Source organism: Paenibacillus sp. FSL R7-0179 (assembly GCF_038002265.1).
Classification (GTDB): Bacteria; Bacillota; Bacilli; order Paenibacillales; family Paenibacillaceae; genus Paenibacillus_AQ.
Genome location: NZ_JBBOCC010000001.1, coordinates 402,781 through 460,451, shown reverse-complemented (window position 1 = coordinate 460,451; position 57,671 = coordinate 402,781). Strand labels below are relative to the sequence as shown.

Genomic DNA, 57,671 nt, shown 5'->3' with positions numbered 1-57,671 from the left:
CACCGACAGCAACACCGACACCGACAGCAACACCGACAGCAGATCCAACACCAGTAACAACGCCAGCGCCAACATCGCCGCCGTTCAGTTTCCCTCCAGTGCCTACGCCGACTCCGATTATCGGATTTATCGTGAGCAATGATGTGGCTGTGAATGATGATCCGCTACCGCTGGGACCTGTGGTTGCTCCAACAGCAACAACAGTACCGGCACCAACGCCGACACCTGCTGTTGCGGTTGCGCCAATAGCAGCAACACCGGCGCCAACGCCGTCAGCGGAACCGGCACCCGATGTAGTCCTTATTGATGATGAAGTTCCTCTAGGCGGTGTGCCTGTGGATGGAGCCTTGCCGAAGACGGGCGAATCCAGTCCTGCCCCTTATTACTTTGCCGGTTTGGCACTCGCGGGTCTGGGCTTGATTCTTAGAAGAACCACCAGAAACAGCAAGCGTAAGTGAGTCGCCGGAACTGAGATGTATATAAACAAACGATGACCCGGTAATATGACAAGGGCTGCTTTCGGAGAAGACGTTCTCCTGGAGGCAGCTCTTTTTTCGTTGTTTAGGAGATTATGATTTACGTCCGATGAGGATAAATTGTGCATAAAGTTGGGGTAGATGTCTTGGAGCATCGGCAGGATGACTATATTCTGGATCAGTAATAGGAATGACTTCGCTAATTTCACCGAACACATGGACAGGCGTGTGGGCCTGATATGGTCGAAAAACCGATTACATTCGGTGCGACAGAGGCGTGTGGGCCTGATATGGTCGAAAAACCGATTACATTCAGTGAGGCAGAGGCGTGTGGAACCGAATGTGGTCGAAAAACCGATTACATTCGGTGAGGCAGAGGCGTGTGCGCCGAATGTGGTCGAAAAACCGATTACATTCGGTGCGACAGAGGCGTGTGGAACCGAATATGGTCGAAAACCCGATTACAATGGCGATACCGCAAGCCTTTTGTTCCTTTTGATACTTAAACAGCGGAGTGTGCTCCTAAGCGTCGCCGTATTTCATACTCCATCACAAAAAAACAGGGCGCCCCAGCTGTATTTTCAGTTGGCCTAACTCCCGTGCTATACTAGGCTCAAATTACACTAAGCAGTTCCCTGGCTAGGGAAGGGTTGCTTACTGAAGGAGGAACGTTGATGTGGATGATAACCCTGCTTGTGGTGCTGATCGTGGCGGCCGCAGGGGTGGGATATGCCGGCTTCTATTTTTATGGAGTAGCCATTAAGCGGGCCCCTAAGGAATTCCTGGCTAAGACCCCGGACCTTAAGATAGATCCGCCGCCGGTGGCTGGAGCCTCGTGGGGAGAAGGGGCGGAGTGGGTGTCCCGGCAGACCTTCCGTGAAGTGGAGCTGGTGTCTGAGGATGGGCTCAAGCTGCAAGGCTATTATCTGGCGTCAGAGCGTGCTGCCGGACGGACGGTCATTGTTGCCCACGGGTATTCCGGGAAGGCCAAGGATATGGGGGCGACGGCTAAAAACTATTATGAGAACCTGGGGTACAATGTGCTGCTGCCTGATGCCAGAGGACACGGGCGGAGCGAGGGGGATTATATCGGCTTTGGCTGGCCGGAGCGCCGGGATTATCTGAAATGGATCGGATTTGTCCTGCAGGAGAACGGTCCGGATGCACAAATCGTGCTGCATGGCGTATCTATGGGCGGAGCCACGGTGCTGATGACGTCCGGCGAGGAGCTTCCCCCGCAGGTTAAGGCGATTGTCGCAGATTGCGGCTATACCTCGGTTAAGGCGCAGCTGTCCTATCAGCTGAAGCGGATGTACCATCTGCCCAGCTTTCCGTTTGTGCCGGTTGCCAGTCTGGTGACCCGGATGAAGGCAGGTTATTCCTTTGGAGAGGCGTCTGCGCTGAAGCAGGTTCGCAAGGCCAGGGTGCCGATTCTGTTCATCCACGGGGATGCGGATAAGTTCGTGCCTTATGCGATGATGAATGAGCTGTATGAGGCCTGCCGGAGTCCGAGGGAGCAACTGGTGGTGCATGGAGCGGGGCATGGCCTATCCTATGATACGGATAAAAGCACATATATCCGCACAGTAGGCGAATTCGTAGAACGCTATGTACACAGCCCGGCTGCCGCTGAATCTGTAAAATAAAAGCCTCTAGAACGTAGACGCGCCCGATATCCGCAAACAGCGGTTATCGGGCGCTAATTATGTTCCACACATGGGGCCTTTCCCTGAAGAACAGGGAAGCAGCAAACCATGCCTTATCGGTATATAAATCCCCCGCCGTTTGTGAGCGAAACGGGTGTCGTTATTCCTTGTTATTTCCAGCAGCCGTGTGGCGAGAGAAATCCTTCCAATACGACAAAAGCCCTACCTCTCTTTTGTCCTTGCGGCTCCGTGGCCGCGCCAGTGTGAATCGGAATGCTATGTTCGAATTTAGTCTCATAAAAAGGAAAAGTACTGCAAGAAAACGTAAGATATTGTGTCCAAACCGCCGATAATATAGAGAAGTGATTCATCGGCCTGACATCTTCTTGATGGGGATATACATACTCGAAAACAAATATTATTTAATTATAGCACGGGTATAATAAATATGCAACTGACATTGGGCTGCGGCCGGGATGGAAATGAGGGGACAGATGGAACTATACAGAATTTTTTTGAAGAAACAGATCCGGAACTATATCTTCGGTTCAACTGTAGCGGTACTAGCAGTCGGGAGTCTGCTTATGTTATCTTCCCTGGAGATCAGCCGGGTTGAATATTACCGGCTCCTGCTGGTGCTTCTTTGTTCCTTTGTGATTATGGCATCCCTAGAGATTACTGTCTTTCTCAGACAGATCAGACCTATACGGGCTGCGCTGGTTCAGAAGAATGCTGCGCTATCGATGCTGGAAGAAGCATATCTGCACACGCACCAGCTGCCCCAACGGGCCATTCAGCGAATCATGGGGCCGCATCTGCTCGGATTATCCGTTCCGGCTCTGCTGCTGACCTTCTGGATGATTCATGCCGGCTGGGTTACGTTCCCTTATTTCTATCTGATCCTGGCCATGTGCTGCGCTGTGCTTGTGGCCTGCATGCATTCCCTGATTGAATTCTTCCTGACCTGCACCTCCATTATTCCGCTGATCAAGGAGTTCAGGAACCGTGCGCTGGAGCAGTACGGTGTGGATTTTTCCCTGGAGGGCCATGTGTTTGTGCCGATACGCCCCAAATTCCTGGTGAGCTGTATGCTGATCGGCACCTTCCCGCTGTTCCTGTTTATTATGGCGACACATATCCGTATGAACGGTGAGGGGGATTCGATAGTCGTCGTCGGACTTCAGAGCTACTGGGCCTGGGCAGGGATGGTGCTGCTGATTGGCACGCTGTTCTCCTCCATTGCGGCCTGGCTGCTGACGAATAGTGTACAGCATCCGATCCATGAGCTGTATCAGGCGATGAACCAGGTGAAGGGCGGCAATCTGGTCCAGGTGCAGGATGAGTACTCCGATGAGTTCTCGAAGCTGGTGGCAGGCTTTAACATGATGGTCCGCGGGCTGCAGGCACGGGAACAGCAGAGCCGCCAACTGCTGGACAGCTACTTCTCCACCCTTGCCGTGGCGCTGGATGCCCGCGATTCATATACGGCAGGACACTCGCTCCGTGTAGCGGAGTATTCGGTGATTATCGGCCAGCTGGCCGGCCTAAGGGGGCAGGAGCTGGATGATCTGCGCAAGTCAGCCCTGCTGCACGACATTGGTAAAATCGGTGTGAGAGACAGCATCCTGTTCAAGGAAGAAGCCCTAACGGATGAGGAATTCCTCCAGATTCAGAGCCATACAGTGCTGGGGGAAAATATTCTGCGGCAGATTGAACCGGCGGACAAAATGGCCCCCTTTCTCGGCGGCGTCCGCTCGCATCATGAGCGTTATGACGGCCACGGCTACCCGGATGGTCTTGCCGGTACGGATATTCCCCTGCATGGCCGGATCATTGCGGTAGCAGATGCTTATGATGCAATGACATCCAACCGGCCTTACCGGAAAGGGATGGACCATGAACGGGCGCTCGGCATTTTGGAGCAGGGCAGGGGCAGCCAATGGGACCCTGAATTCGCCGGATTATTCCTGGGGTACTTCGGCCGGAAGCCGGAAGCTCCTAAAGACCCTCATCCCGTCCAAGCCGGGTAATACTTTAAATGCTTGCACATCCTTATATTCCTGGAATATAAGAATTTATATGTTTCACCTGATAAACTGCCCTTCTATTTCTCGCTGAAACGGTACCGTCCTTTAAAAGGACGACAAAGCCGTTTCCACTTACCGAAGCGGATGCTATCCAGTTTATGGAGGTTCCGCTTCAGCTTTGCGTGCCTATTTTGTGAACTGACAGGGAATTGCGACAATTAACGACTACATTCATTGAAGGATTGAGGGCAGACCGTTATAATTATTAAGTCTGGATTTTAATTAAAAAATAAGGGAGATTTCTATGAAACGCGCAGATGTGCTGCTGATTTCTATCGTTCTGATTGCTGCGCTCGCTTTTCTCGTGCCAAGATGGCTGTCAAACGATGCTGATAAAGGTGGGCCAGGCAAAGAACTCAAGGCCAATATAACAGTAGATGGTAAGTTATTCAAAACGATAACCCTGACCAAAGAAGAGCAGACTATTGAGGTCCGCACCGAGCGGGGCTATAACATTCTGAAGGTGCATGATTACGGGGTTGAGATGTTTGATGCGGATTGTCCGGATAAGGTATGTCTGGGCTTCGGCTTCATCACACTGCCCAAGCAGACGATTGTATGCCTTCCGCACCGGGTATTGGTTGAGATCGCAAGTGCGGCCGGGGAGGATGAAGTAGATGGCTATGTCCAGTAGTGAATCGGCTACAGCGCTGAAGCGGACCGTAATTATTGCTATATTCGCTGCCGTTGCTGTGGTGCTGAGTATTGTGGAGGCGCAGATCCCGCTGGCCGGTGTGGGGCTGATGCCCGGGGCGAAGCTGGGCTTCGCCAATATTATGATTTTGACCTGTATTTACTTTTTGCGCGGACGCGATGTTCTGGTGCTGGTGATCCTGAAGACGCTGCTGACCGCCTTCCTGCTCGGCACGCTGTCCAGCCTGTTGTTCAGCCTGTTCGGTTCCCTGTTCAGCTTCATTGTGATGTTCGCGCTGGTGAAGCTCGGCCGCAAGAAGTTCAGTGTGATCGGCATCAGTATTGCGGGCGGATTGGCTCATAATACGGGACAGCTGCTGGCAGCCTCGTTCGTATTTAATTCAACCAGTATTTTCTATTACCTGCCGGTCCTGCTGATTACCGGTATTATTACAGGCATTGCTGTCGGCTTCGCCGTCCGGTATGTGGTTGACTCGCTATCCAAAATATCCTTGTTTGAAGAGTTCCTGAACGGACCGGGTCACTAGCTGCGGAAGGATGAGTAACATGAATCAAGCGTACAACGATACAAAAGCCGGTGAGAAGCCGGCGGTGATTGCCCTAGAGGGCGTATCCTTCGGCTATGACCCGGAGCATCCGATTCTACATGATATCAACGTGTCGATCCCGCAGGGTCAATGGGTGAGCATTGTGGGGCCTAACGGCTGCGGGAAATCAACACTGGTCAAGCTGCTGAATGCACTGCTTCCGAAGAGTGCCGGCCATATCTCTGTCTGCGGACATACGCTGCAGGAAGAGACGATTCAATCCATCCGGCAATGTATCGGAATGGTCTTCCAGAACCCCGATAACCAGTTCATCGGGCAGACGGTGGAGGAAGATATTCTCTTCGGCCTGGAGGGGCTGTGCCTGTCCTACGAAGAGATGAAGGAGCGGCTTGAATTCTATACCGGTAAGCTTGGGATCAGCCATCTGCTGTCCAAGCATCCCGGAGAGCTGTCGGGCGGGCAGAAGCAGCGTGTAGCCATCGCCTCGATTCTCGCCATGAAGCCAGGCATCGTCATCTTCGACGAGGCCTCTTCTATGTTGGACGAGGGCAGCCGGGATGAGCTGATGGGGATTCTGCGCGACATGCAGGCAGAAGGCAGCTACACCATTCTGCTGATTACTCATGATGCCGATGAGATTCTGGCGTCGGACCGGGTGCTGGCGCTGCACGGGGGAAGCATCGCCGCAGATGTATCACCTGCGGAGCTGTTCCGGGATACAGAGCTGCTGGAGAAGTGTCATTTACGGGAGCCTTATACTTGGCAGCTTGCCCGTGAACTGGAGAGCCGGGGAATCACGGTGGATGTACCCGCCAGCGAAAAGGAGCTTATAGACACATTATGGCAATACAACTACAGCAAGTAAGCTATACATATGCTGACCGCAGCATGTGGAAGCAGACGGCACTGCACGGGATTAATCTGGAGATTGCCGGGGGTTCGCTGACCGGGATTGCCGGGGCCACCGGCTCCGGCAAATCTACACTGCTCCAGCTGTTCAATGGCATTCTTAAGCCGACGGAAGGCACGGTGCAGGTGCTGGATGTAACGATAACTGCCGGGGAGAAATCACCGAGGCTGCTTCCGCTGCGGCGGAGGGTAGGCCTCGTCTTTCAATTCCCGGAGCAGCAAATGTTCGAAGATACAGTGGAGAAGGATCTCTGCTTCGGGCCGCTGAACTTTGGAGTCAGTCTGGAGGAGGCCAAGGAACGGGCGCGCAAGTCGATGACGGATATGGGACTGGATCTGGCGCTGCTGGAGCGCAATCCCTTCCGGCTCAGCGGAGGACAGATGCGCAAGGCAGCCATTGCCTCAGTGCTGGCGATGGACCCGGACGTTGTGGTGCTGGATGAACCGACAGCCACCCTGGACCCGGTAAGCCGCGCGGAGCTGATCGCGCTGCTGGAGCGGTTGTGCCGCGAGCAGGGCCGCACGATCATCATCGTAACGCACCGGATGGATGAACTGCTGCCTTATGCCGACAACTGGGTCTTGCTCAAGGAGGGTGAGCTCGCCTTCCAGGGCAGCGGCGGCGAGCTGGCCGCTGATCCGGTGATTCTTGAGCGCTGCGGACTGCGGGTTCCACAGTCTCTGCGTTACTGGCAGGCTGCCGCCGAGCGCTTTGGCCTTAGCGGCGAGAAGCCGCTCCTTACAGCAGAGGGCCTCGCGGGGCGGCTTGCGGCCTTGCTGGAAGAGCGCCGCAAGCTGAATGCTTCCGGCTCGGAGGAAATGGGGAATGGCCATGAATGAGCGTTTGCTGCTGGGCCGCAGCATTGATACGGGCTCCTGGGTCCATAAGCTGGATGCCCGGTCCAAGATTACCGGAATGCTGCTCTATGTAGCGATCATCCTGCTGTCTACTTCCTGGATATCCATTGGGCTGGTTGCGGTCTTCTCCATCGTGGTGATGGCGACGACCCGCATTCCACTGAAGTATTTCATTAAGGCTGCGAAGCCTTTGCGTTATTTGATGTTATTCATCTTCATTGTACAGGCGCTGTCCGTGAAGGAAGGGGAGGTGCTATGGTCGCTGGGCTCCTTCTCGTTGCATGCGGGCGGTCTGCGGCTGGGGGCATTCTCGGTCATCCGCATGCTGTTCCTGCTGACCTTCACCGCGCTGCTGACCTTCACGACAACGCCGGGCAAGCTGAACCAGGGGCTGGAGGGAGTGCTTGCCCCGCTGAAGAAGCTCAGGCTGTCACCCGACCGGATTACGCTGATGATCAGCATCGCGCTCCGCTTCATTCCGACGATTCTGGATGAGGCGCAGATTATCCTGAAGGCGCAGGCCTCGCGAGGAGCGGATCTGAAGGAGCTGCCGCTGAAGGAGAAAGCGCGGATGCTTGTGTCGCTGCTGGTTCCAGTCATCGCCAGTGCGTTCCGGCGGGCCCAGGACCTGATCTATTCCATGGAAGCCCGGGGCTTCCGCATGGATGCGCCGCGCAGCCGGTATCACCGGCTCAGGTGGGGCGCGGCGGATACGCTGTTTGTTGCTATGTTCGTTGTACTGGGAGTTGCAGTAGTATTATTGTAAGACATTTAGGGGGATACGGAAATGGCACGTTATTTTAATGGTAAAGAAGTAGAGTTATTGGCACCTGCGGGAACCTTCGAGATCTTCAAGGCGGTCATTGAGTCGAAGTGTGATGCGGTGTATTTCGGCGGTCCGGTGCTGAACATGAGAATGATGCGCAAGGGCTACAACTTAAGTCATGAAGAGATTATTGAAGCTCTGAATATCGCCCATAGTATGGACAAAAAAGTATATATCACGGTAAATAATCTGTTCAGCGAAGAGGATGTGGAAGAGGCCAGAGCGTACCTTAGCTTCCTGGACACGGCCCGCCCGGACGCGCTGATCGTGCAGGATATGGCGGTGCTGGAATTGATCCGCGAGATGGGGCTGAATCTGCCGGTTCATGCTTCCGTGATGATGAATGTGCATAATCTGGAGATGATCCACGCGCTGAAGGAGCTGGGCGTCAGCCGGGTCGTTACCTCCCGTGAGATGGATCTGCAGACCGCGAAGCTGCTGGGCGCAAGAAGCGGCATGGAGCTGGAATATTTCATTCATGGCGATATGTGCTCTGTCCACGGGGCGAACTGTTATTTCAGCTCCCAGGTGTTCGGAATGAGCAGCAACCGGGGCAAATGCATGAAGCCTTGCCGCTGGGATTACCGGATCAAACGTGACGGCTATGTCTTCCCGGCGGAATATCCGCTGGCGGTGAAGGATATGTTCATGTATGAGCATCTTCCGGAGCTGATTGAATCCGGCATTACTTCCTTTAAGATTGAAGGCCGTATGCGCGATAAAGAATTCATGGTCATGCTGTCCAACAGCTACGGCGATGCGATTGACCGTTATATCGATGATCCGCTGGGCTTCGACCGCACCAAGGATTCCAAGGAGCTGTATAACAACCGTAAGCGCGATTTCTCCACGGCGTATGCTTTTGGCAAACCGGGATTATCGAATATCAACCGCCGTTATGAGGGAACTGGCAAGTTCTACAGCACCGGTAAAGTGTTCAGTACGCCGACTGCGGAGCGTGAGCTGTCTGCGGAGCGGGTGACAGAGCTGCGCGGGCGGATGGCTGAAGACAGACGCAGCACCCTTAACAAGCCTGAGCTGGCAGTACGTGTGAATAATATGGAACAGGCGCGTCTCGTACTGGAGATGGGAGTAGACAGCTTGTATCTGCCGGGTGATGTGTTTGAGCCGGACCGTCCTTTTACGAAGCAGGATATCAAGGATCTTGGAGCGGTAAAAGGCCATACCAAGCTATATCTGGGCCTGCCGCGGATGATGAATGAGCTGCATTTCGACCAGTATGATCATCTGCTGAACGGAGAGCGGCTGCCGATTGACGGGCTGATCATTACGAACCTGGGGGCAATCCGCCGCTACCGCGCGACCGGTTACCCGATGATGGGCGATGCTAATCTGAATGTCTACAATCATCTGTCTGCCGGACTGTACGCCGGATTGGGCCTTACCAAGCTGACCGTTTCGCCGGAGATGACGCTGGAGCATTTCGCCTCCTTCACCTCACGCAGCGACCTGCCGCTGGAGGTTGTGGTACACGGAACGCCAGCGCTGATGTATATGGAGCATGATCTGTTCGAGAATACGGAAGTGATGGAGCCGATTGGGGAAGAAGACAACCAATATGTCCGCAATGATGTGCTGGTGCTTAAGACCGACAAGGGCGAGAACCCGGTCTACCGTGACCAATACGGCCGCTGCCATCTGCTGTTCGCCAAGGAGCTATGCTATCTCCCGATGCTGGAGGAAATGAATGGCCTGGGGATTGCCAGCTTCCGGATTGAAGGCGCGACATACAGTATCAAGGAGCTGCGCACTATTATTGCTGCTTATCAGGCTGCGATAGAGGGAACGAAGCCGGAGGATGATCTGCTGGGCGGACTGAAGCCGGTATACGCGGGGTACACCCTCGGTTCACTGCAATTTAACTAAGGCTAATAATTCAATTTTAAAATAACGCTAGGGCGAGTATAATAAGGGCATATGGCGCCATTATAAGTACCTTTTTTCACAAACTCATAGACAGGTGTGCCTGATGTGTCACCAGCCTGCTTGGCCATTATTATTAAATCATCAGCGATTGGAAGCGAGGGGAATCTCATGGAACAAAGCGTTATCATTGGAAGAGAAGCGGTAGCTGCCAAAAGAAAGCAGTATTTCTACCCGTGCACCGCACATTTTTACCGGGATGCCCCGCAATTGGTACGCGGAAGCATGCAATATGTCTACGATGAAAACGGCAAGCAATACACCGACTTCTTCGCGGGAGTCTCCGTGGTTGCCTGCGGCCACTGTAATCCGGCTATTACCTCACGTACGATAGAGCAACTGCAGCAATTGCAGCACACCTCGCCGATCTACCTGACCCAGCCGAATGTAGATTTGGCGGAACGTCTGGAAGAAGTGCTGCCGGGTGCACTGCGCAGGACATTCTTCGTCAACAGCGGTTCAGAGGCGAATGAAGGGGCGCTGCTGCTGGCGCGGATGCATACCGGCCGCAAAGGCTTCATCGCACTGGAGGCCGGCCTGCATGGCCGGACCAACCTCACCATGAGTGTGACCGGGCTGCAAATGTGGAGAACCGATGCCTACCTGGATGGGGATGTGACATTCATTAAGCGCCCGTATCATCCGGAATTGACGCTGGAGGATGCTGCGGCGCAGTCCATCCAGAATCTGAAGGAGGTACTAGCTGCCCAGGGAGACACCATTGCCGCCATGATCGTGGAGCCGATTCAGGGGAATGGCGGGATCGTGATGCCTGCGCTGTCTTACTTCCGTGAGGTGAAGGCGCTGCTTGAGCAGTACGGTGTACTGCTGATTGATGATGAAATCCAGACCGGCTACGGCCGGACGGGGGCTATGTTTGCGATGGAGCATTTCGGCGTCGTGCCGGACATTATCAGCATGGCTAAAGCACTGGGGAACGGAGTGCCTATCGCCGCCTTTTCCACAACGGATGAGATTGCGGCTTCGCTGAACAAGCCTTCCGCCTCAACGTTCGGAGGGAATCCGGTCTCTGCGGCTACCGCGCTGGCGGTCCTGGACTACATCCGTGATGAGCGGCTGGCGGAACGTGCGGCTGAGCTCGGCGGGCAACTGAAGCAAGGCTTGCTTGCTCTCCAGAAGCGGTATCCTGCGTTGATTACCGATGTACGGGGCAGCGGACTCATGCTGGGGGCCGAGCTGGCCGGTACCAAGACTGAGGATGCCGCGGCTGTGACAGACTATGTGCTGGAAGAACTGAAGGACCGCGGATTCCTGATCGGCAAAAACGGCATAGGCCGCAACGTTCTCGCCTTCCAGCCGCCGCTTGTTGTTACTTCCGGGAATATCGATGCCCTGCTGGATGCACTCCATGAAGTGCTGCAAGCGATCCACTAAGAAAGAGGCCTAACATTATGGTTATCATTAATGCTTTTAAACATACGGCACTTAAAATGAAAATGTTCAGCGAGCTGGTGATGTTCTCCCATACGCTGTTCTCCCTGCCTTTTGCCATCATCTCGATGGTATGGGCTGCGGGAGGCTGGCCTTCCGGACATATGATGTTATGGGGACTGATCGCGCTGATCGGGGCGCGCAACGGGGCGAATGCGTTCAATCGTCTGGTGGACCGCACCTTCGACGGCAACAATCCGCGTACCGCCCATCGGCATCTGCCGCAGCGTCTGCTCGCCGAGAAAGAAGTCATTCTGTTCATTATCATCAATTATGCCCTGTTCATTGTGGCTTCCGGGATGCTGAATCTGCTCTGTCTGGTGCTGTCCCCGGTAGCCATTGTACTGATCTCATCCTACTCTTACACGAAGCGCTTCACCTTCCTGAGTCATCTGTATCTGGGCTTCGTAATTGCTTCGGCGCCGATTGGTGCCTGGTTTGCGGTTACCGGGAATATCGCGTTCACGCCGTTCGTCATCGGAACCGTGGTGATGCTTTGGATTGCCGGGTTTGATATCATCTACGGGACCCAGGACATTGAGTTTGACCGCAAGAACGGTTTATGGTCCATACCGAGCTTTTTCGGCTTGGAGAATGCGCTGCGGATCTCCAAAGGGCTGCATTTCATTATGGTTATGCTGCTGTTGTTCCTGTACCTCTGGCGTGATCTCGGCTGGATGTATCTGGTCGGCATCGGCATCGCTACGGTGCTGCTCATGACGGAGCACAAGATTATCAAGCCAGCTAACCGTAAGCTGATGAAGGTGGCTTCTTATAATTTGAATCAGGTGATCAGTATGGTGATCTTGCTGTGTACGCTGATTGATTATTTTTACGTTAATTAGGTTGGGCGCCTCGGGTAGGGGCGGCTGGAGGTTGGGGAGCTGCACTGCGCGGAATGTTTGGACTTCCGGTCGCTGTTAACTTCGGATTCCCTGATTGGAACCGCTGGAGCGGTTGGAATCCGAAGTTAAAGGCGAACGCTGCCGCTCCTCCAGTTCCAAAATTCCTCTCCGTTCCGTCCTAACCTTTCCCAGGCAAGATTAACTTCAAAAAGACAACAGGCCTACCCAGGGGGTGGGCGGCAAAAAAGGCGCGAATAAGCTTAGAGCTTCGCGCTTTTCTTCTTTTTTGGAGCATCAAACCCCAAACCCCAAACCCCAAACCCCAAACCCCAAACCCCAAACCCCAAACCCCAAACCCCAAACCCCAAACCCCAAACCCCCATGCTAAACATCACTCACGTACGCTTCGCTGCATTCGTTTGTTCAGCAAAACTTCAATTAACATGCGCTTTAAGTGCTTATTGGATGGGTATAGAAAGAATAGGTCTTGGAACATCCAAATTCTTGAAGGAGGAATACAAATTGAATAACAAACTGGCGCTCAGCCTCATTGTAGCTTGTGCTGTAGTGTCGGGCTGCGCTTCGGATGCCAATATAGCAAAGCCTGATAGCACTTCGGCTGCTGCTGAACCCACTGCCGCTGCAACGGTCGAACCTACGGCAGAACCTACTCCTGCTCCTACAACGGCTCCTACGGAAGCTCCTAAGGCAGAGCCTACAGCTGCGGAGAAGCTGGCTCTGGACTATATCATTACATATGTGAACAATTCGGATGTGGCGGCGAAAAAGAAATTTGTGGCTGAACATCTCCATCCCGGTGTGCAGGCTTTGTTTAAAGAAGCACAATTGACGGAGACGGAGCCAGAGCTTAAAGTGCTTAGACCCAAGGTCATTGAATCTACAGAGTATACGGATGACAATGGGGAAAAGGTGGATGCAGTACTGCTTCAGGGGGAGAAACGGTCGAATATGTACAATGAGGTTATTGTTCTGATTGCAGATAATAAAATCTTCAGAGCTATGGAGGCAGTGGAAAAAGCCGAATTTAACAATCTCCGCAGCAAGTTTAAGGCACCGGTTCCGGCTGTGACGTTACCGCCCCTAACGGTGCTGGATGAATTGGTCAACTTTATGATTGTCGATGTGTGGAACAAAGGCTTCGCTGATTTCCATTATTATGCCAAGAACGGGAAGAACACTGTCGGCGAAAATATGGATATTCAAGCAACCATGGACCGGCTAGCTGTTGCGATGGCCCACAAGAAAGAATCCGACAGCTATATCGCAGGCCTGGGTGCAGAATATGACGATGTGAAGAAAGTCTGGGCACCGCTATCCAAAGAAACTGACCGTTTGTACGCGGAGCTCCTCACTGGCCCGCCTAAGCCCAAAGATCCCAATACTAAGTTTAATACCGAAGCTTTCCGCCAGTACCGGGATGATTTTCAGGAAATAATAGATACGATGCTGCTTGAAAATAAATAACAAAAGGGCGCCCTGTTGCAAGGCGCCCAGGCTGCCGGAGAAGTCCCGGCAGCCTTTTTTGGATAAGATTGATTTCACCAGCTGAAACTAAATGTATGTGAAAAATAGTTACTACTTAGGTCTCCATGAAAAAACATCCACACTATTCCACTTTCGGAAAGGAGTTTTACTCTCCCCTGTCGAAAGAAAAAGACAAAACCCGGGAGGTGAATGAGGTATGGATGTTAGCCCACAGCAAGTCCTTCAGATCAGTAAAGGGGATCCTGAAATTGCAGGCTTCATCCAGATGCTCCTCGACCAAAATCGGGCCTTGACCGAACAGAATCAGCGCCTTCAACAAATCGTTGACACCCAGGCGAAAGAGATTCAATCGCTGAAAAAACGCGTGCATGAGTTGGAACGGCAACTCCAGCAGAAGAGTCATAACAGCAGCAAACCTCCATCTAGTGACGGGCTTCGCAAGCCTCCCAATCTGCGAACCCCTGGTGGTCCCAAAGGCGCACCGAAAGGCCATCCTGGGACGACGCTCCACGTTATCGACAATCCCGACGAAGTCGTGGTCTGCGAATTAACCACCTGTCCGGACTGTTTGGGCTCGCTCGCAGGTGCTCCTTGTGTGGGGGAAGAACGGCGTCAAGAATTCGACCTTCCTGTGTCTCGCATCTGGACCACCGAGTTTCGTGCCGAGCAACGCTACTGCGCTTGTTGCCAAAAAGTCCAGCGTGCAGCCTTCCCGTCCCACATCACTGCTCCGGCCCAATATGGCCCCCGGATGGCGGCGTGGACGGTCTATTTGCATGCCTTTCACTTTCTTCCGCTTCAGCGGATGGCTCAGCTCTTCGAGGACTGGACCACGTATCGGCCCAGCGAAGGTACCTTGCTTTCCTTTTTAGAGACCGCCCATGACCGTTTCGCTCCCATCGAAGAGCATATCCGTACCCAGTTACATCAGAAAGTCAAAGTCCATGCGGATGAAACCGGGTGCCGGGTTGACGGACGGACCCAGTGGATGCACGTCATGTCTGACGAAACGTATACCTTGCTCCAGCTGCACGCCAAACGGGGAGCTCCCGCGATGAAAGACATCGGTTTTTTACCTACTTATACGGGAACCGTCGTCCATGGCTGCATGAAAGGATATTTTAATGAGAGGCATAGCTATTCCCATGCCTTGTGTAATGCCCATTTGCTCCGGGAATGCATAGGGATTGCCGAGCACGACGGACATCAGTGGGCGAAGCAGATGAAGGATCTGCTGACGGAGGGCTGGGCCCAGGCGCTGCGTTCCCGTCAAGCAGGGATTCCTTTGGCGACAGAGGTCATTCAATCGTTTCGTGAACGATATGACGCGATTCTCCAAACGGGCGAAGGGGAATGGTCGAAAGACTGGGTACGGGCGAAAACGTGTAAAAAAGGTCGTGCCATTAAGAGCAGGGCCGGCAACTTGGGAGAACGCTTTGAGGTTCACAAAGAGGCGATTCTCAAGTTTCTTTGGTGTCCCGAGATTCCCTTTGATAACAACCAAGCCGAACGTGATCTCCGAATGGTCAAGGTCAAGCAAAAAGTCTCCGGTTCTTTTCGTACCGAAGCCGCGGCGCAATGGTTTGCCCGCTTACGGAGCGTCGTCTCCACCTACATTAAACAACAACTCCCTGTCCTTTCCTCGCTATCTCTTGCTTTTTTCGGTAACCCTGTTTTGAAGTGACCTAAGTAGTAACGAAAAACAGCATACATTGTGCTGGCACGCAGGCGCATGACCCGAATGTATGCGAAAAACAGCATACATTGTGCTAGCGAACAGGCGTATGACCCGAATGTATGCGAAAAACAGCATACATTGTGCTGGCGCGCAGGCGTATGGCCGAATATATGCGAAAAACAGCATACATTGTACTAACGCACAAGGTTGTCACTGCATTATGCTGATGCCCGCTCAGCGGTCACGCCCGGCGAAGTATTGCAGCAGGGTCTTCAGATCGGCATGCGCCGGGAAGCTGGAGAGCTGCTCCACAATCGCAGCAGCCCGGGCCAGATAGTCCTGGCTGACAGCCTCTGAGCGGGCAAGGGCATCACTGTCTCTTACGAGCTCCAGGACATGCTCAATGTCTTCAGGAGAAGAGCCAGGGCCTATCCTGCGGATGACAGGAGCAAGCTCATCATCCTGTAAGGCGAAGAGCACAGGAAGGGTAACCTGGCCGTGACGAAGATCGCTGCCGGCCGGCTTGCCGAGTACATCCGCTGATTGCGTGAAGTCCAGGATATCATCCTGAATCTGGAATGACATTCCCAGCGCTTCTCCGAAATCGTAGAGGAGGTGGGCAGTCTCCGCGCTGCTCTCCGCCGACAATGCGCCTACCCGCAGGCAGGTGGCCATCAACAGTGCGGTTTTGTTACGGGACTTCTCTAGATACTGCTCCAGCGTAAGATCATAATCGAAGGCAAGCTCTAATTGCTGATATTCACCCAAACATAACTGGGCTGTGGCGACAGAGGATAGATCGTGAACATAACGGTCCTTATCACCGGTATACTTGCTGAGCAGTTCAATAATGCGGGCAGACATATAATTACCGATATGGACAGCGGATAGAATCCCGGTCTTGATATGCAGCGCAGGCTCGCCCCGCCGCAGCTCGGCGTTATCAATAATATCGTCATGAATCAATGAGGCCACATGGATAAATTCAGCCGCAGCGGATAATTGCAGGGTGCGGCGTCCGGCAGGTCTCGGACCAAACCGGCTGCCGACAATAACCATCAGCGGGCGGAGGCGTTTACCGCCGGAGCCTGTCAGTTCGAGAATGCTCTGCGCCAGCTGCGACTTTTTGGGAACATCCTTATCCCGGGCCACCAGATTCTTAATTTCACGGTTAATTTCATTCAGATCAATATTCAAGGCTTCATGCAGCTTCATCGTTCATGTTCCCACCTGTCAAATGGCTTTGCTGGTACGGCTTCGTTGTCTGCGCTCCTGAATGAGAAACTCATCCAGCTCCCGGGCCGGATTGTGTTCTGTGAACTCTCCATTTGAACGTTTGATCTGCAATTTTTTGATGGAGGAGGCCATATAGGCTACCAGATCCAGCTCCCTGTATTTCACTGCAAACTGCAGATAGAAGCTGTACAGGTAATCTCCATCCAAAATGTTACGGGTCAGGTCAGGATGATGTGGGACACATTCCATATGGCGCTGTGCTGCCACGGTAAGGATGGTATAAATGCCTAGCAAATGAGTTTTGCGGTCATACTCCAGATCATGGCGTTCCAGTACCGAGAGCATTTGCTCACATTCTGCCGGAGAGAGAGACAACTGAATTCCGGCAATCTTAGACATTTCAGCCTGAAGCAACCGGAATGTATCTTGGGTGATTTTTTGGTTCACAAGCTTCTCTCCTTCTTATCGGTTTTGCTGGAAGGAAGCCAATTCCTGATTATCCCTACAAAACCATTTTGTTGAAAACACACATATAAATGTACTTTCACCTCGTTAAACAAGGAGAGTAATGTGTCCTAGGGACACATTACTCTTAAGAATATCCTATTCAGCTTGCAGCAGCGCAGCCTGTGCATACGCCGCTGTTATAAATGAATGTAGTTGTTAACCACCGGTTACCCGGTTCATCAGTCGGTATACAGATACCAGCGTCGGACGAGAGGAATCCTCTTCCACTGCTTCTTAAGCCAAGGAAGAACATAGTAATCCAGGCCGAACACGCTGCCGGAACCGCCGATGCAGGCAATAGCTGCTCCAACATACCAGAGCATTTCTGTTGCTGCCATCTTGGTGGTCCAGATCATAACCGCCATACCTATCGTGGCCAGAGCAGAGATCGCTGTGAACAGACCAACGATCAGCATTACGCCGAAGACGATTTCGGCACAGACCATACCGATTTGGAACCATTTTGCCAGGAAGGTGTAAGATCCGTCAGCATTGTAAAACATGAGATCCATGAACCAGTTAGAGATATCATAGATGAAGCCTGGAACCGGAAGAGCCGATACAGCTTCTTTGGCAGTGGATACTGCGGAAGCGGCAGATTGGGCATCTACGGTAGTTTTGACTGCATCCACAGCCTGACTTGCTGCCGATGTCGCGTCTGCATAAGGAGCCGCAGGAATCAGGAAAATCTTATTCGGATCAACCCAGATTTTGCGGATCTTCTCTATACCTTCATATAACCACATTCCCCCGAGCAGCATACGGAGCGGAACGAGCCAGAAGTTCGGCGAACGCTTGGAGAAGTAACCGCCGACGAAGCTCTTGCGGTTCTCAACATGGAAGAACTCGTGCATCATGTAAGTCCAGACCTTGTTGAAGCCCACAACCTGGGACAGATAGAACATATTGATGAAATGTTTGGACAACATAGCCATGAAGCCGGTCAGCATGAAGAACTTGCCCGGAAGACCAACGTTCGCTACACCGTAGCGGCTGCCGATGGAAACCATGGTGCCGTGGAAGCCTGGTTTATATGCTTTTTTAGGCGTACCCTTGATATCAGCAGTGATATTCCCTGCGATAACCGGAGCCGCTTGTTCAGCATTCTCAACCATTTGCGGAACTGGACGTTCTTCGCCTTCGGGGATGAAGAAGATGTTATCCCCTACGACGTATACGTTCTTATGGTCAACACTTTCAAGGTGTTCATTGGTAACAATACGTTTGCGGCCTTGCTGTTGAACATCAAGGTTGCCGACGATTTCCGAGCCTTCAACACCGGCGGTCCAGACGATTGTCTGTGCATCCACGATGTTCTTCTCGCCGAGGGCAACAGAGCCTGCCCCTACTTCGGTGATTTTGGCGCCGGTAACGATTTCTACCTTCAGCTTGCGCAGACGGGCTTCGGCTTTCTGGATCAGCTTATCCGGAAGGATAGGCAGGATCTTCGGAGCCATATCAGCCACGATCAATCTCACTTCGGAAGGATCGATGAAGAATTCTCTGCAGAGCTCGTCGCGCTGCTCGGCCATTTCACCTACAAGCTCAACGCCGGTAAAGCCGGCACCGATGATTACGAAGGTCAGCATAGCGCGGCGTGTAGCCGGGTTCTTTTCCTTCGCAGCTTTGGTGTACATGTCGCGGATCTGACGCTTCAGGGCAACTGCATCATCGTAGGACCAGAAGGAGAAGGTGTTCTCTTCAGCTCCGGGGATACCGAAGAAGGTTGGCTTGCTTCCTGTGCCGATGACCAGATAATCATAAGCATAGGTGGCTTTGTCGGATTTCAGCTTCTTGTTCTTGAAATCAATGTTGCTGATCTCATCCAGAACTACATCTACTTTCAGTCCGGCAAAAATTTTCTTCAAGTCAATTTTGATCGAATCCTCAGGTGCGCGATTCGCAGAAACCTCATGCAGCTCAGTCAAAAGAGTGTGATATGGATTTCGGTCGATCAGTTTGATTTCTACATCTTTGTCGTTCTTAAATTTCTTTGCCAGTTTCTTAGCCGTGAGTACGCCGCCGTAGCCGCCGCCCAAAATGACTATTTTCTTCAAGAGAAACTCACCTCATTCATCTGATTAGCTGCAAAAGGGTAGCGAATAATTATTTCGCGCCTTCGAGTGCTTTTTGTGCAAGTGTGAAATATTCACCAACATGGATGGATACGCCGGAGATTGCGTCTGTTTTACCTTCAGCATCCAGGGTAGGAGCTACGCCTTTGTTCTCAAGGAAGTATTTCTCGGCAAGGGCGATTTCTTCATGCCATTCAGCAGCAGCGCCGCCGGCTTTCATGCCGTATTTTCCGTCTACAGAATATTGTTTCTTATCGTCGCCTGCAGCATTCACACCGCTGAAATTAACAGCTACAACGTTGCCGTTAGCAACAGACAGAGCTACAGTGGACTTCCAGCCGGATTTAGCATCCATTTCGCCTTCAGCAGTATATCCGCCGTCTTTGTATGGGCCTGCTTGTGCAGGGCCGGCAGCAAGTGCAGCCTGAGCCGCGCCAACGAAATCACTAACGTGTACGGATACACCGGAGATTGCATCTGTTTTGCCTTCAGCGTTTACAGTGAGAGCAGCAGGATCTTGTTTTTCAATCAGGTAGGCTTCAGCAAGAGCAGCCTGTTCATGCCATTCGGACTTCGCTCCACCGATTTTTACCAGGCCGTAGTTGCCGTCTTCAGATACTTTTTTCTTCAAATCGCCCGCTTTTTTAACGTTGAAAGCATTCCAGTCAGCTTTGGTGATTTTGCCGCCTTCTACAGTCAGTTGTGCAAAGGTCTGCCAGCCAGTCTCTGGATCGGCATCCACTGTACCGTAGTAGGTTCCGTCCTGGTACTTGCCTGTTTCGGCTGCAGGTGCAGTAGTTGCTTCAGCTGCGGCAGTAGCAGTTGCTACAGGTGCAGTTGTTGCAGCTGCATTCTCAGCTTTGTTGCTGTTGCCGCAACCAGCGAGTAAAGTACCCAGTACCAGTGCGCTCGACAAGATTACAGAAGCTTTTTTCATTTTGATATGACCTCCAAGAAAATAGTTTAAAATATATATATTAAAATGTAAAACATTTTAATAGCGGTGGAAGTGATAAAAATCACTTTATAAATGATAAATGTCACTCTCATCTCGGTCTTAAGTCCCTTTTTGTAGCAGGCATACGACATATATCGGCAGGCAATAAGAAAAAATTTAATCATATCGTTTCTTGTTCGATGGCATTTTAGCACAAGCTATGGAAGTATCATGTGAAAATAATCACTTAAATCATAAATAAATTTACTTATGAAGTATATCAAATTTTAAGATAGTTGAATAGCTTTTTATAAAGACTTTTATGTGACAAAAGTTGAGTTATTCTGCATGGTTTCACCCGGTTGCAGGTGCAGCCCTGCACTCCGTGGCGATTCAGCAAAAAGTCATAGGGGTAATAGATCACAAGCAATTATAAGCTTTCGCCAGACATTAAATAGACAACTAAGGAGATGAGCTTGTAGTGGATAACAATGTGATTAAAGGTAAATGGCTGCAGATTAAAGGTGAAGCCAAGAAGCAATGGGGCAAGCTGACAGATGATGACCTGGATATCATCGACGGTGAAAAAGACAAGCTGGTAGGCAAGCTGCAGGAGCGTTACGGCCATTCCAAGGATGAAGCCGAAGCGGAGTACCATAAATGGGAGTCCTCCCACCGCAGCTAATCAGCAGTTAACAATACAAGGAAAGAGCGCAAATCCTACCTGATTTGCGCTCTTTTGCTGTTTTCCCGACATGCGGCAGCCTTCATTCTCATACATATACATATGCAATAGCCCTCATGCTTCATGTTTTCATTCCTCCATTGTGATACTATTGATATTATTGTGAACTTATTTTCGCTGCAGGAGTGAAGCCATGGAATATGTCAAAATCTTTTTTGTGAATACAGCTTTACTAATCACTCTGTCGTATCTGGCGAATCTAATATACAAGTACACCATAACCCACGCATCCGAGCCTGTAAAAAGAGTAAGCTGGGTATTGCTCGCGGTCTTTGCGGGCTGGATCAGCACCTTTTTCGGCTACAGACTGCATGAGCATGTCATTTTTGACCTGCGGTACGTACCGCTGATCATTTCAACGCTGGCTTATCCCCAGCCTCTGGTACTGATTATAATCGGAATCGCTACCGGGCTTACGCGCCTGACCTTCGGAGTTACGGACGCAGCCCTGGTAGGTGTGCTGAACCTGACTCTTCTGGGCTTCGTCTGTGCCGCTCTGAGCTTATGGATGAAGCGTTCGTCTTCCTCGCTGATGTATAAGGGGATCGTCACCATCTTGGTAGTCAATGTAGTAAATGTGCTGAATATTGCCGTATTCGGGGTCATTCCCACACATGATTACATAACGAAGATTCTGCCGGTTACCTTTCCTGCAGGTCTTGTCCTCAGTGCTCTGTTCGCGCTGATTATCCGCGATTTCCATCTGGAACTGATGCGTACCGGACAGATCATTAGAGCGAATGAGCTGTTGTCCGAACAGACGGAGGAGCTGCATAAGAATAAAATTGTGCTTGAGGAAAGAGCCAGGCAGCTCATGCTCGCCTCACAGTTCAAATCGGAGTTCCTGGCGAACATGTCCCATGAACTGAGAACCCCTCTGAACAGCATTATTAACCTGTCCCAGATGATAGAAGAAGGCGATGAGTCCCTGAGTGCGGAGGAGCTTGCTGAATATGGCGGGATCATTCACCGGTCAGGGGAGGATCTGCTGTCGCTCATCAATGATATTCTCGATCTGTCCAAGGTGGAGGCCGGTAAGCTGGATATTATTATAGAGGATTTAAATACCAGCGAGGTCCCTGATCTGCTCGTTCAGCAGTTCGGCGTCTTAGCCAGACAGAAGCAGCTCACCTTCAGTGTCTCTCTGGACGAAGGGGTCCCGGCCGTAATCTACACGGACCCCCAGCGGGTGCAGCAGATTCTGCGCAATCTGCTTTCGAATGCGTTCAAATTCACGATGACTGGCGGGGTCACTATGAATATCCGTGTAGTGGAACGTCAGGAGGGGGCTGCTTCGCAGAAGTGGATTGCCTTTGAGGTGCAGGATACCGGAATCGGCATTCCTCCGGAGAAGCATGATCTGATCTTTGAAGCCTTTGAACAGGCGGATATCAATGTCAGCCGCAAGTATGGCGGTACGGGACTGGGCCTGTCTATCAGCAATGATCTGGCCAGGCTACTGGGCGGCTTCATTACCCTGCATAGCCGCGAAGGCCAGGGTAGTATATTTTCCTTACATTTACCTCTGGATTCGGGCGCGTCTGTATAATCCCCGCAGCTCCAACTTTATTTGTGAATTTGGTATATTGACAGGAATCTGGTGCTGAGTAGAATGAAGCAAAAGCCGCATCAAAGGAGAGTCATTCCCCCATGAACATCATGAGAAGCCGGCCGCTGCGGAACCGTTCCAAGGATTTGCGCAAGGCCTCCGTACACCGCAAGAATCTGCAGATCGCTACCTTTGAGGGGATACCATCCACCATATTCCAGGTGCTGCTGCAAGGCCAATTTCTTACAGGATTCCTGTTATACCTGGGTGCCAGCTCCAGTCAGATCGGATTTGTCCTGGCGCTTACTACGCTGGTGAACGTCGCACAGATCGGTGTGGCCTTCCTGATCCAGAAGCTGCCGAGCCGTAAGTGGGCGCTCGTGACTTTTATTGGCTTACACCGTCTATTGTGGGGATCTACGGGCCTGGTTCCGTTTATTTTTCCGCAAGAGCACTGGGTTACCGCCTTCATCGTTCTGTATACCATTGCTTTCATTGCGAACACCGCCGGTGGTGTGCTCTGGAACTCCGTCATCAGTGACCTGGTGCCTGCAAGAGTAAGGGGCCGGTATTTCGGTATTCGTAATACGTTCCTTAATGCGCTGGGAAGCCTGGTGATGTACGGGGGCGGTATTATTCTGGACCGTTATCCGGGCGGACACGGATTCCTTATCCTGTATATTGTAGTGTGGATTTTCTCAATCTCGAACATCGTGGTATTCTTCTTCTACCCGGATGTGCCGTTTGAGAAATCCGAAGAGAAGGCCTTCCTGCCGATGCTCAGGAAGCCGCTTCAGGACAAGCTGTTCATGAAATCCACACTGTTCCTGTCTGCTTGGCTGCTGCTGCAGAACCTGACCGTACCGCTATATTCCTATGTCATGCTGCAGCTGCTGAATATCAATTATGAGAAGCTGTCCCTGCTGAATGTGGCGCAGACGGTCTTCATGATGGCCAGCTTCTATGTATGGGGCAACCTGAATGCCAGGCACAGTAACAAGAAGCTGCTGCTCTGGACCTTGCCGATTATCGCGTTCTCTTCCCTGATCTGGGGGCTCTTGTCCGTGCTGCCGATGCTTCCTGTGTTATTCGCAGCCCATATTGTGTTCGGCGTGGGCGTAGGCGGCTTCAACCAGCTCGCTTTCAACTTCATTATTGGGGATACGCCGAAGCGCGAACGGCCGATGTATATGGCGATGTATGCGGCGCTCACCGGTCTGGCGGCCTTCTTCGGCCCGCTGCTGGGCGGCCGTATCTACGAATGGATTAAGGAATGGCCGCAGTGGATGCAAATCTACGGCATGCAGTTAGTGGTAGGCGTGCTGATGATACTGCTGGCACTGCTGCTGGGCCGCCGTATTCTGCGGGATGAATAAGGAGGAATATAAGGAGGCTATTGCGGTGAGAAGAGTTGCGCTGGTACTGGGTGCTACTGGTCTGGTCGGCAGTGCGCTGACCCGGGATCTGCTGGGCGGGAGCTGGGACGAGGTCCGTGTACTGGTCCGCCGTCCGCTTGCGCTTGAGCATCCCAAGCTGAGACAGATTCAAGTGGATTGGGACCGGCTTGAGCAATATAGCGGGCAATTCGCCGGTGTATATGCAGTATTCTGCTGTCTGGGAACGACAATTAAGCAGGCGGGTTCGCAGGAGCAGTTCGAACGGGTAGATCTGGAATACCCGCTTGCCGCTGCGTCCTTGGCCAAAGAGTATAATGTGAAGCAGTTCCTGGCTGTGTCCTCTATGGGAGCCAGCGCCAAATCGCGTACCTTCTATAGCCGGATCAAGGGGCGGACGGAGGAGGGGCTGATAGCTGCCGGATTCCACGGGCTGCATCTGTTCCGCCCTTCGCTGCTGCTGGGTGACCGGGCAGAATTCAGGCTGGGTGAACGCGCTGCGGCTGTGCTGATGAAGGCGCTGGATTTCGCCATGGTCGGCAAAGCTGCGAAGTTTCGGGCCATTCCCGCCGCCACGGTAGCGCGGGCGATGATGAATATTGCCCAGGCTGATACAGGCGGCGTGCACATCTACACGAATGAGGTCATTCATGTGATTGGCAAGCATTAGCCGGGCAGCAGGGTTTGCAAACCGCAGACCCCAGGACTTACAATAAGCATACTAATAGAATGTACATAGCGGTCTACAGGCCGCGTACAGCATGCAGGAGGCGTTCATAATGACCAAAAAACAAGTAGCTACAAGCAAAGCCCCAGGAGCGATCGGTCCTTACAGCCAGGCAATTGTTGCGGGCAACTGGGTCTACACTTCAGGCCAGCTCGGAATGGACCCGCAGACGGCGGAACTGCCGGGCAGTGTGCAGGAGCAGGCGCGCCAGTCGCTTAACAATGTGAAGGCCATCCTGGAAGAGGCCGGAGCAGCGATGGATCAAGTGGTGAAGACAACCGTGTATCTGAAGGATATGAATGATTTCGCGGCGGTTAACGAGGTGTACAGCACCTTCTTCACCGAGCCTTACCCGGCCCGCAGTGCCGTTGAGGTAGCCCGTCTGCCGAAGGACGCGCTGGTTGAGATCGAAGCGGTAGCGCGCAAGAAATAACCCGGGCCGGTTGCAAGCGGTCAAGGCATAGGACAGCGAAATCCCCCGCACGTGAAGCTGGCGTGCGGGGATTTTTTTGTATATATAAGCGTATCTACATAGATTGAACTTGAAAACTTAAGGGAAGGGGAAAGTGGCGGAAGGGAATTTTGGAACTGGAGGAGCGGTAGCGACCGCCTTTGTCTGCGGATTTCAACCGTTGAAAACGGGATAAATCAAGAAATCTGCAGACAATAGCGGCCGGAAGTCCAAAACTTCTCTGGAGTCACGGCTAATCCCAAAACGGAAAAATAGTCAGTTCAATTTATTTAGTATCTGCTGCGGGAACGGCGCGGAGTTAGCAGCAGCCAAATACTGTAGAGCAAGAGAAGCCCTGCTGCAATCAATGCGGTGAAATACACCTCATTCGTGTCCTTATGCTCCGCAGCAATGGCGATGTAGGCCCAGACGAAGACAAGCGGATAGATGCTGTCCCGGTACGGGAAGCTTACCAGTACAGCCAGCACTGCACCAACGCAGAGCATAATGACTGCCCACAGTATGCCGCTGAGTCCGAAGCCGCCCCAGTCGTTCTTCACCAGCACAACACTGACATTGACAATAGTAGCAACGGAGATCCAGCCGAGGTAGAGGCTGAACGGCAGCTTCACGAGCCATTTCTCCCCGGTTGTGGGATCTGCGATGAAGCGGGTTTTGCGGTAAATGACGATTAACGATAGCAGCAGAAGCACCATCGCCACCAGCGACAGCTCAATGTACAGATAATGCCAGAGGAGCAGCCAGCCCATATTGAAGATACAGCTGAGCATGAACCAGATCCCGATCCGCTGGACGGAATCCCTGCCTCCGGTACCCTTGCGGAACTGATAAATAATGAATCCGGCCAGCAGCAGATAGATCAGGGACCAGATGGAAAAAGCATATCCGGCCGGTGTGAGGTACGTATGATACCTGTCCGAGATTTCGGCGGTGCTGTTCCCGCCAAGCGGCAGGACGACCGAAAGGGTATTGATGACAATGACGCCGAGGAAGAGCAGCAAATTTCCCCACTTATAAGGATTAGTTCTAGTCATATGACCACTCCCTAACTTGGTTAATAACTACGTTTTGGCCTTGGCCTATATAGAATATACCCGCTTTGGCAGCAAATAAGACTAATCCGGCGAAAAAAATGACCGATTGGTCGTAACAATCACGGATAGTATTCCTTAGGCCCGGGGTAATATGTAGTCAAGAAGTAGATCAGCAAGCAGCGAAGGGAGAGAAGATACATGGAGAGCAGTGAGGCGATACGCCCTGAGAAGATGGGGCCGCTGGTGATGAAGGAGACCTGGAACACGCCGGGCAGCGTGGTGTCCTGGGAACGCTCCGAGAATATCTACATCGTCCGGGGGGAATGCGCCGGGATGGCTTTTATCTTCCTGAGCGATGATATGTTCCGGATGAAGGTCTTCCATGATAAGGTACCGGACCTGACCACCTCGGAGGCGGTGCTGAAGGAGTGCTGTATTCCGCATCTGTTTCCGGTAGAGGAGACGGAGGAGCAGCTCATTTTCTCTACGGGCGCCATCCGGCTGATTATTGAGAAGGCCTCATTTCTGCTTCGTGTGGAGAATACATCCGGCAAGGTGATCATGCAGCAGAATCTGACGAGCTGGAACCCGCGCGGCGCAAGCCATGCCGAATATGATATGCAGCCGGACTCTCATTTTTACGGACTGGGTGAGAAGTCGAGCTTCCTGGACAAACGGGGGGAGCGTTATACGAACTGGAACACCGATGTGTTCGCCCCGCATCTGCCGGAGATTGAAGCGCTCTATGAGTCTATTCCGCTCATTATCCACATGCACGGGGACCTCTCCTACGGGCTGTTTCTGGATAATACGGGGCGGAGTGATTTCGACATGCGCTCGCACGGCATTGCTTTTACCATTGGCTGCTCTACAGGAGCGTACGATATCTATTTCATTAACGGGCCTGAGATGAAGGATGTCGTCAAAAGATATACCACGCTCACCGGCCGGATCGCCCTCCCGCCCAAGTGGGCGCTTGGCTATCACCAGTCCCGCTACAGCTACATGAACCAGCAGGAGGTGCTGCAGCTGGCCAAGATCTTCCGTGAGAAGAACATCCCCTGTGATGTGATCTATCTGGATATCCACTATATGGACGAATACCGCGTATTCACCTTCGACCCTGTCAACTTCCCTGATCCGCAGAAAATGATCTCGGAGCTTGCGGAGCTGGGTGTGCGCATTGTCCCGATTGTCGATCCCGGTGTAAAAAAAGACCCTAAATACGAGGTGTATAAGCAAGGGGTGCTGGAAAAGCATTTCTGCCGCCGCCTGGAGGGCGATATTTTCTTCGGTGAGGTGTGGCCGGGGATCAGCGCCTTTCCTGATTTCAGCGACAGTCGGACCGCCGAGTGGTGGGGGGATCTGCACAAATACTACACGGAGCTTGGTATTCAGGGCATCTGGAACGATATGAACGAACCGGCAGTCTTCAATGAGACCAAGACAATGGACCTGGATGTGATGCATTTCAACAACGGGCGGCCGGTGACCCATGAGGAATACCACAACCTGTACGGGATGATGATGTCCAAAGCGACCTATGAGGGTCTGGCCGAGCATATGGGGGGCGAGCGTCCCTTCGTGCTGACCCGGGCCGGGTATGCGGGCATCCAGCGCTATGCAGCCGTATGGACCGGGGATAACCGCAGCTTCTGGGAGCATATGGCGATGGCGATGCCGATGGTGCTCAACATGGGGCTGTCCGGGCTGGCCTTCTCGGGGCCGGATATCGGCGGGTTCGCCCATCATACGTCGGCGCAGCTGCTGGTGCGGTGGACGCAAATGGGCGTGTTTTTCCCTTACTGCCGGAATCACTCCTCCATCGGAACACTGCGCCAGGAGCCGTGGTCCTTCGGGGAAGAGGTGGAAGGGATTCTGCGTGAATTCATCGGGCTGAGGTACCGGTGGATGCCGCATTTGTATAATCTTTTTCATGAAGCGGAGATGAGCGGTCTGCCGGTCATCCGTCCGCTGGTGCTCGAATATCCGCGTGATCCGCATGTGACCAACCTGTGCGACCAGTTCCTGCTGGGTGAAAATGTGCTGATTGCCCCGGTCTACCGCCCGGATACGGATCACCGCTCCGTCTATCTGCCCGAAGGCTGCTGGCTGGACTATTGGGACGGGGAGATTCATGAAGGCGGACGCCATATTCTTGCGGCTGCACCGCTGCATATCATGCCGATGTATGTGAAGGCAGGCAGCTTCGTGGCCGAAGGCCCGTTGAGACAATATGCGCTGGAGGACACGGAGGAGACGGTTATCTTCCATCTCTACGGGGCGCAAGCGGCTGCCGGCTTCTCTTCATCTTTCAAGCTGTATGAGGATGACGGCCATAGCTTCAGCTACCGCAAAGGGCAGTATACGGAGCTTACCGTGCAGGCCGAAGGCGGGGAAAATGCGCTGGTGCTGAAGTGGGCGTATGCGGTTCATGATTACAAGCCGCGCCGGGAGACGCTGCGCTTCGCGCTCTGCTATCCGTTCTTCAATGTGGCTGCGGTGGAGGGGCTGGCGGAGATTAGTCTGGAGGAGCTGAATGAAGGGGCACTGGGCTGGGCCCGGAACGGCAAGAACGGTGCGATCATCGTTCAGGTGGCGGATACTGCCGGGGGCGGAGAGCTGCAGATTCTGGCGGGTGCGGAGTAGGAGCCGGGTAGAATGTAACCGTCAGAGTGTAGTAGTCCAGCACGAGTTGCTGCACGGGATTTCAGGACCGGCTTGCCTGGAGGGGCGGGCCGGTTCTTCCTGCTGGAACGCAATCTGGACAGTAATGGCCTGATCCGGGCAACAATCTGCTGAAAATCACAGAAAATGTGCAGAAAAGTTTTTAAATATAGGCTTTTTCGTATAAGATGAAGGGATGAAGAAAAAGTTGCAGCAAATAACGTAACAGGAAGGCTGTACGGCTAGAGCTATTGCCGCCGGTGCAGCTTCATAATATATTTCTCGCGCAGCAGGAGACAGTCTTCCGGAGTGGAAGGGCTGCTCTTGCTGTTTGCTCACAAGAATGGAGATTAACCAACAATGATTAAGCATCTGTATGCAATATGGTTAGGGGACGTATTATTCTGCTTCTCGGGCGAAACCTCCGAGCCGAAGGTGGACGCATGGACACGCGTGATCAAACGGCTGGAGCTCCGCAGCGGCTGGCGTCCTTTTGCGGGTGCTGCCCTGCGGCTGGCGGAGGTGAAGTATCCTGCAGCCGCTGCTGCGGAGGGCAAGCCGGCGCGGCGCGGACTGCCCGGACGCACGCTGGAAGGACTGGCGCTGTCGCCGAAGGATGCTTTCGAGCTGCTGCTGGCCTGGGATGAACAGGCCAGCCGTGCCCAGGGCATTGAGCCTGGAGGCGAGCTGCGCTACTGGTCGGCTGCGGCCCGTTTCGCGCTGGAGCTGATGGGCAAGGGCGGGATTGTGCCCGGTGCCCAGCCGCCGCGCAAGGTCGGCTCGCGGCGGCGCGGAGGCGAACAGGCCGCTGCCGTGTGCTGGTCACCGGCGTTCCGGGAAGAGGCGGATAAGGAGTTCTTCCTGCAGATGGCGGCCTCTATGCCAGTGCTTGCGCTCGGCACGCATGTAGCCGAGGAAGGCGACCTGTCCTCGCGCGAGGAAGCGGGCGGATATGTGCTGTATTCCTTCCTGCAGGCGGTCATGACTGCCGAGATTAAGAATGTAGTTGCCGCCCATGAGAGCGCGCTGGCGCCGTATAAGGCTAACTACCGCCGCGGCTATTCTCCGCTGACTGAGCTGTGGTGGAACAGTCTGCTTACCGGCAGCCGGGATATCCCCGTGCAGGGGACCCCGGCTGAGGTGACGGAGCTGCTGAGCGTGGTGAACGAGACGGCGGGCCATGAGGTGCCGCATTTCGAGACTGAGGAGGCCCGCAGCGGACAGCTTAGTCTGGGCCTGCGGCTGGAGCCGCCGGCGGAGGACAGCGAGCTGTGGCAGCTAACCTTCTGGGCGGAGAGCCGGGAGGAGGGAGAATTCTGGATTCCGGCGGAAGCGGTGTGGAGCAGCCGGGAGCGGGAGTTCACCCTGTGGGGCAAGCGATACCGTAATATCCAGCAGCAGCTGCTTGCTGCGCTGGGACGTGCGGCGAAGAGTTCGCCGGATATCCGGCGATCGCTGGCTGAACCGGCTCCGCGCGGAATTGATCTGCCGCCGGAGCGGCTGTATTTCTTCCTGAAGGAGAGTGTGCAGCAGCTGCGGGAGCGGGGAATTACCGTGCAGATGCCATCGCGCTGGAGCCGTGAGGGACGCCGGCGGATCGGCATGAGAATGAAGATGCAGCCGCCGGTTGGCGGCACGGATGGCCCGATTCAGCCGGCGCTGGGCATGGAAGAGCTAATCTCCTTCCGCATTGAAGCCTCGCTGGGGGATTCAGACATCACCGAGGAGGAGCTGAATGCTCTGGTGGAAGCGGGGGTGCCTTTTGTGCGCTTCCGGGGAGAGTGGATTGAAGTGGACCCGAAGGAAGTGCGTCAGGTCCTGAGATATATTAAGCGCGGCGAGAGCGGAGAGATGACCGCAGCCGACTGGATGCGCCTGGAGGCCGAAGATGGCGAGGAGCGGCTGTGGAAGGGCATGTCAGTTACCGGCATGGAGACCTCCGGCCTGCTGGCCTCCCTCATGCACGGCGATGTGCTGCGCGGGATGCCGCTGCGTCCGGTGCCGGAGGATCTGAACGGAACACTGCGTCCGTATCAGGAGCGGGGTTATCAGTGGCTTACGGCACTCAGCAATCTCGGCTTCGGCGTCTGCCTGGCCGATGATATGGGTCTAGGCAAAACCATACAGGTCATCACCTGCCTGCTGGACCGGGCGCTGAATGCCCCGCCAGGTGAGAAGCAGGAGCCAGTGCTGATTCTCTGCCCGACCTCGTTGCTTGGCAACTGGCAGCGTGAATTGCAGCGCTTCGCCCCTTCGCTTAGCCTGCACATTCACCATGGAGGACGGCGGGTGCGCGGTGAAGGATTCAGGGAGCTGGCGGCCGGCCATGAGATTGTGCTGACCACCTACCATCTGGCGGGCCGGGACAGCGAGGATCTGGCCGGGGTACGCTGGTCTACCGTTGTGCTGGATGAAGCACAGTATATCAAGAATCACCGCACCAAGCAGGCGCAGAGCGTCATGAAGCTGAGCGCGCCGCACCGGATCGCAATGACCGGGACCCCGGTGGAGAACAGGCTGGGCGAGCTGTGGTCGATTTTCCATTTTCTCAACCCCGGCTATCTGGGGACCTATCATTCCTTCCGCCAGCGTTATGTATCGGGAGAGGGCGGAGAACGGCTGCGTGAGCTGCACCGCTTAGTCTCGCCCTTCCTGCTGCGGCGTCTCAAGAGTGACCCGGATATCTCGAAGGATCTGCCGGAGAAGCTGGAGCTGAAGTCTTATTGTCCGCTTACGGAGACCCAGGCTTCGCTGTATCAGGGGGTTGTGGATGAGATGCTTGGCGTCATCGGCGAGCGCTCAGGCATGGCCCGTCGGGGGCTGGTGCTGTCTTCCCTGACCAAGCTGAAGCAGATCTGCGATCATCCCCAGCTGTTCCGCAAGGACGAGGGGCGGAGCCTGCGCAGTGAGCCTTCGGGCAAAATGGACGTCATGTTCGAGGTGCTCGACAGCATCTCCGAGCTTGGCGAATCGGCGCTGATCTTCACCCAGTATGTGGCGATGGGCGAGCTGCTGGTCAGCCGGCTGGCCCGAAGATACGGGCAGACGCCGCTTTTCCTGCATGGCGGCATCTCGAAGCGTGAGCGCGACGAGATGGTGCATGCTTTTCAGGAGGGGGAAGGTCCGGCCTTCTTCGTTCTCTCGCTTAAGGCAGGCGGCGTCGGCCTCAATCTGACAAGGGCTAATCATGTGCTGCATTATGACCGCTGGTGGAACCCGGCAGTAGAGAACCAGGCGACGGACCGCGCCTTCCGGATTGGACAGCACAAGAATGTACAGGTGCATAAGCTGATCTGCCAGGGAACGCTGGAGGAGCGGATCGATGAGCTGATTGAACGCAAAAAAAGCCTGTCCGAGCAGGTCGTCGGCTCCGGCGAGAACTGGTTGACCGAGATGTCTAACCATGAGCTCAAGGAGCTGATTGAACTGCAGGGGCAGGACTGGATGTAGATCGGGCAATAGATTGTAAGGTAAAAGGAGGAAGCACCTATGTATGAGCTGCTGGAGCTGCGGCTGGAGGTGCTGCCCGGGGTCATCAAGGCCACCGGCAGTGTGGGGCCTGCTGCTGAAGGAGCAGACAGACGCAGCAGCAAAGCCGGAGCAGAGATAGAGAAGCAAGGGGATATGGGCCGGTGGGCGGAACCGTTGCGGCAAGGAGAACAGACGGAGAAAAAGCAGTTGGCGGAGCAAGGGCAGGGAGAGCGGGTGGAGAATAAGCAGCAGGTGCAGCAAGGGCAGGGAGAGCGGGTGGAGAAAAAACAGCAGGTGCAGCAAGGGCAGGGAGAGCGAGTCGAGAAAAAACAGCAGGTGCAGCAAGGGCAAGGAGAGCGGGTGGAAGCAGAGCCGCAGGTGCAGCAGCAAGGACAGCAGGCGTCGCTATCGCAGGTGCAGCGGGAGGCTGTCACTCTACGCATTCCGCAGTGGACACCTGCCCGGAAGGATAAAGTGCTACATCAGCTCGCTGCGCACCCGGGTGAACTGTATGATCTGCTGCAGGGCAGCCTGAATGGCGGGCTTGCTGCGCTGGAGTTGCTGCCTGCGGATGATGAGTTGAGACTGGCAGCGGATGAACAGGGCACGGGTCTGCTGCCGGCTGAGGCACTGGTGGAGCGGATCAGGCAGCAGCTTACCCAGGAGCCGCTGCTTGCGTTAGCCCTGCGCGGACTGTCCAAGGAAGAGCTGCTCTCCGGTGTGTTCGCCCTGTGGGCGGAGCAGGAGAACGAGCGCAGTGCGGAAGAAGACGCGCCTGCATCTGTGTCGCTCGCGTCCGAGTTAGCCCGGCTGGAGCGCAAGGGTCCGGCTGTATCCTCTGGAGAATGGCTGGCCGAGGCTGCGGCTGAAGGCTCTCTGCACCAGCCGGGGCCGCTGTTTCATGAGATCTCCTCCCGTCCTTTTCCGGCAATGCCTGAGGTAATGGAACCGGAGGAGGATTGGAGCACACTCCTGCCGCAGACACCCAAGGCGCGTGAAGGGCTTGCGTTGCTGATGCGCCGGGTCTCGGAAGCTGCTGCTAAGCGCGCGGCGGGCTTGAATAAGTTGTAGCTGCACGGGGCGTGAGGTGGGCTTTGAGTAAGCTTTAAGTGCATGGATTTGTAGGTAAGCTTTGAGTAAGCTTTAGGCGCGTGGATTTGTAGGTGAGCTTTGAGTAAGCTTTAAGTGCATGGATTTGTAGGTAGGCTTGAGCAAGCTGTAGGCGCGTGGATTTGTGAGGTTGGCTTGAGCAAGCTAAGCTTTAGGTAACACAGATAGGTACAGTGGGATTGAATGAGCTATAGGCTACAATGTTTGTGCGGCGACTGAAGCTGTCCTTTAAGTAATCTAGAGGGTAAACTAGGCCAACTGGTGGAAATGAATCAGATGCCGGGACACGAACGCAATAGATGATCTTACAAGTAATATTGGTTTTGGGAGCAGTGCGCCGGGTAGGTTGCGGGAGGCTGCAAGGGAATGAAGGGGATAAATCCCTCTGAATCGGCCGGAAGTCGGCGGAATGGAGAAATGAAGGGGATAAATCCCTCTAAATCGGCCGGAAGTCGGCGGAATGGAGAAATGAAGGGGATAAATCCCTCTGAATCGGCCGGAAGTCGGCGGAATGGAGAAATGAAGGGGATAAATCCCTCTGAATCGGCCGGAAGTCGGCGGAATGAAGAAATGAAGGGGATAAATCCCTCTAAATCGGCCGGAAGTCGGCGGAATGAAGAAATGAAGGGGATAAATCCCTCTGAATCGGCCGGAAGTCGGCGGAATGGAGAAATGAAGGGGATAAATCCCTCTGAATCGGCTGGAAGTCGCCGTGCGGACATTTAGCTGATATTTAGCAGGCGGAAATGAGGAGCAGAAGTGCACCTGAATTAGCCCAAACCGGGCGGTAGGCGGAAATGAGGAGCAGAAGTGCACCTGAATTAGCCCAAACCGGGCGGTAGGCGGAAATGAGGAGCAGAAGTGCACCGGAATTAGCCCAAACCGGGCGGTAGGCGGAAATGAGGAGCAGAAGTGCACCGGAATTAGCCCAAACCAGGCGGTAGGGCGGTCCTCCCACATCAAGCCAGTAAAACAAAGGAGGAGCACAAAAGTGCCCCTCCTGTAGGCGGATAAAGGCCTGGCTGCGGCCATTTTGCCCTAAATTTATGTGTGTTCTGTGCTGCACAATTAAGACTCGTTGCCGCCGCTGCCTTCGGAAAGCTCCAGAATCTCCCGGCGCAGGCGGAGCATCTTCTGGTCCAGCTCATCAGCGGCGCGGGCGGCTTCCTTCAGCTCCTCGGCCACGTGGGAAGGCAGCTGTTTGTCGAATTTATAGTAGAGAATATGCTCCATGCTGGCCCAGAAATCCATCGCCAGGGTACGGAGCTGCATCTCTGCCTTCACCCAGCGGGTACCATCCAGCAGCACCAGTGGTATAGCCACGATAAGGTGCAGGCTCTGGTAGCCGTTCGGCTTCGGATGGGCGATGTAATCCTTAATCTCAAGCACACGGATATCCTCGCGGGCGCACAGGTGATCCACCAGCCGGTAGATATCCTTCACGAAGGCGCAGACAATCCGCATCCCCGCAATATCATGGATGTGCTGTTCCATATTATCCAGGTTCAGCTCATAGCCCTTGCGCTGCATCTTTTGCACAATGCTCTTCGGTTCTTTGATCCGGCACTTCACATGCTCGATCGGGCTGAAGCCGTCCCGCACCTGCCACTCGGTCCGGATGATATCGATTTTATTCTCAAGCTCATTCAGAGCATGGCGGTACAGCGCCGGCAAAGCCTTGAAATTCTCAACCTGCTTGGCAAAATCCTCGTTAATCTGCCACTTTTGCATATCCTTCACGTGGACCTGCAACTTGTTCAATGTTACTTGTGTACTATCATATTCTTCCACTGAAACTCTCCCGGTTTTCGTTATTTGTGACTGTAGACCATGAATGGATGACTGCGGCAATCGTTTGCAGCGCTAGCTGCGGTTCTGATTCTATTTTAACCGATGTACAGCCCCGGAAGCAAAATAAAACCGTAACCCTGGCCGAAGAGAAACATTCTTCCCTCCGGCGCGTATTAGCACAGTATAGGCATTAAGCCGTTCTTATGCCACAGCTTCGTTCATTCTTATTTGTTGGTGGGAGAGCCTGTGCCGTAACCTTCATCCTGGTAGCCCGTATTCTCCAGCTTCTGCAGGATGTTCAATCCTTCGATCTGAAGGCGGGTCTCGTCCGTGCCGTGGTCGTGCAGATACTGGAACAGGCGGATGGTGGCGTCATCGAACTGCTCTGCGGCATCATCATGATCGGCTGACTTGTAGGGAACCAGAGCACGCCGGAAGGTGTATTCATCCCCGCTGGCCAGATCGGCCAGGAGCTCCTGAAGCACGGTCAGCCCGTCACTGGACAGCAGAACCTCGTAGTCACTGGATTCGCCCCTCTCTTCCTGAATCAGACCGTGATTCACAGAGACGAAATATCGGTTAAGGTTATCGTTAGGCACCATTTATCCCTCCATCATTTTGATAATGTACGGGTACGCAGGAACGAAGGGGCAGCAGAAGGCAAGATGTATGATTGCTTCTCCGCAGCATACTCATTCCAATAAGAACGCTAGCCGCTCTACTTGGTATTTACCACATGACGACAAATAATGAATCTGCCGTGGACTTTTGGTATGATAGAATCACGTTTCCGCTGCTGCATGGAGCGGCAATCGGAATGGAAGGATATACGCGGCTGCGAATCAGCCTATTCTCACTCTGGAGAAGGAGGAACTACAATGAATTTACTGCAACGCATTAAAGACGGTGCCAGCCGGGTGAGTGAAAAAGCGCAAAGCTCGGTGGAAGTGAGCAAGCTGAATGGGCAGATTTCAGATATTGAGCATGAGATGCAAGTTGAATTTCTCAAAATGGGGAAGCTGTTCTACGAGGGATATCGTTCAAGGGATATGTCGGTGGCTGAAGGCCAGATGATCGAGCTTGCGCGGGGCTGTAACAAGCTGCAGGAGCAGATCGAGGACGTACGCTCTAGAATTGCCGAACTGAGAAATGAACGCTTGTGTGCCTGCGGTCAGATCGTAGGGCTGGATGCCAATTTCTGTCCGCATTGCGGACGTAAGCTGGAACCACGCAAGCCGGAAGATAAGGAAATTTCACTGCGTAAAGAACCGTCTTCGGCGGCTGCTGCTGCCGCAGCGCCGTCTGCGGTTACCGTACATACGGTGCTGGAGCATGAAGATGAGGAAGACCAGTACTACGGCGAGGAAGAGCTGACCGAAGCGGAACGGGAGCTGGCGAGAAGACCCGAAGCGCGTGTGCAGTATGCAGAGGTACTGCCCGAACTGGAGGAAGAGGCAGAGCTGGGGGAGGCGGACCGGATAGCTGCAGGTTCTGACCGGAGCCGCCGGGAGGCAGATGAACTGGAACGGGAACGGGAGCGGCAACTGGAGCTGGACCGCCGGATCAGGGACTGGAAAGCAAGTGAGCCAGCCGAAGAACGCGTAGCCGGAGATGCGGATACACGGGAGGTCGTGAATTGTCAGATCTGCCGCGCCGACTTGCCGAAGGGCTCCATGTGGTGCCCGCGCTGCGGCTCGGAACAAATATAGACAGTGTAGTACTGACAGCTTAGGGGGACAACATAGATGGAACAGTTGCTGCTGCATCTGCGCAATTTGGGTTTCACAGAGATGGAATCCAAAATTATGGTTGAGCTGGCCACCAAGGGCCAGGCTTCGGGCTATGAAGTGGCAAAGCAGCTAGGAGTATCAAGATCGAACGTATACGCGGCGCTTCAGCGCCTGACTCAGCAAGGCTACGTGCGCTGCGGAGAAGGGGAGCCGGCACGCTACAGTGTGCTGGACCCGGAAGAGCTGGCCACGATGATATCCGGCCGGGTGCAGGCCTCGCTTGCCTATATGGAGAGTGAAATGCCGCGCGGGGGTCCTGTCAGCCCCTCTTTCTACAACGTGGAGGGTGACCGGAATGTCATTGGAGAGCTGGTCCGCCAGCTGAATCTTGCCGCTCAGGAGATTGTGGTGGATGTGTGGCGGGAGGAAGCCTCGCTGCTGCGCAGTGAGCTTGAGCAGGCGGAGAAGCGCGGAGTGAAGCTCTTGTGGGCTTTTGACGGCGGCGATGCTGTACCGGCACCTTATCCGGTATGGCCGCCCCTGCCGGGCAAGCCGCAGCGCAGCGGAGGCCGTAAGTTCTCCTTCGTCGTGGACCGGAGCTGGTGCATGCTCGGTATGCGTTATGAGGACGGGAGCGCCCAGGCCGTGATTACCGAGCATCCGGTGCTGGTGGAGCTGTTGCTCAAATCTTTTACACAGGAATTGGTACTGTTCGAGCTTGAGGAAGATATGGGCCCTGAACTGCAGCGCCGCTACGGGGAGCGCTACAGCCGGATTTACAGCAAATATGTGCTGCATGATCAGGAGGAATCCGGGGAAGAGCCGGAGGAATAGGGCTTGGGTAGTAAGTGCCCAAGTTCACTAAGCAAGGGAGGTGACAAGCATGGAGTGTATTGTACATTTTGAAGTGCAGCATGCAGATGGCGTCAAGCCGCTGCGCGGACTGCTGTTCCTGGAAGAGGGCAAGACCCCGGGAGAACGGGAGCTGGTGGAGATGTTCAAGGACATGAAGTTCAACGTCCGGCTGGATAATCGGGAGAAATGGATTTTCAAGCCCGTGGCTCCGGGAGAAAGTTATTCCGAGATCCGCATTACCAGCTTTGACAACGGGAAGAAAAACAGCAAGCCGGAGGGTGAGCTGAAGTCGATTGTCGGCAACCTGCTACCCCAGAAGCCAACAGGGCTGTAACCGGAGCAGCGGGGTTCCAGATAACAAAGAGCAGGACCAGGGGAATACCCGGGGCCTGCTCTTTGTGTTGGGAGAAATATCATTCCAACTTCTTCATTAGGCATAGCCATCTGCTTCTAACGGACCTGAGAGACTCTATCCCTTGGAAAACACCACTTTTGGTGTCTTGACGGACCGAGGAGACCTTAAGGTAGCTCAAAACGATATGTAAAGCAGTATTTCAGAGAATAAGGTCCGTCGTTACTTGTCTGATTTATGACTTTCATCGGGAATAAGAGCGCCTCAGTCCGTTACGCGGAGCCGCATATATGCCCAGCCCCGCCACACCCGTCTTAGATGCTGGCGTGACAGGACCCGGGCCCGGCTTCGCCCAGCGCCCCGGCTGCTGCCAGCGGCGAGAGCACGCGCAGCGCGCCCGGCTCGCAAGCCACGGCCAGCGGCGCCGTGCCGAGCGCTTCGCCGTCGCCGATGGCGTGGCGCGGCTGCGCGAAGTGCACGGCTACGCTGCGTCCGCGCAGCATCGTGACATAGGGCAGCTTCGTATGCCTGCCCTTCACCACCGTCGGGAACAGCCGCAGCAATTGCCCGCGGCTGACCCCGTGCACGACGCAGACGTCAAGCAGGCCGTCGCCTGATTCCGCCTGCGGGCAGATCAGCAGCCCGCCGCCGTAGCTCGGCAGGTTGCAGACCGAGACCAGCCACGCCTGATCGAAGGCCTGCTCCTTGCCGTCGCAGGTCACGCTGACGCGGCAGGGCTTGAAGGTCATCAGCGTATGCAGCACGCCGATGATATAGGCTAGGCGCCCGGCGCCAATGGCGTTACACAGCCGCTTGTAGCGGCTGCCGTTCACATTGACGGCTACCTGCGCGTCGAAGCCGCTGGCCACCGCGGTCAGGGTTAGACCACCTGCCGCGTGAAGCAGATCGGCTTCGAGGCAGCGCTCTTGCAGCGCGTAATCCAGCGCTGCCCCGGGCGCGAGCGGGATGCTGAAGCCGCGCGCGGTGTCATTGCCCGAACCCGCCGGGATGACGCCCAGCGGGACACCCCTGCGCCGCAGTGCGCCCAGCACACTGTGGATCGTGCCGTCGCCGCCGACAACAATGGCGGCGCGCCAGTCGTCGCGGCGGGCCAGTGCGTGAAGCATCTGGCTCTCTGCGCTGTCAGCGCTCTGGGTGAACAGCGCTTCATACGGAACAGCCCGCGCCGCAAGCAAGGCTTGTACGGTGTGCCAAGTCCGCAGGCCCGCTCCGCCGCCGGAGCGGGAATTGATGATAAACAAATACATGATGCTTCCCCCAGCCTGTAGATTCCTGAATGTCTTATCCCATTGTAAGGAGCGGGCAGGCAAAAGGGAAACTATTTTGAAATACAAGAAATTATAGGTTTCACACGATAACTTATCCTTCTATTTCTCGCCGAACGGTGCCGTCCTTTAAAAGGACGGTACCGTTTTCACTTGTGCATTACGGAGCTACAGCTGCCGCAGCTGGCTCTCGGCGATTTCCCCCACCCAGGGGAGCTTGAACCATCTGCTGCCCAGGGCATGGTAGATCATCAGGAGCCAGACGGCGAAGCTGCAGAGGGAGATCAGGGCGCCCGCCAGATCCCCGATAAGCGGAATGAAACCGCTGAGTACATGGGCGATCATAAGGGCTCCGAAGGCAATCAGGGATTGAAGCGAGTGGAACAGGACGAAGCGGCTGCGCTTCTCCAGCGCGAGGAAAATAATGGCCCCGATGAACGGGAAGAAATAACACAAGGCGGCAGCAAGGTTATCGGGCAGTCCGGTGGAAGATCTGAAAGGCGACAAAGGGCTCACTCTCCTTCCCTACAAGCCTATGAGGTGTCCAGGAAAAGTATGAGCTGTGCGGGGCTGCTGTCCAATAATTTCTGGGGGTACGGGGCATACTATTGCCAGGTTCCGAAACGGGAGGGCAAGCATATACTATAAAAAATTTCCATTTGCATTTTTACATGGAAAGGTGGAAGTTCATCTGGAATATGATACAATATAACGATAAGGCCCGAAAGGAGTGATTCAGCAAGTGGCTCTTCGGGTAATTAAAGTGTCAAGGTGTCTTTGCAGTGGGACATCCTTACTCTCAGCCCAAATCACGACGAACCTGCTTCACCGGCAAGGCGGAATTCCAAGTTACTGGAATGGTAGTCTGAACGGGTAATGCAAGCCGCGTATGTGTAATGGTTCTTAACTTGCATTTCAAGGTTACGGCGAACTTTTCATCATGCATTCTCTACAACGGAGCATTCATTTTCAATGTTTTGGGAGGGAACTGATCATGGCAAGTAAAGGTCATAACGAAGTCAAGGAAAGTCTACGGGAAATGACACGTATTTTCCGGCCCAAAGATCCCAAGAAATTTGTGAAAGAGTACGTCCGGAAGTATCGGATCACGGGAGGCTATGAAGAAGAGCTGACCATGGTTGTGGAGCATGAACTGGTTAGAATGAATTCTTCCGTCTCCTGAAGAAGCGGGCAGATTCTGTTTCGTGCTGTGTGATACCTACAACTATATATGTAAGCTACATTCAAGCGATAACATCCATGAGGATTCTCATAAACCGTGCCCGGGCAGCCTACTGCTTCTGGAATCGGTTTTTTTTGTATGCCCATTTCAGATTATCTTCGTATGTCAAATGAATGTTTAGACACAAATACATATGAATACGCTTCAAAAGTAGTTTAACAGTTTTTCTGTGAAATTGAAAGCGCTTATAAAATCAGTGTTGACAAGCTTTCCGCGACTTCAAAATGATTTTGTGAATTTGTTGTGAACGATTGACAAAACCGTAGACCGAACTTATATTAATAGTGATTGTTATAATTGACAGGAAAATACTCTATTCTACGAATTCGGGAAAAGCGGGGTAGATCAATGATGAAAACGTGGCAGGCTGGTAAGCGGCTTCTTCCCATGACCGCAGCACTTGGACTCCTTCTGGCCGGATGCGGGCGGGAGGACTTGTCGGTACTCAGACCGCAGGGACCCGTAGCGGAAAGCTCTTACGGACTGATGAAGCTGTCAATCACGATCATGATTGTGGTGCTGCTGATCGTCTTCTCGATTGCGGCTTATGTATGGATTCGCTTCCGCCGGAAGAAAGATCAGGATGAGATCCCGGAGCAGGTGGAGGGCAGCTTCAAGCTGGAGGTGCTATGGACGGTCATCCCGCTTATTCTCGTCATTGTGCTGGCGATTCCCACGGTGAAGGTGGTGTTCGCTGCCGGCAATGATCATTCGGATGACAAGGACGCCATCAAGGTCAAGGTGACCGGCCACCAGTACTGGTGGGAATTCGAATATAAGGATTACGGAATAACGACTGCGCAGGATCTGATTATTCCTACAGGCAAGCATATTGCCTTCGAGCTGAGCACGAAGGATGTGCTGCATTCCTTCTGGGTACCCTCGCTGGCCGGGAAAATGGACACCAATCCCGACGGCACGGTGAACCGCTTCAGCTTCAGTGCCCCGAATGAAGGCGTTTACCGGGGGAAATGTGCAGAGCTGTGCGGACCCTCCCACGGGTTCATGGAGTTCAAGGTGAAGGCTGTCAGCGGTGATGCCTTCGAGAAGTGGATCGCTTCGATGAAGGCACCGGAGTCGGTGATGCCGGAAGACCCGGTACTGGCTGAGAAGTTCAAGTCCCAGTGCCTTAGCTGCCATGCGATTGGCAGCATGCCTGCATCACCGGTCGCTCCCAGCCTGACCGGAATTGGTTCCCGTGAATCCGTTGCCGGGATTTTGCTTAATGATGACACCCGCGAAGACGGAGCACCGGTCCTGGAGAATCTGAAGACTTGGCTGCATGATCCGCAGAGCGTGAAGCCCGGCAACAAGATGCCGAATCCGAAGGATAAGGGCTTAAGTGATGAAGAGATCGACGGCATTGCCGAATTTTTGGCCGGTTATACGCTGGACTAGGGGCCAATGACTGAAGCGGAAGCAGCATATTTGATAAGGGGGTACGTTCTTTGGCTCACGCAGCGCAATCCTTGCAGCCCTCCCAGCCCTTGCAGCCCGGCCACAGCGCCAAGCGGCATACCGGGCTGATGGACTGGATTACCACCGTCGACCACAAAAAAATAGCCATCCTGTATCTATGGGCAGGCGGCCTCTTCTTCGGCATTGGAGGTCTGGAGGCCATCCTGATCCGTATTCAGCTGATCAAGCCGATGAATACCTTCCTGGATGCCCAGACCTTCAACGAACTGATTACCATGCATGGCACGACCATGATCTTTCTGGGAGTCATGCCGGTTATTTTCGCGCTGATGAATGCGGTGATTCCGCTGCAGATCGGCGCGCGCGATGTTGCCTTTCCTTTTCTCAACTCGCTGGGCTTCTGGACCTTCCTGTTCGGCGGTCTCTTGCTTAACCTCAGCTGGGTCATGGGCGGTGCGCCCGATGCGGGCTGGACGGCCTATACCCCGCTATCGGGTAAGGGCTACAGCGCCTCGCATGGGGTGGACTTTTATACGATAGGACTGCAGATTGCCGGTCTCGGCACCCTGATTGGCGGGATTAACTTCCTGGCTACCATCATCACGATGCGCGCACCGGGGATGTCCTTCATGCGGATGCCGATGTTCGCCTGGGCCACCTTTATTACCTCAGCTATTATCCTATTTGCCTTCCCTGCGGTTACCGTAGGACTTGTCCTGCTTACCTTCGACCGGATTTTGGACGCCAACTTCTTCGATGTTGCCGGAGGGGGGAACCCCGTGCTGTGGCAGCATATCTTCTGGATCTTCGGCCATCCCGAAGTATACATTCTGATTCTCCCGGCCTTCGGGATCATCTCCGAGGTCATTCCGACCTTCTCGCGCAAGCGGCTGTTCGGGTACAGCTCCATGGTCTTCGCGACGATTCTGATCGCCTTCCTGGGCTTCATGGTCTGGGCGCATCATATGTTCACCACCGGCCTCGGTCCGGTAGCGAACGCCTTGTTCTCTGTCTCTACCATGCTGATTGCCGTCCCGACCGGGATCAAGATCTTCAACTGGCTGTTCACCATGTGGGGCGGACAGGTACGGTTCACGACTCCGAATCTGTTCGCGGCCGGGTTCATTCCCACCTTCACGATGGGCGGGGTAACCGGGGTGATGCTGGCTTCCGCGCCGGCAGACTTCCAGTTCCATGATACGTACTTCGTGGTGGCGCATTTCCACTATGTAATCGTTGGCGGTCTGGTGCTCGGTCTGTTCGCCGGACTGCACTACTGGTGGCCGAAGATGTTCGGACGGATGCTCAGCGAATCCTTGGGCAAGTGGACCTTCTGGACCTTCATTATCGGGTTCCACTTAACGTTCTTCGTGCAGCATTTCCTGGGACTGATGGGGATGCAGCGGCGCGTATTCACCTATTTGCCGAACCAGCAGTTCGACACGCTCAACCTGGTCAGTACGGTGGGGGCGTTCCTGATGGGAGTGGGCATGATTATCTTCCTTGTAAATGTATTCTTGACCTCCAGACGGCCGGCGGATGCGCCGGATGACCCGTGGGAAGACGGGCGGACGCTGGAATGGACGATCCCTTCGCCGCCGCCGGAATATAACTTCAAGCAGACGCCGCTGGTGCGGGGCCTGGATGCTTTCTGGAAAGAGAAAATGGCCGGGCATAAGGCGATGACCCCGGCAGAGCCGGTTGGCCCGATTCATATGCCGTCGGCCACGATTCTGCCGTTCCTGATGTCCGCCGGTATCTTCATTGCGGGCCTCGGCTTCATGTTCAGCCGCGATGAATTCAGCAGCAGCATCATGAGTTTCCTGTTCAATAACTATATTGTTACGGCGCTGGGGCTGCTTATTACCTTCGGATCGATGCTGATGCGGTCGCTGTTCGATGATCACGGCTGGCATATTGAACCCGAAGAGCTGGAAGGAAGGTGAACAGAGATGACAACGGCACATGCTGAAGCAGCGGACGGTACACTCCCGCATGAACCTGAGAAAGCGACCCTGGAAGGACGCAATAAAGTGCTGGCCTTCTGGCTGTTCCTCGGGGGGGAAGCGGTGCTCTTCGGCACCCTGTTCGCTACCTTCCTGGCGCTGCGCAATCAGACGAATGAGGGACCCTCGGCGGCTGAGCTGTTCCACCTGCCGCTGGTTGCGGCAGCGACGCTGCTCCTCCTGGTCAGCAGTCTGACCAGTGTGTTCGCCATTCAGGCCATGCACCGGGGGAATGTGGCCCAGCTCCGGAACTGGCTGCTGGTAACCGTCCTGCTTGGTCTTGCATTCCTGATCCTGGAGATCTACGAGTTCAGCGTTTATGTCAGACATGAGGAATTCGGGATGACGACGAGTGCGTTCAGCTCGGCCTTTTATACGCTGGTCGGGTTCCATGGTGCTCATGTGGCGTTCGGGATTCTGTGGATCGCCGTGCTGATCGGACAATTGCTGCATAAAGGCTTGACGGTCGTTACCGCACCGAAGATTTACGTGTCGGCAATGTATTGGCATTTCATTGATGTGGTGTGGGTCTTTATCTTCACAGTCGTATACCTGCTCGGAAAGGTGGGGTGAAGCCATGACGACGAAGCAGCCTTCTACAGATTCTGCGGTGAAGCACCGGCACCGTCCGGAAGGACCGCAGCGGCATATTGTGGTGTTTGTATTCTCCGTGGTGCTGACGCTGATCGCTTTTGCTGCAGTGGCGGCCGGAGGAGTGAATGCTACCTTTGCGATCATCCTGCTGCTGGTAATGGCTGTGCTGCAGGTGTTCCTGCAGATGGGCTTCTGGATGCATCTGAAGGACAAAGGGCATATGCTCCCGATAATCTTCATGCTGGGCGGTTTTTTTATCGCAGGCACCTGTATTGTAATGGCGCTCTATTGGGTATGGTGGGATTAATTCTATCTCCGGGGAGGTCTTGAGGATGATACCGGGATTGCAATATTTCAGCTTTGCGGAACTATGGAGTCCGCTGTTTCTGGCCCTGATGCTCCTCCTGACTGCCGGATATTTTGTGCTGATCGGTCCGCTGGCCTCCCGTTTTGAGGTCAGCACTGCAGTCCCCTTCTGGCGGAGGGGGCTGTTCTTATGCGGAATGCTGGCCCTCTATCTGGCGCAGGGAGGCCCGGTCAGTCTGCTGGGGCATATCTTATTTTCCTTCCATATGGTCAGTATGGCCTTGTCCTATCTGGTGGCGGTCCCGCTGATTATGCTCGGTATCCCCGACTGGTGCTGGCGCGCTCTGCTGCGGGTGAATCCGCTGAAGGGACTGGCTTTTCTCGCGAAGCCGGTGGTGGCGGCCCTGCTCTTCAACGGCCTGTTCTCGCTCTACCACATCCCCGCCATTCATGATTATGTCATGCTGCATTTCACCGTTCACCGTCTGTATTATGGCGTTCTGTTCCTGACCTCGGCGCTGATGTGGTGGAATCTGATCAACCCCTTGCCGGAATATAGGGCGCTTAGCGGTCTGGGACAGGTGGGCTTCATCTTCCTGAACATGGTGCTGCTGACACCGGCCTGCGGGCTGATTATTTTTGCAGGCTCCCCCCTCTATGCTACGTATAGCGACCCGGGCACCTGGGCGAAGGCGATGGGCTACTGTGTTCCGCAGAGTCCGGCTGCCTTACTGCAGGCTTTTGGCGGTCCCGGCTTCTTCGGATCTCTGTCCCCCAAGGTAGATCAGCAGGTCGGCGGCATCGTGATGAAGTTCATTCAGGAATTTATTTTCGCCTCGATGCTTGCTTATGTGTTCTATCATTGGTATAAAAAAGAGAACGGACAAGAGGACACCGAGGTGTCCGCGTCACCCTCTGCACTGGCGGAGGAGGTCTGAACTATAATGAGCTGGTAAGTACCGAGGGGGATATTCATGGATATTTTCACATTGTTTCCTACGATCAGCACATCGTTCATCGTCATAAGCGCGGTGCTGGTGGCCATCGGCTGGAGACAGATCATTCAAGGCAAACGCGAAGCGCACAAGAAGACGATGATTGCGGCTGCGGTGGCAGCGATTCTGTTCTTCCTGGTGTACTCGTCAAGAACAGTGTTCGTAGGCAATACCTCCTGGGGCGGCCCGGATGAGCTGACGACGATCTACCATGTCTTCCTGATCTTCCACATCGTGCTGGCTACCGTCGCTGCCGTATTCGGCATTACCACACTGACGCTCGGCTTCAAGGCCAAGTATGCCAAGCACCGCAAGTGGGGCAGAGTGACCGCCGTCATCTGGTTCATCACTGCCATCACCGGAGTCGCCGTCTACGTGCTGCTGTATATCTTCTATCCGGGCGGCCACACGAAGCCTGTCTGGGAGATCATCCTGGGCGCTTAAGCGAGGGGAAGAGTAGCCTGAGGTGAAAAGGAAAAAGCCTGTCCATCTGCCGCTGCTGCGGGGGAGGGGTGGGCTTTTTTAGGATTAGGGGCTTGGAGTGGGCCGAATGTAATCGAAAAACCGATCACATTGGGCTGGTGGCGAGTGTGCGGGAGGAATGTAATCGGAAAACCGATTACATTGGGCTGGTGGCGAGTGTGCGGGAGGAATGTAATCGGAAAACCGATTACATTGGGCTGGCGGCGAACCTGCGGGAGGAATGTAATCGAAAAACCGATCACATTGGGCTGGTGGCGAGCCTGCGGGCAAAATGTAATCGAAAAACCGATTACATTGCGCTTGGGATTGCACTCGCCAAGTGTTAAGAATAACAATGCAGTTTAATTTCAATCACTAAGGAGAAAACATGGACCCACACATCAAACGAATGTTCCTGGACGAACATGCTGCTGAAGGTGCTAGGCGCTTTGGGATTAAACCTGAGGATCTGACCTTTATTGGCGGCTTTCAAAACTTTATTTATTCTTATATTCGAGATGAATCCCAATATATTCTCCGATTTACTCCTGGCACGCTTCGTACCTCCGAGGGAGTTGCAGCCGAAATCGAATGGATTTGTTACCTTGCGGAGAAGGGGGTATCAGTTTCAGCTCCGGTTCAATCGGTGAATGGAAAGGATTTTGAGCGTATTCATGGGAATACGATGGATTTTTACGTATCAGCGTTTAATTATGCACCCGGCACAAAAATCGGATATCCGGAATGCCTGGGGAATCCAATGCTATATGAACAATGTGGCCGTATTACAGGCCGTCTTCATGAACTGGCTAAGCGGTACAAACCGGTATTCAGAAGACATACCTGGGAGAGTAACGAATACCTGGTACGGGCGAAAGATTATTTACCGGCAGAGCTTGGGCCCATTTTACATGCCCTTGATGAACTAAAAGCAGAGTTGGCCAGTCTGCCTGTCACCTCAGATAATTTTGGTTTAATTCACGGGGATATCAACGTAGGCAATTTCATGGTAGATGAGTCAGGGCAGATCACGCTTTTTGATTTTGATGAGTGCCAGTACAGCTGGTACGCTGAGGATATTGCTATCCAGCTCTATTATTTACTATATGTATTTGGGGAAGATTCGAGATCTGAACGTAAGGCGCAATACGAGCTGTTTATCCGGCATTTCGAGCTGGGCTACACGGAGGATGGCCGGCAGCTCCCCGGTGGCTGGAAGAGTCAGCTGGATTTGTTTCTTAAACTGCGTGAGATTATCGTAGTTGTCGGCATGCACCGGAGTTGGGATTTAACCCAGGCTGATGATTGGACCCGTGATTTCTTGCAAGAGAGTACAGTGCGTATTACCAAGGGGATTTCGTTAATTGATGGGTTCAGCGAAGAGGAGCCACAATCATAGTTGGAAAAAGCACACTTAATTTCAGCGATACAGACGGTTGCAGGTAAGCAATTGGAAAAAGTCCACCTAATTCCCCGGAAATCATTGAATTGGACGAAATTGTAGAAATTAAGTGTCGTTATTCCAACTGTTGTCCGTGAATGGGGCGGTGCAGTCAAAATAGATGGACAAAATCCACTTACACGCCATCGGCTGCGTTCAGAACTGTACACTAAAGCCATTAAACCGGTGGATTCCTGTTCCGAAATGATCAAGTCCTTGCTCTTGCAGATATACCGCCGCACGCTTCGCTTCTTGAAGAATCTCAGGTTCCAGTCCAAGCGTATAATGAGAGCCGTATACTTTGCGGACGCCGCTAATCTCTGAAATGCGTATCAGGGAACGCGTCAGATCAGCGGGATTCGTGGAAGGGTAGAAGGCGTAGACGGGCATGGTGTCATAAAGCAGATCGCCGCTGAACAGGAACCCCCGCTGATTGTCAAAAAAGCATAGATGGCCTGGCGAATGCCCGGGCGTATGATATACCGTGATCATCCGCCCGCCGCCCAGGTCAACCGTATTCCCGTCATGCAGCAATCCTGCCGGTTCCCCTTGAAAAGGTGTGTAGGTAGAGGGATCGAACCCCTCAGGTGTCTGGCGTGTGATATCCCGGCCGATATTCTGCCTAATCTGCTCCAGGGACAAGCCTTGAATACCGTGGATTAACCAGTGCTGATCTTCTTCATGCACCAGAATCCGCTCGAATTCCCCATGATTGCCTATATGATCAGTGTGAACATGAGTAGTAAGGACATCTATGGGCAGCCTGGTTAGCTGGCTGGTGATGCTGCTGATATTCCCTATGCCAAGCCCTGTGTCGATTAGTGCAGCTCGGTCTGCTCCGAGTAACAGGAAGGAATGTACCTGTTCCCAATGACCGTATTCGCTGATGGCGAAGGTTGAATTATCGATTGCTGTAACTGTGAACCAAGGATCGTTCATTACACATCCCTCCAATAATTAAAGATACTGTATATCTGGCTGATTCTACAAGATAAACAAAAAAACCTGCAAGCTCCCATTCGGAGCTTGCAGGCACCTGAATAAACCAAGAGCTACAACCGGAACGAAGACACCGTGCTCTGCAGCTCCTCAGCCAGGCTGGCCAGGGACTGGGCGGAAGAGGCGGTCTCTTCGCTGCTGGCGGCGGACTGCTGGGTGGTGGCGGAGATGCTCTCCACGGCAGCGAGGACGTTGGTGGACTGCGCGGCTTGTTCTTCGCTGGCGGCGGCGATTTCGGAGATTTTCTGGCCGGCGTTGTTGACCATCGTCACGATCTGATGAAAAGAAACGCCGGTCTTCTGCGACAGCTCCGCACTCTCCTGCACAGCGCTCACGCTGTAGCGTGTATTCACCTGCATCCCCTTGATGATGCTGGTGATCTGCTTGGTGGCCTCGCCGCTGCGCTCGGCCAGCTTGCGAACCTCGTCGGCCACCACCGCAAAGCCGCGGCCCTGTTCCCCCGCTCTGGCGGCTTCAATGGCGGCATTCAGTGCGAGCAGGTTGGTCTGATCAGCAATATCCTCGATGACATCGATAATCTCGCCGACCTTCTGCGAGTCCTCCTCAAGCTTGGCCATCTGCCCGCTGACAGCCTGCATGCTCTCCATCGACTCCTGAATAATGCTGTTCCCGTTCTCGGCAATGGTTACCGTCTCATCGGAGATCACCGAGGCCTGCTCGGTATTCTGGGCTACAGAGTGGATCGCACTGGAGAGCTCTTTGAATAACTCGCTGATGGTTCCGGCATCATCCGCTGTAGTTGTGCTGCCGCTTGCCACCTCTTGCGTACTGGCGGAGATCTCCTCGGCGGCGGCCGACAGGCTCTGGGAATGCAAGAGGATAGAGCCCACTGTCCGGCGGAGGCTAGCGACCATCTCGTTCACCTTGGCAGCCAGGATGCCGATTTCATCTCTGGTGTCGATATCGGATTGGCTGCGCAGGTCACCGTCAGCCACCTTCGAGAGCACCTTGACAACCTTCGCCAGCGGATTGGAAATAATCCGGGAGATGACATACCCTAGCAGGATACACAGAATGACCGCACCGATAATGATGCTGAGGGTAATATTACGTGAAGAGCTATAGAGTGCAGCTCCATTCTGTCTGGCCTGATCCGCTTCCTTGGTGTTGGTGAGAATTAGCTCGTTCAGAATATTCTTCAAGGTGTCGCCTTGGTTGTTAAGCGTACTGCCACGCAGCATCTCCAGCAGCTTCTCGTCCTGACCGGTCAGGGAGAGGCTGACAAGAGAATCGTAGGTGAGCAGATAGTCATTCCATGCCGCCTCAAAAGGGGCGATAGCTTGAACCGAATCCGCGCTCAGCTTGGTTTTGCGGAAGGCTGCGATGTTATCGAGTACGTTCTGCTTCTCTTTTTTATAATCATCCACCCGCTGCTGGCGTTCCTCAGGGGTCTTCTTAATGTACAGATCCCTGACGATAACGCGCATGACGGAGAAGCTGTTCTGTGAGCTTTGCAGGGAGGAGACGGGAACCAGGTTATTCACATACATGTCGTCCAGACTGTTATTAATTGAGCCGAGGTTGCTTAGCCCATAGAGGCCCACGAAGGAAAGAATGATAGCGACGGCCAGGAAGGACGAGATTAATTTCACGCTTGTTTTTAGATTATAGAACCATTTCATACCTGTTTCCCCCAGTAAAGATGATTTTGTTAAGCGAAAACTCCCGTAGTCAAAAATAAGCTGGCTATGTCTATGATCAGTGCGATATTTCCGTTTCCCAGGATAGTAGCTCCTGATATATTCTCAGTCTTGCCCATGTAGGAGCCGAGTGATTTGATCACGATATCCTGATTGCCGATAAGTGTATCTACGGCCAGTGCCAGCCGTTTCTCTCCCCGCCCCACGATGATCAGCGGAATGGATGCTGCGCTGCCGCCCGCGCTTGCGGGCAGCCGCAGAATATCCTGCAGCCAGACCACCGGTACGAGCTGACCCCGTGCGGTAATGACAGGCTGGCCCCGGACAGAGCTGATCTCCTCTGGAGCGGCGCGGACGATCTCAGCCACACTGCTCATGGGAATGACGAAGGTGGCTCCCCCGGCATGAACGAGAAGACCCCGGATGATGGCGAGCGTCAAGGGCAGGCGGATTCGAAAGCGGGTGCCTTGCCCCCGGGTGGTCTCAATATCGATCATGCCGTTAATCCGTTCAATGTCATTGCGGACGATATCCATCCCGACTCCGCGGCCGGAAATATCGCTGATCTGCTGGGCTGTGGAGAAGCCGGGCCGGAAAATAAGCCGCAGTGCCTCATCCTCAGTCATCCCGCCGGCCTCTTCTGCCGTAATGATGCCCTTCCGCAGAGCAGACTCTGCAATCAGGCCGGAATCGATCCCGGCTCCGTCGTCCTCGATGACCAGGATGACCTGGTTGTCCTCGTGGGAGGCAACGACGCGTACGGTTCCGGTCTCGCTTTTGCCGGACTTGCGGCGGATTTCCGGGGTCTCTATGCCGTGATCGACGGCATTGCGCAGCAGATGGATCAGCGGGTCGCCAAGCTCCTCAATGAGCGTCCGGTCCAGCTCCGTCTCTTTGCCTTCAAGGACCAGCTCAACCTGCTTGTCCAGGGAGCCGGACAAGTCCCGGACCATGCGGGGGAGGCGATTGAACAGCTGCTCTATCGGCAGCATCCGCACCTTAATCATGCTCTCCTGCAGCTCGCCTGTAATCATAGCCAGATGGTCGGCAAGCTGGCCGAGCTCCTCTGTCAGATCATTGGTTCCGTACTGCTGGTGGAATCTGCGGTTCAGCAGATGGAACCGGGTCTGGTCGATGACCAGCTCACCCGCCAGGTTCATCAGCTTCTCCAGACGCTCCACCTGGACGCGGATCGTTTGCGGTTTGGTTTTGTCAGAGGCAGGCGGCAGAGATTCGGGTACCTCCGGGAGCTCCCGGCTTCCCGTCTCCGGATGGGGCGGTCTCACGAATTCACCGGGACGCGGAGAATCGTTCAGCACTTCTTCTATGTATATACGATCAACATCCATAATGGATAAGATCTCCTGACGGAGCTCCCCGATATCAAACTTGGGTGACAGCAACCAGGAAGCCTCGTCAATCCGGCTGTCGTGGTCCTCTATCGCTTCCAGCTCCGGCTTCATGCGCAGGACTGCAGCGACACTCCGCAGCTTGGCATCGATCAGGTGAAGGCGGGGCAGCTTCATCTCACAGCCTGGAGAGAGCCACACATGCACCCAGAACAGCTGGAGGGGCAGTTCGGTCTGACTTGTCTGCTCAGCAGAGACTGTATTCTCTGGCTTGTGCAGTTCCTTCGCTGCGAATGCACTTAAACGCTGAACCAGATTGGACACATCTGTGGTCTCTTGATCCGTAGCAGCGATCTCGCTCTGCAGTACACGCATGCTATCCAGCGCTTCGAAGAACAGGTGGATCAGCTCCGGTGTGACCCCACGTTCCCCGCCCCGCATCTGATGAAGCAGATGCTCCAGATGATGCGTGACCTCCTTCAGCCCGTTGTAGCCCATAGAGGCCGAGGAGCCCTTAAGGGTATGGGCCGCCCGGAAGAACTGCTGAATGCCGTCTTCTGTCTCCCCGGCCTGCTCCAGTCTGAGCACCTCATCCTCGATCAGCTGCAGCTGGTCCTCCAGCTCCTCCAGAAAAATCCCTCGGTATTCCGATAAATCAACCATGGTTCTCCTTCTCTCCGTGTAGCCTTTGTTTAGTCGCGCAGCAGGATCTCATCCAGCCGAAGAATGCCGACCAGCCCGGAAGAAGAGAAGCCTACTCCGTTGAAGAAGGAGCCGCTGATTCCGGAGATGCTGCCCTGTGCAGGCTGAATATCGCTGAAGGTCGTCACTTTATTCACGTTGTCGACAATGACGCCCAGGGATTCCTCCTGGTGATGGACCACCAGAATACGTGTGTGTTTGGTCGGCTCCACTTCCTCCATCTGGAGCAGCACTCTAAGGCTGAGCACGGGCACAATTTTTCCCCTGAGATTGATAATGCCCTTAACATAGTGACGGCTGCTGGGGATCTCTGTTATTTCCTGCATTCTTATAATTTCATGGACATCTGAGATCGGGATTGCGTAATGCTCGTGTTCTATCCCGAATTCAACATATTGTTTCTGCAAAACGGTCTCCATAGTTACCCTCCGGCTTCTCATAGTACTTAGCTGGCCCGCAGCTGCTATTCTGTCTTACGTCTCCCTTCTGAGTTCTTCGCGTTATCTTCTGCTGATCTTGTGTGTTCCTGTCTTTAGTCATCCTTGTGTGATAATGGGACAAAATACCACAAAAATGTCGTACAATATCACTTATGCGACATGTCTAATCCTGAGGAGTGATGAAAAAAGAATGAGTCAGACCGAATTTAGCCGTACGGCGCTCAGCTTGGTGCACCCGGAAGAGGGCTACCTAAGCGATGATCAGATTGTTCAGATGTTTATGGCTACCTGCTGTACGAATGTTAATACAGGTCGAAATTATAAGCGGGCGATTGCTGATTTCCGCAGATTTATTGCAGGCACCTCTTTGCGGGCAGTGAGCTGGAGGGAGATTGAGGCGTATAAGATTTTCCTGACGCAGGGGGGCTACAGCTATCAGAGGCAGCTGGCACCGGCAAGCATAGCGGCATTCCTTGCGCCGTTGAAGTCTTTTTATAAATGGGGGAGTGACCAGCACATAGGGATCTTTGCAGTGAATCCGACCTCCTCGGTGCGCATCCCCAAAATAACCGTGACCAGCCGCAAAAACTTCCTGACCAAACGGGAGGTGGGAGAATTACTGAATGTACTGGAGAAGCAGGGACTGCGCAATTATCTGATCGGGCTGACGCTGGTGGTGCTGGGTCTGCGGGTATCGGAGCTGACAGCAATGAAGTGGGGAGACTTCCATAATGATCTGCTGGAGACCTCGGTCTGGCTGACCGTGGAGAACGGCAAGGGGGGCAAGCCCAGAGAAATCAAGGTTCCGCCGACCCTCTGGCAGCTGTACTCCAAGTTGTCTGATACCCTGCCAAGGAAGGAAGAGCTAACTCCGGAGCAGAGGATGTTTCCGTTATCTTCACGGCAGGTGGAACGGATTATTAAGAACGCCGGAGCCGCCAGCACGATTGAGAAAAAGCTGACACCGCACTGGCTGCGGCATACGAATGCCACACTGGCCCTCCTGCAGGGAGCGTCACTTCAGCAGGTTCAGGAATCGCTGGGACATTCCCACATCAATACCACCCAGCGGTATCTCCACACCGTTCAGCAGATTCAAAAGGCTGCCCCGGATTTTGTAGAGGACAGCCTGCGTACGTTTATTCAATAGATTGAATTCGACAAAAATTGCAAAGACACGAAATGAACATTATTGTGGAAGCGGAGGGGCTGATCCGGCGAAGTTTCTATACAGAAGTTAGGAAATGACCTATAATAAACGCATTGCTGCTTAATTATGCGCAAGTATGCATAGTTTCTCTTGTTTTGCTCCAAAAAAGTCGCATAAGTGATATTGTACGACAAAAAACGTCAAAGTATACATACTGACTTAACTTCAAGTGGTTTATTGCACTCAAATCCGGCACTTGTGCCGTAAATCCCGCATATGCCCAATAGAAAGTTTAGACTCCGCCCATGCGCGGGGTTTTTTTGTATGGATACCGAAATCATAAAAATAGCAGACGTTTTCTATTGACAGTGAAAAGCACAGGTCATATACTGTGTATATAGATATATACAGTAAGCACACATAGATACACAGTGAAGTTGGCTGATCTGCCACCGACGGACTTTCAAGACAAATAAAGCGAGGTTAGAAGTTATGACAACATTCAAGCAAGCATGGGTCATCGTACGCAGCGAATTCCACGGTGACCGCTGGAAGCTGCTGTGGGCACTGCTGTTCTCGCTCCTGTTCATGGGATATTTTGCTGCACTGTCAGGAATGGTCATCGACGATACGCTGACAGGACATGATAAGCAGCTGCTCAGCGATGTTCTGATGGTTACCATGATGCTTATGCTCACGATCACCTTCTCCCGGCGGACAATGAAGTATATCTCAGAGGATTCCTACACCCGGATGCTGGCGTATATGCGGGCGTTGCCGGTACCTGTAGCCGCTGTTCTCTGTAAAAGAAAGCTGGACACCCTGCTCGCCATTGTTATGAATAGCACGCTGTACTTCGGCCTGATCTACTTGCTCAGCCCCGGAATACGTACCGAGCTGCCGCCTGCTGCGTATCTGGCCTTCTCCCTCACTTGGATCGGTTACAGTCTGATGGTCACAGGCATGTATATTATGATTGAGTTCTCGGTCAGCGGTGTAGTCTACTTCTGGACCATCTCCGCCATCATGCTGCTGGCGCTGGGCGTGTCCGGTCTGGTCTATCTGGCTGGAGGCAATATACTGCTCGCCACGGTCGCTGTATCCAAGGAGTGGGGCCTATTATCTCCCCTGATGTGGGGAACGCTGGTACTTGGCGTGTTATCGGTTCAATTATTCTCCAAATGGACGATTCACCGGCTGAAGAGCCGTGATCTCGTATGAGACGGGGCAAGGCGTTCATCCGGGGACCGGGCCTGGAAGGCAGGTGTAAATGATGTGGATACCTATACAAATTAATGAGAACAGCGCAGAGCCGCTGTACCATCAGATTGAGACGCAGCTCAGAGCGCTGATTATCTCAGGTGCGATTACAGAAGGGACGCTGCTTCCTTCCATCCGCGAATTCGCGGGTGAGCTGAAGTGCAGTGTCATTACGGTCCGCCGTGTCTATCAGGATCTGGAGAACGAAGGGCTGCTGCGTACCCGGCAAGGGACGGGCACCTTCGTGTCCCATATCGGTACCGGGGCCATGGAGGACTATAAGCAGGAGACCGTCCGCAAGGCGCTGGAGAGTGCCGTGGAGGCGGGACTATCCGTCCAATGCAGCGAAGAGGAACTGACCAGGCTGTTCACAGAGATTGTGAAGAGCAAATACAGGAAGCAGGCAGAAAGAGGGGGAAGCTGATGGGCCAGCAAGCTATAGAACTGCGGGATGTTTGCAAGAAGCGGCGGAACAAAACCATCGGGCCGATGAATCTCCGGCTGCCGCAAGGATATATTACAGCGCTGGTGGGCCAGAACGGCGCGGGCAAAAGCACGCTGCTGAATATGCTCCTGCAGCTGATTTTGCCGGATGAAGGGGAGATCCGCTGGTATGAAGAGACTTACCGCGGCGTGCTGCCGATGAAGCTCCGGCAGACCATCGCTTACGTGCCGGAGATGCCCCAGCCTGAGGAGAACTTCTGGACGCCTGTTGAGGCGGCTGCCTTCCGCAGCCACTGGTATCCTTCCTGGGACCAGAGCTATTTCGAGGAGCTGATCCAGAGGTTTGAAGTGCCGCAGAATGCCAGGCTGGGTAAAGTATCCAAGGGGGAGCGCCGCAAGTTCGAGCTTGCCGCGGCCCTTGCGGCGAAGCCCCGGCTGCTGCTGCTGGATGAGCCGTCTTCGGGCTTGGACCCATTTGCATGGAAGACCATGATTGATACGCTGCAGAACTACATGGAGGAGCACGAGGCGACGATTGTCATCTCGACCCATATTGTGGATGAGGTGCGGCGGCTGGCCGATTACATCGTGCTGATGCACCAGGGGCAGCTGCTGGGAATGGCCGAGAAGGACAGCCTGTTCGGCTCATGGACTGAGATATGGGTTCAAGTCGAAGGGGCGCAGGAGCTGGAGGAGCTGGCAGCCGAGCTGCCTCAGGCGCTGGAGCTGAAGCTCGAGACGCCGGGTGTGGCTTCCTTTTTAACCCAGCCAATTTATCTGTATGAGAAACGCATTCACGATTTGGGCGTAAAGGTAATCAAGAGCCGCAGCCTGGAGCTGGATGAAATCCTAAGCTTATGGACCCGGGGACATCGTCCGGTTCTGATCGACCAGAAGAGAGGGGAATAAGAATGGAAGCATTGCAGTTGAAGCAGGTAGTGAAGCAGTACGGTGAGAAGACAGCCGTCAACGGAATCAGTCTAAAGGTAGAGCAAGGCGAGATTTACGGTCTGCTGGGTGCCAACGGTGCCGGCAAAACAACGACCATGCGCATGGTGCTCGGCCTGATCTATCCCGACGAAGGGAGCATCCTCTATAACGGCAAGCCGTATAGTAAGGAACTTCAGCATCTGACCGGCTATCTCCCGGAGGAGCGCGGGCTGTACCCGAAGGTCAAGGTCAGCGACCAGATTATCTATCTGGCCCGGCTGCGCGGGATGGCTGCCAGTGAGGCGGATAAGAGCCTGAAGTACTGGCTGGAGCGGTTCGATGTTCCGGAATACTACAATAAGCGGATTGAAGAGCTGTCCAAGGGGAACCAGCAGAAAATGGGCTTCGTTGCTGCCGTGGTCCACAAGCCGGAGATCCTCATTCTGGATGAAGCCTTCAGCGGACTTGATCCGGTCAATGTGGAGCTGCTGAAGGATACGGTCAAAGAGCTGCGGGATCAGGGAACCAGTATTCTGTTCTCCACACACCGCATGGAGCATGTCGAGGAATTATGCCGCAACATCACGATTCTTGACCGCTCGAACACCGTAGTTCAGGGAGATATCCGTGAGATCAAGAAGGGGTATCCGCGGGAGCATGTCGTGCTGCGCACCGCCGGGGAAGTGAACGGGCTGGCGGAGATTGCCGGTGTTACCGGAGTGGAGCGGCAGGAGCGCGGATATGTGTTGACCATCACTGACCTGGGAGCGGCACAGCGCATTCTGCAGCTGGCTATGGCTCAGGGCGAGGTCGAGCACTTCGAGATTAAGGAACCGACGCTAAACCAAATCTTTATCAGAGCGGTGGGTGAATCCAATGAATAAAATGGCAACCATTATCGGC

The 57,671-nt window shown here is 53.9% G+C and carries 52 protein-coding genes (2 of these 52 only partly in view); 39 read left to right on the top strand and 13 right to left on the bottom strand.

Going from position 1 to position 57,671, the window contains the following annotated elements; translation table 11 throughout:
- The 13 genes from MKX63_RS01935 to tnpC form a co-directional block, all read left to right on the top strand.
- Window positions 1–458, top strand: partial view of a choice-of-anchor A family protein gene (locus MKX63_RS01935; RefSeq protein ID WP_341014900.1) — the final stretch only. The gene continues 2,452 nt to the left of window position 1, outside the view; only the last 458 of its 2,910 coding nucleotides appear in the window; its start codon lies beyond the left edge, outside the window; its stop codon occupies window positions 456–458.
- A gap of 698 nt (window positions 459–1,156) precedes the next feature.
- On the top strand, window positions 1,157–2,122 hold the full coding sequence (locus tag MKX63_RS01930) for an alpha/beta hydrolase (protein ID WP_341018484.1): 966 nt from the start codon (window positions 1,157–1,159) through the stop codon (window positions 2,120–2,122).
- Window positions 2,123–2,637: 515 nt separating this feature from the next.
- Window positions 2,638–4,152, top strand: coding sequence for an HD-GYP domain-containing protein (locus MKX63_RS01925; RefSeq protein ID WP_341014899.1), 1,515 nt, complete (start codon window positions 2,638–2,640; stop codon window positions 4,150–4,152).
- A gap of 301 nt (window positions 4,153–4,453) precedes the next feature.
- Window positions 4,454–4,843, top strand: a complete 390-nt coding sequence (locus tag MKX63_RS01920) for a NusG domain II-containing protein (protein WP_036700638.1) — start codon at window positions 4,454–4,456, stop codon at window positions 4,841–4,843.
- Window positions 4,827–5,390, top strand: coding sequence for a Gx transporter family protein (locus MKX63_RS01915; protein ID WP_209994599.1), 564 nt, complete (start codon window positions 4,827–4,829; stop codon window positions 5,388–5,390). The genes MKX63_RS01920 and MKX63_RS01915 overlap by 17 nt, the downstream gene beginning before the upstream one ends.
- Before the next feature lie 19 nt (window positions 5,391–5,409).
- Complete coding sequence (locus MKX63_RS01910) at window positions 5,410–6,276, top strand: ATP-binding cassette domain-containing protein (RefSeq protein WP_341014897.1); 867 nt, start codon at window positions 5,410–5,412, stop codon at window positions 6,274–6,276.
- Window positions 6,252–7,160 carry an energy-coupling factor transporter ATPase gene (locus tag MKX63_RS01905; RefSeq protein ID WP_341014895.1) on the top strand — a complete coding sequence of 303 codons (909 nt, stop codon included), beginning with the start codon at window positions 6,252–6,254 and terminating at the stop codon, window positions 7,158–7,160. The genes MKX63_RS01910 and MKX63_RS01905 overlap by 25 nt, the downstream gene beginning before the upstream one ends.
- Window positions 7,153–7,944: an energy-coupling factor transporter transmembrane component T family protein gene (locus MKX63_RS01900; RefSeq protein WP_341014893.1), complete on the top strand. Its 792-nt coding sequence runs from the start codon at window positions 7,153–7,155 to the stop codon at window positions 7,942–7,944. Before MKX63_RS01905 ends, MKX63_RS01900 begins: the two co-directional genes overlap by 8 nt.
- Before the next feature lie 21 nt (window positions 7,945–7,965).
- Window positions 7,966–9,891 (top strand): peptidase U32 family protein, encoded by a 1,926-nt coding sequence (locus tag MKX63_RS01895; RefSeq protein WP_341014892.1) that lies wholly within the window; start codon window positions 7,966–7,968, stop codon window positions 9,889–9,891.
- A gap of 168 nt (window positions 9,892–10,059) precedes the next feature.
- Window positions 10,060–11,343 carry an aspartate aminotransferase family protein gene (locus MKX63_RS01890; protein ID WP_341014891.1) on the top strand — a complete coding sequence of 428 codons (1,284 nt, stop codon included), beginning with the start codon at window positions 10,060–10,062 and terminating at the stop codon, window positions 11,341–11,343.
- A gap of 17 nt (window positions 11,344–11,360) precedes the next feature.
- The gene (locus tag MKX63_RS01885) at window positions 11,361–12,245 is read left to right on the top strand and encodes a UbiA-like polyprenyltransferase (protein WP_340990868.1); all 885 of its coding nucleotides are present in this window, start codon (window positions 11,361–11,363) and stop codon (window positions 12,243–12,245) included.
- Between the two features lie 522 nt (window positions 12,246–12,767).
- Window positions 12,768–13,730, top strand: a complete 963-nt coding sequence (locus MKX63_RS01880; protein ID WP_341014889.1) for a hypothetical protein — start codon at window positions 12,768–12,770, stop codon at window positions 13,728–13,730.
- A gap of 217 nt (window positions 13,731–13,947) precedes the next feature.
- The gene (tnpC, locus tag MKX63_RS01875; RefSeq protein WP_341014887.1) at window positions 13,948–15,435 is read left to right on the top strand and encodes an IS66 family transposase; all 1,488 of its coding nucleotides are present in this window, start codon (window positions 13,948–13,950) and stop codon (window positions 15,433–15,435) included.
- A 228-nt stretch (window positions 15,436–15,663) separates the two neighbouring features.
- On the opposite strand, the gene MKX63_RS01870 is transcribed toward tnpC, so the two are convergent.
- From MKX63_RS01870 to MKX63_RS01855, 4 genes are all read right to left on the bottom strand, one after another.
- Complete coding sequence (locus MKX63_RS01870) at window positions 15,664–16,644, bottom strand: polyprenyl synthetase family protein (RefSeq protein ID WP_341014885.1); 981 nt, start codon at window positions 16,642–16,644, stop codon at window positions 15,664–15,666.
- A gap of 18 nt (window positions 16,645–16,662) precedes the next feature.
- The gene (locus MKX63_RS01865; protein WP_341014884.1) at window positions 16,663–17,112 is read right to left on the bottom strand and encodes a hypothetical protein; all 450 of its coding nucleotides are present in this window, start codon (window positions 17,110–17,112) and stop codon (window positions 16,663–16,665) included.
- 239 nt (window positions 17,113–17,351) lie between these two features.
- The gene (locus MKX63_RS01860; RefSeq protein WP_341014882.1) at window positions 17,352–19,229 is read right to left on the bottom strand and encodes an FAD-dependent oxidoreductase; all 1,878 of its coding nucleotides are present in this window, start codon (window positions 19,227–19,229) and stop codon (window positions 17,352–17,354) included.
- Between the two features lie 49 nt (window positions 19,230–19,278).
- On the bottom strand, window positions 19,279–20,184 hold the full coding sequence (locus MKX63_RS01855; RefSeq protein WP_341014879.1) for an FMN-binding protein: 906 nt from the start codon (window positions 20,182–20,184) through the stop codon (window positions 19,279–19,281).
- A 481-nt stretch (window positions 20,185–20,665) separates the two neighbouring features.
- Here MKX63_RS01855 and MKX63_RS01850 point away from each other — a divergent pair, with 481 nt between their 5' ends.
- The 5 genes from MKX63_RS01850 (at window position 20,666) to MKX63_RS01830 (ending at window position 25,032) form a co-directional block, all read left to right on the top strand.
- Window positions 20,666–20,869 carry a CsbD family protein gene (locus MKX63_RS01850; RefSeq protein WP_036695255.1) on the top strand — a complete coding sequence of 68 codons (204 nt, stop codon included), beginning with the start codon at window positions 20,666–20,668 and terminating at the stop codon, window positions 20,867–20,869.
- Between the two features lie 193 nt (window positions 20,870–21,062).
- Window positions 21,063–22,478, top strand: coding sequence for an ATP-binding protein (locus MKX63_RS01845; protein WP_341014878.1), 1,416 nt, complete (start codon window positions 21,063–21,065; stop codon window positions 22,476–22,478).
- A 101-nt stretch (window positions 22,479–22,579) separates the two neighbouring features.
- The gene (locus tag MKX63_RS01840; protein ID WP_341014876.1) at window positions 22,580–23,854 is read left to right on the top strand and encodes an MFS transporter; all 1,275 of its coding nucleotides are present in this window, start codon (window positions 22,580–22,582) and stop codon (window positions 23,852–23,854) included.
- A gap of 25 nt (window positions 23,855–23,879) precedes the next feature.
- The gene (locus tag MKX63_RS01835) at window positions 23,880–24,542 is read left to right on the top strand and encodes an oxidoreductase (protein ID WP_341014874.1); all 663 of its coding nucleotides are present in this window, start codon (window positions 23,880–23,882) and stop codon (window positions 24,540–24,542) included.
- A 109-nt stretch (window positions 24,543–24,651) separates the two neighbouring features.
- Complete coding sequence (locus tag MKX63_RS01830) at window positions 24,652–25,032, top strand: RidA family protein (RefSeq protein ID WP_341014872.1); 381 nt, start codon at window positions 24,652–24,654, stop codon at window positions 25,030–25,032.
- 308 nt (window positions 25,033–25,340) lie between these two features.
- Here the strand turns inward: MKX63_RS01830 and MKX63_RS01825 are convergent, their stop codons facing one another.
- The gene (locus MKX63_RS01825) at window positions 25,341–26,105 is read right to left on the bottom strand and encodes a tryptophan-rich sensory protein (RefSeq protein WP_341014870.1); all 765 of its coding nucleotides are present in this window, start codon (window positions 26,103–26,105) and stop codon (window positions 25,341–25,343) included.
- A gap of 198 nt (window positions 26,106–26,303) precedes the next feature.
- Between MKX63_RS01825 and MKX63_RS01820 the strand changes: the two genes are divergently transcribed.
- From MKX63_RS01820 to MKX63_RS01810, 3 genes are all read left to right on the top strand, one after another.
- Window positions 26,304–28,754 carry a glycoside hydrolase family 31 protein gene (locus MKX63_RS01820; protein WP_341014869.1) on the top strand — a complete coding sequence of 817 codons (2,451 nt, stop codon included), beginning with the start codon at window positions 26,304–26,306 and terminating at the stop codon, window positions 28,752–28,754.
- A gap of 378 nt (window positions 28,755–29,132) precedes the next feature.
- Complete coding sequence (locus tag MKX63_RS01815) at window positions 29,133–32,222, top strand: DEAD/DEAH box helicase (protein WP_341014867.1); 3,090 nt, start codon at window positions 29,133–29,135, stop codon at window positions 32,220–32,222.
- Between the two features lie 39 nt (window positions 32,223–32,261).
- Window positions 32,262–33,314 (top strand): hypothetical protein, encoded by a 1,053-nt coding sequence (locus MKX63_RS01810; protein ID WP_341014866.1) that lies wholly within the window; start codon window positions 32,262–32,264, stop codon window positions 33,312–33,314.
- Between the two features lie 1,107 nt (window positions 33,315–34,421).
- Here the strand turns inward: MKX63_RS01810 and MKX63_RS01805 are convergent.
- Window positions 34,422–35,084: a GTP pyrophosphokinase gene (locus MKX63_RS01805; RefSeq protein ID WP_051477780.1), complete on the bottom strand. Its 663-nt coding sequence runs from the start codon at window positions 35,082–35,084 to the stop codon at window positions 34,422–34,424.
- Between the two features lie 284 nt (window positions 35,085–35,368).
- Window positions 35,369–35,746, bottom strand: coding sequence for a hypothetical protein (locus MKX63_RS01800; protein ID WP_341014865.1), 378 nt, complete (start codon window positions 35,744–35,746; stop codon window positions 35,369–35,371).
- 276 nt (window positions 35,747–36,022) lie between these two features.
- On the opposite strand from MKX63_RS01800, the gene MKX63_RS01795 reads away from it, so the two are divergent.
- From MKX63_RS01795 to MKX63_RS01785, 3 genes are read left to right on the top strand one after another with little or no spacing between them, the layout of a single operon-like run.
- The gene (locus MKX63_RS01795) at window positions 36,023–36,853 is read left to right on the top strand and encodes a zinc ribbon domain-containing protein (RefSeq protein WP_341014864.1); all 831 of its coding nucleotides are present in this window, start codon (window positions 36,023–36,025) and stop codon (window positions 36,851–36,853) included.
- Window positions 36,854–36,889: 36 nt separating this feature from the next.
- A complete protein-coding gene (locus tag MKX63_RS01790; RefSeq protein WP_341014863.1) occupies window positions 36,890–37,708 on the top strand; it encodes a TrmB family transcriptional regulator in 819 nt (272 codons plus the stop codon).
- Window positions 37,709–37,757: 49 nt separating this feature from the next.
- Window positions 37,758–38,063 (top strand): hypothetical protein, encoded by a 306-nt coding sequence (locus tag MKX63_RS01785; RefSeq protein WP_341014862.1) that lies wholly within the window; start codon window positions 37,758–37,760, stop codon window positions 38,061–38,063.
- Window positions 38,064–38,395: 332 nt separating this feature from the next.
- Here the strand turns inward: MKX63_RS01785 and MKX63_RS01780 are convergent, their stop codons facing one another.
- A complete protein-coding gene (locus MKX63_RS01780; protein WP_341014861.1) occupies window positions 38,396–39,349 on the bottom strand; it encodes a diacylglycerol/lipid kinase family protein in 954 nt (317 codons plus the stop codon).
- A 186-nt stretch (window positions 39,350–39,535) separates the two neighbouring features.
- On the bottom strand, window positions 39,536–39,874 hold the full coding sequence (locus MKX63_RS01775) for a DUF4870 domain-containing protein (RefSeq protein ID WP_341014860.1): 339 nt from the start codon (window positions 39,872–39,874) through the stop codon (window positions 39,536–39,538).
- Window positions 39,875–40,361: 487 nt separating this feature from the next.
- On the opposite strand from MKX63_RS01775, the gene MKX63_RS01770 reads away from it, so the two are divergent.
- The 9 genes from MKX63_RS01770 to MKX63_RS01730 all read left to right on the top strand — a co-directional run bounded on the left by MKX63_RS01770 (window position 40,362) and on the right by MKX63_RS01730 (window position 47,791).
- Entirely contained in the window at window positions 40,362–40,550 is a 189-nt protein-coding gene (locus MKX63_RS01770) for a hypothetical protein (RefSeq protein WP_019913840.1), read from the top strand.
- 408 nt (window positions 40,551–40,958) lie between these two features.
- Complete coding sequence (gene coxB, locus MKX63_RS01765; RefSeq protein ID WP_341014858.1) at window positions 40,959–42,008, top strand: cytochrome c oxidase subunit II; 1,050 nt, start codon at window positions 40,959–40,961, stop codon at window positions 42,006–42,008.
- Between the two features lie 128 nt (window positions 42,009–42,136).
- Entirely contained in the window at window positions 42,137–43,975 is a 1,839-nt protein-coding gene (gene ctaD, locus MKX63_RS01760) for a cytochrome c oxidase subunit I (protein ID WP_341018482.1), read from the top strand.
- 6 nt (window positions 43,976–43,981) lie between these two features.
- Window positions 43,982–44,608 (top strand): cytochrome c oxidase subunit 3, encoded by a 627-nt coding sequence (locus MKX63_RS01755; protein ID WP_341014855.1) that lies wholly within the window; start codon window positions 43,982–43,984, stop codon window positions 44,606–44,608.
- A gap of 4 nt (window positions 44,609–44,612) precedes the next feature.
- Window positions 44,613–44,936, top strand: a complete 324-nt coding sequence (locus tag MKX63_RS01750; RefSeq protein WP_341014852.1) for a cytochrome C oxidase subunit IV family protein — start codon at window positions 44,613–44,615, stop codon at window positions 44,934–44,936.
- Between the two features lie 25 nt (window positions 44,937–44,961).
- Window positions 44,962–45,873: a cytochrome c oxidase assembly factor CtaG gene (ctaG, locus tag MKX63_RS01745; RefSeq protein WP_445323471.1), complete on the top strand. Its 912-nt coding sequence runs from the start codon at window positions 44,962–44,964 to the stop codon at window positions 45,871–45,873.
- Between the two features lie 36 nt (window positions 45,874–45,909).
- Window positions 45,910–46,374 (top strand): DUF420 domain-containing protein, encoded by a 465-nt coding sequence (locus tag MKX63_RS01740; protein WP_036695274.1) that lies wholly within the window; start codon window positions 45,910–45,912, stop codon window positions 46,372–46,374.
- Between the two features lie 92 nt (window positions 46,375–46,466).
- The gene (locus MKX63_RS01735) at window positions 46,467–46,739 is read left to right on the top strand and encodes a hypothetical protein (protein WP_341014851.1); all 273 of its coding nucleotides are present in this window, start codon (window positions 46,467–46,469) and stop codon (window positions 46,737–46,739) included.
- A gap of 41 nt (window positions 46,740–46,780) precedes the next feature.
- A complete protein-coding gene (locus tag MKX63_RS01730) occupies window positions 46,781–47,791 on the top strand; it encodes a phosphotransferase enzyme family protein (RefSeq protein ID WP_341014849.1) in 1,011 nt (336 codons plus the stop codon).
- 198 nt (window positions 47,792–47,989) lie between these two features.
- On the opposite strand, the gene MKX63_RS01725 is transcribed toward MKX63_RS01730, so the two are convergent.
- The 4 genes from MKX63_RS01725 to MKX63_RS01710 all read right to left on the bottom strand — a co-directional run bounded on the left by MKX63_RS01725 (window position 47,990) and on the right by MKX63_RS01710 (window position 52,963).
- Window positions 47,990–48,772 carry an MBL fold metallo-hydrolase gene (locus MKX63_RS01725; RefSeq protein ID WP_341014848.1) on the bottom strand — a complete coding sequence of 261 codons (783 nt, stop codon included), beginning with the start codon at window positions 48,770–48,772 and terminating at the stop codon, window positions 47,990–47,992.
- A 113-nt stretch (window positions 48,773–48,885) separates the two neighbouring features.
- The gene (locus MKX63_RS01720; RefSeq protein WP_341014847.1) at window positions 48,886–50,475 is read right to left on the bottom strand and encodes a methyl-accepting chemotaxis protein; all 1,590 of its coding nucleotides are present in this window, start codon (window positions 50,473–50,475) and stop codon (window positions 48,886–48,888) included.
- Between the two features lie 29 nt (window positions 50,476–50,504).
- On the bottom strand, window positions 50,505–52,505 hold the full coding sequence (locus tag MKX63_RS01715; RefSeq protein WP_341014845.1) for a chemotaxis protein CheA: 2,001 nt from the start codon (window positions 52,503–52,505) through the stop codon (window positions 50,505–50,507).
- 29 nt (window positions 52,506–52,534) lie between these two features.
- The gene (locus MKX63_RS01710; protein ID WP_341014844.1) at window positions 52,535–52,963 is read right to left on the bottom strand and encodes a chemotaxis protein CheW; all 429 of its coding nucleotides are present in this window, start codon (window positions 52,961–52,963) and stop codon (window positions 52,535–52,537) included.
- A 211-nt stretch (window positions 52,964–53,174) separates the two neighbouring features.
- Between MKX63_RS01710 and MKX63_RS01705 the strand changes: the two genes are divergently transcribed.
- The 6 genes from MKX63_RS01705 to MKX63_RS01680 all read left to right on the top strand — a co-directional run.
- On the top strand, window positions 53,175–54,134 hold the full coding sequence (locus MKX63_RS01705) for a tyrosine-type recombinase/integrase (protein ID WP_341014843.1): 960 nt from the start codon (window positions 53,175–53,177) through the stop codon (window positions 54,132–54,134).
- A 492-nt stretch (window positions 54,135–54,626) separates the two neighbouring features.
- Window positions 54,627–55,355: a hypothetical protein gene (locus MKX63_RS01700; protein WP_341014842.1), complete on the top strand. Its 729-nt coding sequence runs from the start codon at window positions 54,627–54,629 to the stop codon at window positions 55,353–55,355.
- A 52-nt stretch (window positions 55,356–55,407) separates the two neighbouring features.
- Window positions 55,408–55,818 (top strand): GntR family transcriptional regulator, encoded by a 411-nt coding sequence (locus tag MKX63_RS01695; RefSeq protein ID WP_341018478.1) that lies wholly within the window; start codon window positions 55,408–55,410, stop codon window positions 55,816–55,818.
- Entirely contained in the window at window positions 55,818–56,747 is a 930-nt protein-coding gene (locus MKX63_RS01690) for an ABC transporter ATP-binding protein (RefSeq protein ID WP_341014840.1), read from the top strand. Before MKX63_RS01695 ends, MKX63_RS01690 begins: the two co-directional genes overlap by 1 nt.
- A 2-nt stretch (window positions 56,748–56,749) precedes the next feature.
- Complete coding sequence (locus MKX63_RS01685; protein WP_341014839.1) at window positions 56,750–57,652, top strand: ABC transporter ATP-binding protein; 903 nt, start codon at window positions 56,750–56,752, stop codon at window positions 57,650–57,652.
- Window positions 57,645–57,671, top strand: the beginning of a protein-coding gene (locus MKX63_RS01680; protein ID WP_341014837.1) for an ABC transporter permease. The gene runs 1,263 nt beyond the window's last position; only the first 27 of its 1,290 coding nucleotides appear in the window; it begins with the start codon at window positions 57,645–57,647; its stop codon lies off the right edge, out of view. The genes MKX63_RS01685 and MKX63_RS01680 overlap by 8 nt, the downstream gene beginning before the upstream one ends.

What these genes read in the sequence shown, in the direction of transcription:
- MKX63_RS01820 (WP_341014869.1), top strand. Translation starts at nt 26,304, where the DNA reads ATGGAGAGCAGTGAGGCGATACGCCCTGAGAAGATGGGGCCGCTGGTG.
- MKX63_RS01740 (WP_036695274.1), top strand. Translation starts at nt 45,910, where the DNA reads ATGGATATTTTCACATTGTTTCCTACGATCAGCACATCGTTCATCGTC.
- MKX63_RS01895 (WP_341014892.1), top strand. Translation starts at nt 7,966, where the DNA reads ATGGCACGTTATTTTAATGGTAAAGAAGTAGAGTTATTGGCACCTGCG.
- coxB (WP_341014858.1), top strand. Translation starts at nt 40,959, where the DNA reads ATGATGAAAACGTGGCAGGCTGGTAAGCGGCTTCTTCCCATGACCGCA.
- MKX63_RS01695 (WP_341018478.1), top strand. Translation starts at nt 55,408, where the DNA reads ATGTGGATACCTATACAAATTAATGAGAACAGCGCAGAGCCGCTGTAC.
- MKX63_RS01830 (WP_341014872.1), top strand. Translation starts at nt 24,652, where the DNA reads ATGACCAAAAAACAAGTAGCTACAAGCAAAGCCCCAGGAGCGATCGGT.
- MKX63_RS01910 (WP_341014897.1), top strand. Translation starts at nt 5,410, where the DNA reads ATGAATCAAGCGTACAACGATACAAAAGCCGGTGAGAAGCCGGCGGTG.
- MKX63_RS01845 (WP_341014878.1), top strand. Translation starts at nt 21,063, where the DNA reads ATGGAATATGTCAAAATCTTTTTTGTGAATACAGCTTTACTAATCACT.
- MKX63_RS01870 (WP_341014885.1), bottom strand. Translation starts at nt 16,644, where the DNA reads ATGAAGCTGCATGAAGCCTTGAATATTGATCTGAATGAAATTAACCGT.
- MKX63_RS01890 (WP_341014891.1), top strand. Translation starts at nt 10,060, where the DNA reads ATGGAACAAAGCGTTATCATTGGAAGAGAAGCGGTAGCTGCCAAAAGA.
- MKX63_RS01915 (WP_209994599.1), top strand. Translation starts at nt 4,827, where the DNA reads ATGGCTATGTCCAGTAGTGAATCGGCTACAGCGCTGAAGCGGACCGTA.
- MKX63_RS01730 (WP_341014849.1), top strand. Translation starts at nt 46,781, where the DNA reads ATGGACCCACACATCAAACGAATGTTCCTGGACGAACATGCTGCTGAA.
- MKX63_RS01825 (WP_341014870.1), bottom strand. Translation starts at nt 26,105, where the DNA reads ATGACTAGAACTAATCCTTATAAGTGGGGAAATTTGCTGCTCTTCCTC.
- ctaG (WP_445323471.1), top strand. Translation starts at nt 44,962, where the DNA reads ATGATACCGGGATTGCAATATTTCAGCTTTGCGGAACTATGGAGTCCG.
- MKX63_RS01685 (WP_341014839.1), top strand. Translation starts at nt 56,750, where the DNA reads ATGGAAGCATTGCAGTTGAAGCAGGTAGTGAAGCAGTACGGTGAGAAG.
- MKX63_RS01840 (WP_341014876.1), top strand. Translation starts at nt 22,580, where the DNA reads ATGAACATCATGAGAAGCCGGCCGCTGCGGAACCGTTCCAAGGATTTG.
- MKX63_RS01705 (WP_341014843.1), top strand. Translation starts at nt 53,175, where the DNA reads ATGAGTCAGACCGAATTTAGCCGTACGGCGCTCAGCTTGGTGCACCCG.
- MKX63_RS01885 (WP_340990868.1), top strand. Translation starts at nt 11,361, where the DNA reads ATGGTTATCATTAATGCTTTTAAACATACGGCACTTAAAATGAAAATG.
- MKX63_RS01900 (WP_341014893.1), top strand. Translation starts at nt 7,153, where the DNA reads ATGAATGAGCGTTTGCTGCTGGGCCGCAGCATTGATACGGGCTCCTGG.
- MKX63_RS01800 (WP_341014865.1), bottom strand. Translation starts at nt 35,746, where the DNA reads ATGGTGCCTAACGATAACCTTAACCGATATTTCGTCTCTGTGAATCAC.
- MKX63_RS01815 (WP_341014867.1), top strand. Translation starts at nt 29,133, where the DNA reads ATGATTAAGCATCTGTATGCAATATGGTTAGGGGACGTATTATTCTGC.
- MKX63_RS01710 (WP_341014844.1), bottom strand. Translation starts at nt 52,963, where the DNA reads ATGGAGACCGTTTTGCAGAAACAATATGTTGAATTCGGGATAGAACAC.
- MKX63_RS01715 (WP_341014845.1), bottom strand. Translation starts at nt 52,505, where the DNA reads ATGGTTGATTTATCGGAATACCGAGGGATTTTTCTGGAGGAGCTGGAG.
- MKX63_RS01790 (WP_341014863.1), top strand. Translation starts at nt 36,890, where the DNA reads ATGGAACAGTTGCTGCTGCATCTGCGCAATTTGGGTTTCACAGAGATG.
- MKX63_RS01795 (WP_341014864.1), top strand. Translation starts at nt 36,023, where the DNA reads ATGAATTTACTGCAACGCATTAAAGACGGTGCCAGCCGGGTGAGTGAA.
- MKX63_RS01905 (WP_341014895.1), top strand. Translation starts at nt 6,252, where the DNA reads ATGGCAATACAACTACAGCAAGTAAGCTATACATATGCTGACCGCAGC.
- MKX63_RS01720 (WP_341014847.1), bottom strand. Translation starts at nt 50,475, where the DNA reads ATGAAATGGTTCTATAATCTAAAAACAAGCGTGAAATTAATCTCGTCC.
- ctaD (WP_341018482.1), top strand. Translation starts at nt 42,137, where the DNA reads ATGGACTGGATTACCACCGTCGACCACAAAAAAATAGCCATCCTGTAT.
- MKX63_RS01755 (WP_341014855.1), top strand. Translation starts at nt 43,982, where the DNA reads ATGACAACGGCACATGCTGAAGCAGCGGACGGTACACTCCCGCATGAA.
- MKX63_RS01700 (WP_341014842.1), top strand. Translation starts at nt 54,627, where the DNA reads ATGACAACATTCAAGCAAGCATGGGTCATCGTACGCAGCGAATTCCAC.
- MKX63_RS01725 (WP_341014848.1), bottom strand. Translation starts at nt 48,772, where the DNA reads ATGAACGATCCTTGGTTCACAGTTACAGCAATCGATAATTCAACCTTC.
- MKX63_RS01780 (WP_341014861.1), bottom strand. Translation starts at nt 39,349, where the DNA reads ATGTATTTGTTTATCATCAATTCCCGCTCCGGCGGCGGAGCGGGCCTG.
- MKX63_RS01810 (WP_341014866.1), top strand. Translation starts at nt 32,262, where the DNA reads ATGTATGAGCTGCTGGAGCTGCGGCTGGAGGTGCTGCCCGGGGTCATC.
- MKX63_RS01855 (WP_341014879.1), bottom strand. Translation starts at nt 20,184, where the DNA reads ATGAAAAAAGCTTCTGTAATCTTGTCGAGCGCACTGGTACTGGGTACT.
- MKX63_RS01930 (WP_341018484.1), top strand. Translation starts at nt 1,157, where the DNA reads ATGATAACCCTGCTTGTGGTGCTGATCGTGGCGGCCGCAGGGGTGGGA.
- MKX63_RS01805 (WP_051477780.1), bottom strand. Translation starts at nt 35,084, where the DNA reads ATGCAAAAGTGGCAGATTAACGAGGATTTTGCCAAGCAGGTTGAGAAT.
- tnpC (WP_341014887.1), top strand. Translation starts at nt 13,948, where the DNA reads ATGGATGTTAGCCCACAGCAAGTCCTTCAGATCAGTAAAGGGGATCCT.
- MKX63_RS01750 (WP_341014852.1), top strand. Translation starts at nt 44,613, where the DNA reads ATGACGACGAAGCAGCCTTCTACAGATTCTGCGGTGAAGCACCGGCAC.
- MKX63_RS01770 (WP_019913840.1), top strand. Translation starts at nt 40,362, where the DNA reads ATGGCAAGTAAAGGTCATAACGAAGTCAAGGAAAGTCTACGGGAAATG.
- MKX63_RS01920 (WP_036700638.1), top strand. Translation starts at nt 4,454, where the DNA reads ATGAAACGCGCAGATGTGCTGCTGATTTCTATCGTTCTGATTGCTGCG.
- MKX63_RS01690 (WP_341014840.1), top strand. Translation starts at nt 55,818, where the DNA reads ATGGGCCAGCAAGCTATAGAACTGCGGGATGTTTGCAAGAAGCGGCGG.
- MKX63_RS01785 (WP_341014862.1), top strand. Translation starts at nt 37,758, where the DNA reads ATGGAGTGTATTGTACATTTTGAAGTGCAGCATGCAGATGGCGTCAAG.